At 72.0% G+C, this 49,066-nt stretch carries 36 protein-coding genes; 16 read left to right on the top strand and 20 right to left on the bottom strand.

What is annotated here, in order from left to right:
- The 3 genes from G6R24_RS01920 to G6R24_RS01910 form a co-directional block, all read left to right on the top strand.
- Positions 1-1,558 (top strand): DNA polymerase III subunit gamma/tau domain-containing protein (locus G6R24_RS01920; protein ID WP_476727345.1); only part of this gene is annotated, 1,558 nt, incomplete at its 5' end.
- Positions 1,559-1,715: 157 nt separating this feature from the next.
- Entirely contained in the window at positions 1,716-1,916 is a 201-nt protein-coding gene (locus G6R24_RS01915) for a DUF7455 domain-containing protein (protein ID WP_163547434.1), read from the top strand.
- Positions 1,917-2,117: 201 nt separating this feature from the next.
- Entirely contained in the window at positions 2,118-3,290 is a 1,173-nt protein-coding gene (locus G6R24_RS01910; RefSeq protein WP_225438015.1) for a YihY/virulence factor BrkB family protein, read from the top strand.
- A gap of 3 nt (positions 3,291-3,293) precedes the next feature.
- Here G6R24_RS01910 and G6R24_RS01905 read toward each other — a convergent pair whose 3' ends face one another.
- Positions 3,294-4,454: an LCP family protein gene (locus G6R24_RS01905; RefSeq protein WP_338084401.1), complete on the bottom strand. Its 1,161-nt coding sequence runs from the start codon at positions 4,452-4,454 to the stop codon at positions 3,294-3,296.
- Positions 4,455-5,615: 1,161 nt separating this feature from the next.
- On the opposite strand from G6R24_RS01905, the gene G6R24_RS01900 reads away from it, so the two are divergent.
- A complete protein-coding gene (locus G6R24_RS01900; protein WP_175084792.1) occupies positions 5,616-7,247 on the top strand; it encodes an aminopeptidase P family protein in 1,632 nt (543 codons plus the stop codon).
- A gap of 243 nt (positions 7,248-7,490) precedes the next feature.
- Here the strand turns inward: G6R24_RS01900 and G6R24_RS01895 are convergent, their stop codons facing one another.
- Positions 7,491-7,832: a histone-like nucleoid-structuring protein Lsr2 gene (locus tag G6R24_RS01895; protein WP_163547432.1), complete on the bottom strand. Its 342-nt coding sequence runs from the start codon at positions 7,830-7,832 to the stop codon at positions 7,491-7,493.
- A 503-nt stretch (positions 7,833-8,335) separates the two neighbouring features.
- Here G6R24_RS01895 and G6R24_RS01890 point away from each other — a divergent pair.
- Positions 8,336-8,836, top strand: coding sequence for a hypothetical protein (locus tag G6R24_RS01890; RefSeq protein ID WP_225438014.1), 501 nt, complete (start codon positions 8,336-8,338; stop codon positions 8,834-8,836).
- Between the two features lie 464 nt (positions 8,837-9,300).
- Here the strand turns inward: G6R24_RS01890 and G6R24_RS01885 are convergent, their stop codons facing one another.
- The 4 genes from G6R24_RS01885 to G6R24_RS01870 all read right to left on the bottom strand — a co-directional run bounded on the left by G6R24_RS01885 (position 9,301) and on the right by G6R24_RS01870 (position 18,483).
- A complete protein-coding gene (locus G6R24_RS01885; RefSeq protein ID WP_163547430.1) occupies positions 9,301-10,128 on the bottom strand; it encodes an ABC transporter ATP-binding protein in 828 nt (275 codons plus the stop codon).
- 164 nt (positions 10,129-10,292) lie between these two features.
- Positions 10,293-14,447, bottom strand: coding sequence for a SpoIIE family protein phosphatase (locus tag G6R24_RS01880; protein WP_163547429.1), 4,155 nt, complete (start codon positions 14,445-14,447; stop codon positions 10,293-10,295).
- An 89-nt stretch (positions 14,448-14,536) separates the two neighbouring features.
- Entirely contained in the window at positions 14,537-17,263 is a 2,727-nt protein-coding gene (locus G6R24_RS01875) for a bifunctional acetate--CoA ligase family protein/GNAT family N-acetyltransferase (protein WP_163547428.1), read from the bottom strand.
- Positions 17,260-18,483, bottom strand: coding sequence for an acetoin utilization protein AcuC (locus tag G6R24_RS01870; protein WP_163547441.1), 1,224 nt, complete (start codon positions 18,481-18,483; stop codon positions 17,260-17,262). The genes G6R24_RS01875 and G6R24_RS01870 overlap by 4 nt, the downstream gene beginning before the upstream one ends.
- 161 nt (positions 18,484-18,644) lie before the next feature.
- On the opposite strand from G6R24_RS01870, the gene G6R24_RS01865 reads away from it, so the two are divergent.
- Positions 18,645-20,717 carry an acetoacetate--CoA ligase gene (locus tag G6R24_RS01865; RefSeq protein WP_391530157.1) on the top strand — a complete coding sequence of 691 codons (2,073 nt, stop codon included), beginning with the start codon at positions 18,645-18,647 and terminating at the stop codon, positions 20,715-20,717.
- Positions 20,718-20,911: 194 nt separating this feature from the next.
- On the opposite strand, the gene G6R24_RS01860 is transcribed toward G6R24_RS01865, so the two are convergent.
- Positions 20,912-22,186, bottom strand: coding sequence for an RNA polymerase sigma factor (locus G6R24_RS01860; protein WP_163547427.1), 1,275 nt, complete (start codon positions 22,184-22,186; stop codon positions 20,912-20,914).
- Between the two features lie 615 nt (positions 22,187-22,801).
- Here G6R24_RS01860 and G6R24_RS01855 point away from each other — a divergent pair.
- From G6R24_RS01855 to G6R24_RS01840, 4 genes are all read left to right on the top strand, one after another.
- Positions 22,802-24,139 (top strand): amylo-alpha-1,6-glucosidase, encoded by a 1,338-nt coding sequence (locus G6R24_RS01855; protein ID WP_163547426.1) that lies wholly within the window; start codon positions 22,802-22,804, stop codon positions 24,137-24,139.
- Positions 24,140-24,617: 478 nt separating this feature from the next.
- Positions 24,618-24,926, top strand: coding sequence for a helix-turn-helix domain-containing protein (locus G6R24_RS01850; protein ID WP_225438013.1), 309 nt, complete (start codon positions 24,618-24,620; stop codon positions 24,924-24,926).
- Positions 24,919-26,151, top strand: a complete 1,233-nt coding sequence (locus tag G6R24_RS01845) for a type II toxin-antitoxin system HipA family toxin (RefSeq protein ID WP_163547425.1) — start codon at positions 24,919-24,921, stop codon at positions 26,149-26,151. The genes G6R24_RS01850 and G6R24_RS01845 overlap by 8 nt, the downstream gene beginning before the upstream one ends.
- Positions 26,152-26,293: 142 nt before the next feature.
- Positions 26,294-26,659 (top strand): nucleoside/nucleotide kinase family protein, encoded by a 366-nt coding sequence (locus G6R24_RS01840; protein WP_338084400.1) that lies wholly within the window; start codon positions 26,294-26,296, stop codon positions 26,657-26,659.
- Between the two features lie 151 nt (positions 26,660-26,810).
- Here G6R24_RS01840 and G6R24_RS01835 read toward each other — a convergent pair whose 3' ends face one another.
- The 3 genes from G6R24_RS01835 to G6R24_RS01825 all read right to left on the bottom strand — a co-directional run bounded on the left by G6R24_RS01835 (position 26,811) and on the right by G6R24_RS01825 (position 31,476).
- Complete coding sequence (locus tag G6R24_RS01835; RefSeq protein ID WP_163547424.1) at positions 26,811-29,756, bottom strand: vitamin B12-dependent ribonucleotide reductase; 2,946 nt, start codon at positions 29,754-29,756, stop codon at positions 26,811-26,813.
- A gap of 291 nt (positions 29,757-30,047) precedes the next feature.
- Positions 30,048-30,674 (bottom strand): transcriptional regulator NrdR, encoded by a 627-nt coding sequence (gene nrdR / locus G6R24_RS01830; RefSeq protein ID WP_163547423.1) that lies wholly within the window; start codon positions 30,672-30,674, stop codon positions 30,048-30,050.
- A gap of 343 nt (positions 30,675-31,017) precedes the next feature.
- Positions 31,018-31,476, bottom strand: a complete 459-nt coding sequence (locus G6R24_RS01825; protein WP_225438010.1) for a LysM peptidoglycan-binding domain-containing protein — start codon at positions 31,474-31,476, stop codon at positions 31,018-31,020.
- 309 nt (positions 31,477-31,785) lie between these two features.
- Between G6R24_RS01825 and lexA the strand changes: the two genes are divergently transcribed.
- Positions 31,786-32,550, top strand: coding sequence for a transcriptional repressor LexA (gene lexA, locus G6R24_RS01820; protein ID WP_163547422.1), 765 nt, complete (start codon positions 31,786-31,788; stop codon positions 32,548-32,550).
- A gap of 74 nt (positions 32,551-32,624) precedes the next feature.
- Here lexA and hflX read toward each other — a convergent pair whose 3' ends face one another.
- Positions 32,625-34,085 carry a GTPase HflX gene (gene hflX / locus G6R24_RS01815; RefSeq protein WP_163547421.1) on the bottom strand — a complete coding sequence of 487 codons (1,461 nt, stop codon included), beginning with the start codon at positions 34,083-34,085 and terminating at the stop codon, positions 32,625-32,627.
- A 241-nt stretch (positions 34,086-34,326) separates the two neighbouring features.
- Between hflX and G6R24_RS01810 the strand changes: the two genes are divergently transcribed.
- Positions 34,327-35,127: a helix-turn-helix domain-containing protein gene (locus G6R24_RS01810; RefSeq protein ID WP_175084794.1), complete on the top strand. Its 801-nt coding sequence runs from the start codon at positions 34,327-34,329 to the stop codon at positions 35,125-35,127.
- A 30-nt stretch (positions 35,128-35,157) separates the two neighbouring features.
- On the opposite strand, the gene G6R24_RS01805 is transcribed toward G6R24_RS01810, so the two are convergent.
- The 7 genes from G6R24_RS01805 to miaB all read right to left on the bottom strand — a co-directional run bounded on the left by G6R24_RS01805 (position 35,158) and on the right by miaB (position 42,181).
- The gene (locus tag G6R24_RS01805) at positions 35,158-35,574 is read right to left on the bottom strand and encodes a VOC family protein (RefSeq protein ID WP_163547420.1); all 417 of its coding nucleotides are present in this window, start codon (positions 35,572-35,574) and stop codon (positions 35,158-35,160) included.
- Entirely contained in the window at positions 35,571-36,575 is a 1,005-nt protein-coding gene (dapF, locus tag G6R24_RS01800) for a diaminopimelate epimerase (protein ID WP_225438008.1), read from the bottom strand. The genes G6R24_RS01805 and dapF overlap by 4 nt, the downstream gene beginning before the upstream one ends.
- A gap of 86 nt (positions 36,576-36,661) precedes the next feature.
- Positions 36,662-37,558, bottom strand: a complete 897-nt coding sequence (locus G6R24_RS01795; protein WP_163547419.1) for an EAL domain-containing protein — start codon at positions 37,556-37,558, stop codon at positions 36,662-36,664.
- Positions 37,559-37,659: 101 nt separating this feature from the next.
- Positions 37,660-38,541, bottom strand: a complete 882-nt coding sequence (gene miaA, locus G6R24_RS01790) for a tRNA (adenosine(37)-N6)-dimethylallyltransferase MiaA (protein ID WP_175084796.1) — start codon at positions 38,539-38,541, stop codon at positions 37,660-37,662.
- A gap of 274 nt (positions 38,542-38,815) precedes the next feature.
- Positions 38,816-39,673, bottom strand: a complete 858-nt coding sequence (locus G6R24_RS01785; protein WP_225438005.1) for an alpha/beta fold hydrolase — start codon at positions 39,671-39,673, stop codon at positions 38,816-38,818.
- Positions 39,674-39,710: 37 nt separating this feature from the next.
- Positions 39,711-40,583, bottom strand: coding sequence for a class III extradiol dioxygenase subunit B-like domain-containing protein (locus G6R24_RS01780; protein ID WP_163547416.1), 873 nt, complete (start codon positions 40,581-40,583; stop codon positions 39,711-39,713).
- Entirely contained in the window at positions 40,580-42,181 is a 1,602-nt protein-coding gene (gene miaB, locus G6R24_RS01775) for a tRNA (N6-isopentenyl adenosine(37)-C2)-methylthiotransferase MiaB (protein WP_163547415.1), read from the bottom strand. The genes G6R24_RS01780 and miaB overlap by 4 nt, the downstream gene beginning before the upstream one ends.
- Positions 42,182-42,483: 302 nt before the next feature.
- Here miaB and G6R24_RS01770 point away from each other — a divergent pair, with 302 nt between their 5' ends.
- The 4 genes from G6R24_RS01770 (at position 42,484) to G6R24_RS01755 (ending at position 45,900) form a co-directional block, all read left to right on the top strand.
- On the top strand, positions 42,484-43,218 hold the full coding sequence (locus G6R24_RS01770) for an amino acid ABC transporter ATP-binding protein (protein ID WP_163547414.1): 735 nt from the start codon (positions 42,484-42,486) through the stop codon (positions 43,216-43,218).
- A 111-nt stretch (positions 43,219-43,329) separates the two neighbouring features.
- Positions 43,330-44,256 carry a glutamate ABC transporter substrate-binding protein gene (locus G6R24_RS01765; protein ID WP_163547413.1) on the top strand — a complete coding sequence of 309 codons (927 nt, stop codon included), beginning with the start codon at positions 43,330-43,332 and terminating at the stop codon, positions 44,254-44,256.
- Positions 44,257-44,413: 157 nt separating this feature from the next.
- Positions 44,414-45,034 (top strand): amino acid ABC transporter permease, encoded by a 621-nt coding sequence (locus tag G6R24_RS01760; RefSeq protein WP_225438016.1) that lies wholly within the window; start codon positions 44,414-44,416, stop codon positions 45,032-45,034.
- Positions 45,031-45,900 carry an amino acid ABC transporter permease gene (locus tag G6R24_RS01755; RefSeq protein WP_163547412.1) on the top strand — a complete coding sequence of 290 codons (870 nt, stop codon included), beginning with the start codon at positions 45,031-45,033 and terminating at the stop codon, positions 45,898-45,900. The genes G6R24_RS01760 and G6R24_RS01755 overlap by 4 nt, the downstream gene beginning before the upstream one ends.
- On the opposite strand, the gene rny is transcribed toward G6R24_RS01755, so the two are convergent.
- Together rny and recX are read right to left on the bottom strand one after the other, a co-directional pair.
- Positions 45,901-47,994 (bottom strand): ribonuclease Y, encoded by a 2,094-nt coding sequence (gene rny / locus G6R24_RS01750; RefSeq protein ID WP_225438003.1) that lies wholly within the window; start codon positions 47,992-47,994, stop codon positions 45,901-45,903.
- A 383-nt stretch (positions 47,995-48,377) separates the two neighbouring features.
- On the bottom strand, positions 48,378-49,058 hold the full coding sequence (gene recX / locus G6R24_RS01745) for a recombination regulator RecX (RefSeq protein ID WP_163547411.1): 681 nt from the start codon (positions 49,056-49,058) through the stop codon (positions 48,378-48,380).
- Positions 49,059-49,066: the final 8 nt, after the last annotated feature.

Genomic DNA, 49,066 nt, shown 5'->3' with positions numbered 1-49,066 from the left:
GGCCGCGTACGAGCCGCCCGCTTCGCCGCGCACCAACGGTTACCTCCCCACCGCGTCGGGTATGCGCCCCGCGGCCGGCCCCGCTGGCCCGTCGGTGGAACCGCCCGGGTCCGCGCCGACCGAGCGGCCCGCGGTGGCCGCTCCCCGGCCAACCAGCCGACCGGCGGCGCCGGCGGCCTTCGGCGGCACCGGCGTGCGCCCCGCGGCCTCCGGCCCGGCGCCTGTCCGTTCGTATCCACCCGCGGCCGACGCGGGATACCCCGCCGCCGGTGCCGACGGCCGCGCCCAGGCAGCCGCCGGGCACAGCTACGGGCAGGCGCCGACGGCCGCGCCGGACCTCACCCACGGTTATCCGCCGGCCGACAACCACTACCCTGACCGCCCCCCGGCGGGCGCGGCCTACCCGGACGCACGCCACTACGAGCCGACCCGCGGCGACGAGCCGGCCCAGCGATACGAGCCAGCCCAGACCTACCAGCCGGCACAGCCACAGCGGCCAGTCCAGGCCCGCGAGTCGGCCCAGACCTACGAGCCGGCCGCGCAGGTTCCGGTGGCTCGGCCGGTCGAGGGGGCCACGGCCGTAGCCGGCCACGAGGCGGCGCGGTCGCCGGAATCCGAGTCCTCGTGGGCACCGGCGGGTGCCCACGACGCACCGGACGTGGCCGAGCCGTCAGCGTTCGAGGCCGCACCCCACATGGGGCCCGCGCAGGGCGCCACAGCGCAGCCAGAGGCCGTGGCTGCCGAGGCCCTGGCTGAGGAGCCGGAGTCGGCGGATTCGACCGCGGGTGGCCAGATCAGCCGCCCCGAGCCGCAGGCGCCGCGGCGGACGGCGGCCAGTCGGGTCAGCTCACTGCCGCGCAACACCGGGCGCCGGGTGCCCACCGCCCCGGTGACCGCCCGACCGGCCGTCCCGCATCCGGCCGCGCCGGTACCCGCCACCCCGGTACCCGCCGCTCCGGCCGCCAGCGCCGCACCGGCCGTGGTGGGCAAAGCGGCCGTCGCCGCCGCGACCCGCCCCAGCCAGCCAGCGGAGAACCCTCGGGCCGCCGTGGCCCAGGCCGGCCGGTCGACTGTGACTTCCACCACACCGACGTCGTCGGGGTCGGTCAGCCCGGGCGCAGACCACGCCGCCGAGGCTACGACTCCGACCGCCACGCCGGCCGCCGCCCACGCCGAGGAGCGGCTCGCGAGCGCCGCAACGGCCACCATGGCGGCGGGTTCGGCTGCGGCCGAACCGGCGGCCGACGCGGCGGAGGACTCCCCCGCCGCGTCGGCCAGCGGCGATCCCGCGCCGTCGGAGGCCCCGGCCCCGGCCGGCGGGCGCCGACAGGCCGGAAACCCCGCGGCCACCAGCCGGAAGCCTTCCGTTACCCAAAAAGACGATCCGAGCACGGAAAGCGGGGACGACGCGAACACTGAGAAGCCAAACGGACCCGGTACGTCACGAGGCCGCCAGAACAACGGCACCCGTGGGGGGGATCGCCCCGCAGGCGGTCGACGTGGACGCAAGTCAGTGCCAGCATGGGATGACATCGTGTTCGGTGCTCGACGGACCTGAACTTCCGGCGACGCCGAAGCGAGAACAGCCCGCGGGGGCAGAACCCGCCGCGGGCACCACGCCGCTCTGGATGCAAAGACGCCACGAGAGCCGGCTGTGAGTAAACCGTCACATGGTCAGCCGGAACGTCTGACCGCCTAACACAGTTGGAGTAGATGTGACAGGGACTACCACGAAGCCGACGCTGACCAACCTCGATCGTTGCGACCGGTGCGGTGCCCAGGCATACGTGCGGGTGGTGCTGCCGGGCGGCGGAGATCTTCTGTTCTGCCGCCACCATGCCAAGTCTCATGACTCCAAGCTGCGCGAGATGGCGGTCGAGTACCACGACGAGACCGACAAACTCACTGTTTCCTGACACCTCCGTCAGATTTCCGAAAGGGCATGTCACGGCGCCGTGACGTGCCCTTTTTACTGCCCGGAGCACGGGTCGGCGAAGCGGCCGGGCCGCGACTGACCGGGTTCCGGGACGGCGCCATCTCGCTGGCAGGCAGACTTCTGGGCCATCGTCCGGGTGCCGCTGGCCGGGCGGCACCCTACCAGGCCATACGGTGGCACTGTGGCCGTCAGCGGTAGTGGCCCGCCCACCTCGGTGGCGGAGGACCGAGCACGCCGTGCCTCGGTTCTGCTGCGGCGGGCGGCGAGCGCCGGTGCCACACCCGGGCTGGTGGCGCAGGCGCGCCGCGGCCGGGTGGCCGCGGCGGGCAAGGTGCGCCGCAGCTCCATGTACCGACGCCTGGACGGGCAGCGGCAGCGGGTACCCCGCCGTCCGTTCCGGCTCGCCCGGCGCACCATGTCCAACGCCTGGCGGCACCGGGTACTGGGCCTGGCGGCCGAGGCCGGCTTCTGGCAGCTGCTCTCGCTGCCACCCCTGCTGCTGTCGTTGCTCGGCGCCCTTGGCTATGTGGCCGAGGCGATCGGCCACAACTCCCTCGCCAGCATCCGCACCAGCATCCTCAGCGGTGCCGGCGACCTGCTCACCGAGTCCGTCGTCGACGAGGCGGTGCGCCCCACCGTCGACGAGGTGCTCTCCCGCGGCCGCCCGGATGTGATCTCCATCGGCTTCGTGCTGTCGTTGTGGACCGGTTCGACCGCCATGGCGACCTTCGTCAACACCATCACCATCGCCTACGGTCAGCGGGACCTGCGATCGGCGGTCCGCAGCCGGCTGGTGGCGCTGGGCCTGTTCATCGCACAGGTGACCAGCGGCGTGATAATCCTTCCGGCGCTGGTACTCGGCCCGGAGATCATCTCCCACATCCTCGACGCCGAGCGACACCCGGTCGTCGACCGCCTGCTGACCCTGCTGTTCTGGCCGGTGGTGGGCCTGGTCGCCCTGACCATGCTCACCTCGCTCTACCAACTGTCCCTGCCGGTGCGTCGCCGCTGGTGGCGAGCCCTGCCCGGAGCGTCCCTGGCACTGGTGTGCTGGCTGGTCGGCAGCTACCTGCTTCGGCTGTACCTGGAGTTCGTGTTCAGCCACGAGCTGGTGTACAGCTCGCTCGGTTCGCCGGTGGCGGCGCTGCTGTTCTTCTACATCACCGCCCTAGCCGTCCTGCTCGGCGCCGAGCTCAACGCCGCGCTGGACGAACGCCGCCGGCTCGAGGCCATCCCCGACCCCGAGCCCGACGCCGGCCCGGACGCCGGCCCGGATGCCGGCCCGGATGCCGGCCCGGGCACCGGGTCCGGGCCGGCCGAACCGCCGATGGCGATCGGCCCGACCCTTCCGTAACGATCAGTAGGTGCAGCCGGCTGGTGCGGCACCGGCCGCCGGGGCGTCCGCGGCCACCACGGAGGCCGCGAGCGGACGCGTCCAGCCGACGGGCACGGCCGTGCGCGACCCTGTTCCCACGGCAGCCCCACCGGAACCACCGGGGACGACCGATAGTGCTCCCGTTGTGCCCTGTTCGGATGTCGAGCCACCGAAGGGCTTCAGGAACGTGGCGAGCGTGGCCGGATCGGGCAGCAGCACGCTCTGCCCCGCCCGGCTGGACGCCACCGCCGGCACCGTCGCGAAGACCACACCACCGGAGCCGATGGACTGCATCCGCAGCGCCAGCAGGCGCAGATCCGCCAGCGACGTCCCGTCATCGAGGGTGAGCGCCGCGGTCGCCGCGTCCACCACATTGATCATCTGGGACGGGTTGAGCAGCGTGTCACTGGACGCGATCCGCTTGAAGATCACGCCGAGGAACTGCTGCTGGCGACGAATCCGGTCGAGGTCGCTTTCCGGCAGGCCGTAGCGCTGCCGGACGAAGGCGAGCGCCTGGGCACCGTCCAGCCGGTTCTCGCCGACCTGGCCGGAGAAACCGGAGAAGCGGTCGTGCAGGTTGTCGAAGCCGCGGGCCTTCAACCCGGCCGGGAGCTCCCTGATACAGACGGTGACGCCACCCAGGGCGTCGGTCATGCCCTGAAAGCCCACGAAGTCGATCTGGACGTAGTGGTTGACCCGAATCCCGGTCAGCGTCTCGATCGTCGACACCAGCAGGGACGGCCCGCCGTAGGAGAAGGCCGCGTTCAGCTTGGAGCGCTGCGCCGCGTGGTCGGTGCCGCGGGCGTCGGTGTACGCGGGGATGGTCACCCACAGATCACGCGGGAAGGAGATGAGCGTCGTGGAACCGTTCGCGTCCAGATGCGCGAGGATCGTCGTGTCCGAACGCTGACCGTCGGTCTGGCCGAAGGCTCCGTTCGTGCCGGCCCGTGAGTCGGACCCCACCAACAGGATGTTCTGCGTTCCGCCACCTGCCGGTGACGGACGGTCAACGCCGGAACCAAAGCGCAGCGCCACGTGGCTCACCCGGCCGTCGTAGTGGCGCAGTACCGACCACCCTGCGGTCGCCAACACCAGCACCACCATGGCCATCGCCGCGGCGACAACGGTGACGACACGGCGCACGCCGTCCAACCGCTGGGCGGGTTCGGCGGCGGGTTCGGGTTCACGCGTTCCGGGCCGGTCGACGACGGGCCGGTCGATCCTGGTCGGCGGGATCGCGCCGACCTGCCGGCGGTCGGGATACCGGTCGGCGTCACCGACACGGCCATCCCAGCCGCGCTGGCCACCGCGGCCGTCCCGGTCGCCGCGCGCATCCGGGTACCGCCGCGTGGGCGGGCCGGCGGCCGGCGGGCGGCGTTGTGGCTGCCGCCCCGCGGGCCAGTTCTCGGCGGGCGGAACCCGGCGGGGGTCGCGTCCCGGCGGGGTGCGGGGAGCACGGTCACGCGCCCCGGGATCCCGGGGCGCCCCACCCCTGGGATCGGGCGCACCTCGGCCCGGGCGATCCCCTCGGTCGGGCTCGGGCGGGCCATCCCGATCCGGCCGATGCGGAGGCCAGGTCATGGCTGCGTTTCCTCCCTCGCCCACCGGGCCTGCTCAGCTGAGCCGGTGGCCATCCGTACCGGTGCGGGCGGCGCCGGCACGGGCACCGACCCTCGGTGCTGCGCTCGTTCGGCGGTGCCGGACCACGTACCAAGCGGCAGCGGACGAACGGAACACTCCAGGACACCTTCTCACCGATCCCGCGGCCAGGACACCATGTCCGCTGGGCCCGCCTGTCGCCAGACCGACGCAGGTGTGTCCGCCAGGCCAGATCGGCAACCTCCGGACCATCGCCCACGATCGGGCGGCGCTCTCCCACCACCAGCCCACGGCAACAGGAACCGCGTATGCGCGGCGATGGGACGATTCGTACCGAAAATGCAGCACCCTGCCATCCGGGTCACGTCGACAGTTCCGACAACTAATATCGAGGACCAGATTTTCGCGGCACACCGAACATCGTCCGCGCCGGAAGCCCACCCGCTCCTCCCCCAGCGCACCCACACCACACCCCGCGGACACCAGTCAACAATTGGCGACAGATAGTAACGAGATGAGAGATTGCTCTGATCTCCGACAACCCGCCGCAGGCCTGTGTCCACCAACCCGTGGTCGCCGACCGAATTGTGTGCCCTCGCGAGCCAGGAAGTGCGGCCACCACGATCGCCGCGCACGTGAGCAGCCCCACTACCCAGGTAAGAGGAGCACTACCCCGGGAAGCCGCACCGCCCTACCGTTATCCGTATGAGTGGCCAGCCTGACGAAAGCACACCGGCGCAGCGCGGCACGGGGGTACCCGAGGCCGCCCCGACCGGACGTGACGAGAACACCAGCACCGCCAACGGAGCGGATTCGACATCATCTCCCGGCACCAGCCAGCCGGCCGTGGATCGCGATTGGGTGCCCGGCACCGGGCGGGAACCCGGTCAGGTCAGCCACGATGAGGAACCGCATGCGGCGTTCCGGCGATTTATGGCGACCAACTGGGCCCCCCAGGACAACGCTCTGCCATCCCGCGATGACTGCGCTCCCTACGCGGCGAAACGCCGTGCCTTGTTGGGCACCCGGTTCCCGACGGATGCGCTGGTGGTACCGACCGGCGGCCTGCGTGCCCGGGCAAACGACACGGATTATCCTTTCCGTCCGGGAAGCGACTTCTTCTGGCTGACAGGTTGTCATGAACCGGACGCGGTACTGGTTCTGCTACCGAACGCGGCCGGCGACCACCAGACGACGCTGTATGTCCCCGGCCGGTCGGACCGCTCCAGCTCCGCGTTCTACGCCGATCGCCGTTACGGCGAACTGTGGGTCGGGGCCCGGCCAGGGGTGCGCGAGACCCAGGCGGCGTTGGAGATCGAATGCCGGCCCCTGTCCGAACTCGGCGACGTCCTTGCCCGGCTGGCACCACGAAACACCAGGGTGTTGCGGGGAATCGACCCGCTCGTCGATCGCTCGGTACTGCGCTGGTCGGCGGACGGCTCGTCGGTCGATCGCGATGCCCAGCTCGCCCAGGTGCTTTCCGAGCTTCGTCTGGTCAAGGACGACTTCGAGCTCCTGGCCCTCGACGACGCCGTCGCGGCCACGGTGCGCGGCTTCACCGAGTGCGTGGGAGAAATCGGCCATGCGATGACGCTGCCAAACGGGGAACGCTGGCTGGAGGGCACCTTCTGGCGCCGGGCCCGCGTGGATGGCAACGACGTCGGATACGGCTCGATCGTCGCGTGCGGACATCATGCGACAACGCTGCACTGGGTCCGCGACGACGGGCCGGTGCGGGCCGGTGAACTGGCCCTGCTGGACATGGGGGTGGAGGGGCGTTCCCTCTACACCGCCGACGTCACCCGTACGCTGCCGATCACCGGCCGGTTCACGCCCGTGCAGCGCAAGGTCTATGACGTCGTACTACGCGCGCAGCAGGCCGGGATCGAGGCGGTCCGGCCCGGGGCCTCGTTCCTGGATCCGCACCGGGCGGCGATGCGGGTCATCGCCGCGGCACTCGAGGACTGGGGGCTGCTGCCGGGTGGGGCGCAGGCGTCGCTGTCCGACGATCCGCAGGCGCCTGGGGCCGGTCTGCACCGGCGATACACCCTGCATTCCACCTCGCACATGCTGGGGCTGGACGTCCATGACTGCGCCCAGGCACGTGATGAGGCCTACCGGGAGGGGACGCTGGCCGCCGGGATGGTGCTCACCGTGGAACCCGGCCTGTACTTCCAGCCGGACGATCTGACGGTCCCACCCGAGCTGCGTGGCATCGGGGTGCGGATAGAAGACGACATCCTGGTCACCGGCCATGGAAGCCGGAACATGTCGACCGCGCTTCCGCGAACGGCGGAAGAGGTCGAAAACTGGATGGGTCAGCACCTGCCGAACTGACGGAACGAACAGAGCCGGCGACAGCCCGCGTCAACCACGCGGGCGGCGGCACATTTTCCTGCCACACCGGCCGTTCCTGCCACACCGGTCGAGCCGGTGTGGCAGGAACACACCCTGGAAAACCTGACTGGCAGGTCCAGGGCCAGCGAGGCGCGCGACCCGCGGTCGAATACCGCGGGCGCGACGGGTACTACGAGGTCCACTGCTTCGAGCCTCGACCCGGAAAAGTGGGCAAGGCCGGGATCAGTGAGCCTTGTCGTACGCCTCGACGATGTTGGAGGCGATACGGCCACGGTCACTCACCGTGTATCCGTTGCTGCGCGCCCACTCACGAATGTCAGCGGTGCGGTCGGTTCCACCGGTACGCCGCGAAGCGGTACGCACGCCACGGCGGGTGCCCGCCGCGCGACCGCCGGAACGGCGTGCCGCGGTGACGAACGGAGCCAGGGACTCGCGCAACTTCGTCGCGTTCTTCTCCGACAGGTCGATCTCATACTGCGCACCGTCGAGTCCGAAGCGGACAGTCTCGTCGGCCTCTTCTCCACTGAGATCGTCAATCAACGAGACGATGGTCTTCTGAGCCATGCCACTCTCCTTCAGGTCAGCGAACCGCAGAACTCACGCGTCTAGTATTACCACGAGAACACCAGGAACTGTCACGCGTGGATGGACGGAGTCGCGAACTCGGGCCACCGAACACCAAGACACGGTCTTGCGCTCGGCGGTGTGGCGCTCGGAGTGCGCAACCCAAAGCCGGGCGCCAACGCCGGCCCGATAGGAAGTGATCATGTTCTGCGAATCACACCTTCCGCGCCGAAACGCGGACCGCAAGCGGACAGTTGGGCGACCGTCGACCGCCCGGCGAGCATGCCCGCCGACCTTGGGACACCGATCGTGTTCGTCTACCGACTCCCCGGACGATTGCCAGGCAATCGACGGCCATGAGCCGGTCGGTGCTTTGGGGCGCCGGCGCCGGGAGGGGAACCGACCGGTACGAATGCCTTTGGAGATCGGCGTGGTGGATGAGTACGCCTGATTCCGGCGCGGACCCTATGCCTGCGCGCACGGAGGAGTACCCACGGACGTGGGTGTTGGACGCCGCGAACGTGATTGGCGCGGGCGCCGATGGCTGGTGGCGCGACCGGCCAGGTGCCGCCCGGCGGCTGCTGGCCGCCATTTCGGCGTGGATCGACAGCCCACCCGACGGGAGCGGATCGCCGCGGCTGCTTCCCACCCGGATCGTCGTTGTTCTGGAGGGCGCGGCCCGCGCCGGCCACCCGGCCGGTCCGGTCACCCGATCCACCGGCCCGGACGACGCCAGCACCGGAAGTGACGTGACAGGTAGTGCGGACGTGACAGGTGGTGCGGTGGGGGCCGGCGGGAAATCCCCGACGGTTCCCGTGGCACGGCCGATCCTCGAGGTCGTCCACGCGTCCGGTCACGGGGATGACGCCATCGTGGCCGCCGCCCGCGAGGCCGGCCCGGAGGTCCTGGTGACCACGTCCGACCGTGCCCTCGCCGAGCGGGTGCGGGCGTTCGGCGCCCGGACCCACGGTGCGCGGTGGCTACGCGACACGATCGGCCTGTGAAAAGATCAATCAGGACATATCAGGATTCTGACGGCGGCCCGGCGGACAGCGCCCGCGAGTTCACCGGGTATTCGCGACGGCCGGCCGCGGAGCCCTGTACGACGTTCAACGCCGCGGGGAGCACACAAACCCTGACATCGGTCAGCTGGTGGCCATACGGCCTTGTTGGAGGCCTTTACCGCCATGGGAGCCGACGGCTTCGGCAGGGGTGCGACCGGGCGGCTTCTGATCACCCGTGGTCAACCGGGTGTCCCGTCATGGTGATACCCGAGACCTCGGGGCGGTCCCGCCGCCAGCCGCGCCGGCACCGAGCGGCGGCCACGGCGATTCCCAGCCGGTGACGGCGCGGTTCCCGGACGGCGACGGCACCACCGCGAGATGGTGCCGGCCCGGCTTCGGGGTCGCCGCAGGGCGGCTTCGGGGTGGGGACGGAACGGCCTTCTCGGGTGAGGACCGAGCGGCTCTCAGACGACGGCGGAGACGGCTCGCCGACGCGACGGTGGGCCAGCCGTCAACCGGGCGGAATAACGCCCGGCGGCCACGGAGACGTCCAGGGGAATGCCGAAGCAGTCCGACAGTCGTGCCGCGGTGAGCACCTCGGCCACCGGCCCGACGGCCCGGACCTGGCCGCCGCGGACCAGCAGGGCATGCGTGACCCCCACCGGAATCTCCTCGACGTGGTGGCTGACGAGCACCGAGACCGGGGCGGCGGGATCGGCGGCGAAACGGGTCAGCCGGCGCAGCAGCGCCTCCCGGGCGCCGAGGTCGAGCCCGGAGGCCGGCTCATCCAGCAGAAGCAGTTCGGGATCGGTCATCAGGGACCGGGCGATCAGCACCCGCTTGCGTTCGCCCTCGGACAGCGTGCCGAACCGCCGATCGCGTAGTTCCCGGCAACCGAACTGGGTGAGCAGCGTCGCGGCCCGGTCGAGATCGACCTGGTCGTACTCCTCATCGGCGCGGCCGAGCACCGACCAGCCCGCCGTGACCACCGCGTCGAGCACCCGCTCCTCGCGCGGAGGCGTCTCGACCAGCGCCGGACTCACCACACCGACCCGATAACGCAGGTCGAGCAGGTTCACGGTGCCCAGGCGATGGCCGAACAGCTCCACCGAACCGGCGGTGGGAAACAGCCGTCCGGAGGCGATCTGCAGCAGCGTCGTCTTGCCCGCCCCGTTGGGCCCGAGCACAACCCAACGTTGCCCGGCCGACACCTCCCAGCTCACGTCCCGCAGCAGGAAAGTCCCGTCGCGCACGACGTTGACGTGGTCAAGGCGCAGCACCGCGTCCGACATGACCCTCACGTTACGCGACCCGCTCCACCCCGCGGCGGCAGGTCAGCCCCGACCCCGCCACACCGGCCCGCGACCCCCGATCGGACCACCCGCCCGCGCCCGACCGGGCCGCCCAGCCGGGCTGTCAGCCGGGCCGGGCTGTCAGGCCGGGCCCGGCGGGCTGCTCAGCCGGCTGCCGGGTCGACGAGATCGATCTCCGCCCACACCACCTTGCCGTCGGCGATCGGTCGCACACCATGGCGCACGGCGAGCCGGGAGACCAGGTCAAGCCCACGTCCGGCCTCGTCGTCGACGGCGGCGAGGCGCCGCCGGGGCAGCCGCCCACCGCCGTCCGCGACCTCGACGACGGCGCGCGACCCGAGCATCCGCAGCCGCACGCTCAGCGGCGGTCGACCGTGGCGAACGGCGTTGCTGGCCAGCTCCGAGAGCACCAGCACGACGACATCCACGAGCTCCCGGTCGAGCCGGGACTCCTCCAGTGTCAGCCGGGCCTGGGCGCGAACGGCACGTAGCCCGTCCGGACCATCCACGTTGACGTCGAGCAGGGTGGGTCCGGCCACCGGGTCGGCGGCCAGCCGGGCGAACAGCAGCGCCACACCCGGATCGTCCGGTGCCGGCTGGCCACCGCGCCCCAGGCCAGCGCAGGCCGACTCGACCAGTGCGGCCAGCGCTATGTCGGCGCCGTCACCCATGCGGGCCAGTACCGCGGCCAGATCCGACACCCCGGCGTCGGCGTCGCGTCCGCCCGCGCGGACCAGTCCGTCGGTGAACAGCGCGAGCAGATAGCCCTGGCCCAGTCGCACGGTGTACTCGATGGGGTCGGCCGACACCCCGTTCTCGGCGCGAGCCGCGCCCAGCGGCCCACCGACGGCCATGTACAGCCGCGAGACCAGGCCGTCGGGTGCCACGACCAGGGGCGGCGGATGCCCCGCGCTGGCCAGCGTCAACACGCCCGTGTCCACCTCGGCGATCGCGTACAGGCAGGTGGCGGACTGCGCGTCCGGCGCGTCGGCGACCACCGCGTGCAGCAGGGCCAGCACCTCGCCTGGAGGAAGATCCAGCCGGGCGCCGGCCCGGGCGGCGGCTCGCAGCTGGCCCATCGTGGCGGTGGCCGCCACGCCCTGGCCGCGGGCCTCCCCGATGACCAGCGCGACCCGGCCGGCACCCAGATCGATCACGTCGGACCACTCGCCGCCGGCGTCGCCGTCCCCGCCACCGGCCAGGTAGCGAGCCGCGACCTGCAACCCGGCGGGGGCGTTCGGGTGACCACCGCGCAGGGTGTCGCGCAGGCGGGCAGCGCCGCCGATCGCGGCCCGGTCACGCTCGAGGCGTTCCAGGGCCACGCCGGCGCGGGCCGCGAGCTCACCGAGGAAGACCGGGTCATCGTCGGTGTAGGGGGGTTGGGCCGCGGTGCGGGTGAGGGTGATGACCGCCGCGGTCCCCGCCTGCCCCGGCACCGCCAGCGCGACGGTGGTGTGCGCGTCGATCTGGCGCAGCCAGCGGGCCGTGTCGGCCGGCGGCTCCCAGTCGTCGGTGGCGTGGGTGACGATCCGTCCGGTGGCGGTCGCGGCGACCTCCCCCAGCGGGTGGGACGCCACGGCGAGCGCGGCCGTCCAGGCCGCCCGGGCCGCCCGGGCCGCCCGGGCCGCGTCGGCACCGGCGCCGGTCTCCACCAGCAACGGCACCAGCCTGGGCGGCACGCCCCCCGGGGCGGTCGCCGCGCTCTCGGCGGAGGCCGCGCCCCCGGCCGGGGCGGCACCGGTTCCACGCGTGTCCGGGCTGGCATCCGCGATGACCAGGTGGATCGCGCAGACCTCGGCGACCTCGGTGGCGAGCAGCCGTGCGAACGCGCGCAGGACCGTGCGGGCGTCGCCGGCGGCGGACACGGTCGCGGTGGCCCGGGTCAGCAGGTCCAGCCGGTCGTCGGCGGACTGGCGGGCCTCGCGTTCGGCCTGGGCGGCATCGAGCGCGCCACGTCCGGCCTCGGCGGCCACGGCGAGCCGGTCGTACGCGCCGGCCCGTTCGACCGCCCGGGCGGCCGCGGCCGCGATCGCGTTCAGGTAGGCCCGCTCGGCCGGGGTGAACGTCCGCGATGTCGGGAACCCGAAGGTGACCACGCCGATCGGCGCCCCCTCGGCGGGGACCAGCGGCAGCAGCGCCCAGGCCTGCTCACCGGTGGCCGCGACCGAGTCGGCCAGCCCGGACACGGGCCAGCGCTCGAGCAGTTCCTGCTGGTCGGACAGGAACAGCGCCCGGCCGCCGCGGACCACCTCGGCGATGGGATGCACCGCGCCCAGCGCGACGTCCGGCCACGACCAGGCCCGGCTGCCACCGCCGGGTGGGCGCAGAAAGCGCAGTTCGTCGTGGTCCGCGTCGATCAGGGCGACGCCACGCGCCTGCGCCTGCACGGCCTGGCCGCCGGCGTCGAGGATGGCGGTGACGACCTCGTCGACGGTGTCGGCACCGGCCAGCGCGACCGCGAACCGGCTGCCGGCCTCGAGGCGATCATCGGTGGCCGCCACCTGCCGCGCGGCCTCGTCGGCCAGCCGCTGCGTCGCCGCCGCCTGATCTTCGGCGGTCTGCGCCCGTTGGCTGGCCGCGGCCGCCTGGTCGGCGGCCTGCTCGGCCTGGCGTTCGGCGGCCGCCGCCCGGGATTCGGCGGTCTGCGCCCGCTCGTCGGACTGTTCGGCCCGCCGATCGGCGGCCTCCGCGCGACCGACCGCCGCCTCGGCGCGCTCGTCGGCGGCCTGCGCCCGTGCCTGCGCCTCCTGCACCCGCTGGTCGGCCGAACTCGCCTGTTCGACGGCGGACCCGGCCTGCTCCTGGGCCGCGGCGAGCTGTGCCACCGCCTCCTGGGCCTGGCGCCGCACGGTCTCCAGCTGCCGTTGCGCCTCGTCCACCTGTTCCTGGCTGGACGTCGCCTGCTCCTCGGCGACGCTCGCCCGCTGCTCGGCCGTGTCGACCCGCAGTTCGGCGGCCTCGGCCCGGCTCTCAGCCGCGTCCGCCCGGCTTTCGGCCGTCTGTGCCCGCCCGAGTGCCGCCTCGGCCCGCTGGCTGGCCTCGGCGCGACTGGCCTCGGCGGCCCGCGTCGCGCTGAGATCACGCACCAGCCCCAGCCATTCGACCGGACGGCTCTCACCCAGGGCCACCGGCAGCACCCGTGCCAGCATCGTGGGCGCCAGGGCCGACGTGGGCGCCGGAGCCGACGGTGTCGGCCCGCCCGTGGACGCGGCGCCATCAGCGCCATCAGTGCCACCCATGCCACCCGCGGCGCCTGTGCCGCCCGCGGCGGAGTCGTCCGGCCGTACCGGGGCGGGTGCCAGCCGGAACTCGGCCTCGAACGGGGCGCTCTGCTCGAGTGCGCGCTGCCAGCGGCGGGCGACCTCGTCACGGTCGTCGGGATGCACACCCGCGAGCCATCCGGTGCCGGCGAGTTCGCCCGGATGCTGGCCGGTCACCGACCGCCAGGCGGGCAGATCCACGTCGAGGCCGCTCTGGGCGGTCGCGTGGAACACATCGCCCCCGCCGGATTCGGCCACCGCCCGGTAGCGGGCCTCGGCCTGCCCACGGTCGTGCTCGGCCGCCCGCACACCGGTCACGTCCACCGCGACGAAGGCGAGCCCGACCGGGCCGAGCTGCGGATCGCTCACCGGGAACCAGCTGGCCGACCAGGTCCGCGTCGGCGCGCCCGCCCCACCGGCGACGCCCACCTCCAGGTCGATCACCGCCTCGCCGCTGCGCAGTGCCCCGGCGACCAGCGCGTCGAGTTCCTGGCCGGTGTCACCGAGCACCTCGCTGACGGTGCGTCCCAGATGCTCCCGGGCCGGACGGCGATCGAGGCGGGCCAGGGTGTCGTTGACCCGGACGAACCGGCCGGCCCGGTCCAGCAGCGCGAGCCCGACCGAGGCCCGGGCGAACAGGACGTCGAGCAGCGCGTACGCGGCGATGGCCGGGTCCACCGCGCCGGCGCCGCTGGCCGCCGCCGTCCCCCGCCCCGGACCGCTCCCACCGGCACCACCCACACCACCCACACCAGCGACAGCGCCCACTGCCTGCCCACCAGCACCGAGGTCACCGCCGCCGAGGAGGTCAGCGCCGTCTCGCGACACCATCGGCCATCCCGGCGGCAGGACGGGCACCTCCCGACCACCGGCGCGGCCGGGCCCGGTGGGCGGCGAGGCGGACGACGAGGAGGCGGCGGCCGCCGCTGACGCCGCGGCGGAGATCGAGGGCGCCGCCGCCGGACCCGGCTCGGGGTTACCCGCGGGCACCCGTCCGGTCGACCCCGGACCGGGTCCCCCGGACCCGATCACATCCATGGCCCGAACCGGCCATCCGGGCTCGCGGTGGGGACCCCCGAATGCTCCGGAAGCCGGCCAGACGGGGGGCTGCTCGGAGTGCGGCGACGTCATGGGAGACGATTGTGGCCGGTGTGACCATGTTGTGCAGAACCGCCCCAGGTCGGCGCCGGTCCGGCGGCGGGCGGCAGCGCCTCGGGCGCGGGACGCCGCGGGTTGCCGGTGGGCGCCGCGCCATCCTCGACCGGCAGGGCCGGCGTCCAGAAACGACGTGGCCCGACGTCTGCCCGGGGTACCGACGGCCCGATGACGATCTCGCTGGACAGCACGGTCAGCCCCACCGTCGACACGACGACCGGATCGAGCGTGAGACTGACCACGTCGGGCAGATCGTCGGCCAGCCGCCCCACCCGCAGGAGCAGATCCTCGAGCGCCGCGACGTCCAACGGCTGCGCGCCGCGGTAGCCGAGCAGTAGCGGTGCGGCCCGCACCGTGCGGACCAGTTCGGCGGCGTCCACGTCGGTCAGCGGCAGGATGTGATGCGCACGGTCACCGAGCAGATTGGTGGCGGGACCGGACAGACCGAAGGACACCAGCGGTCCGTAACGGGGATGTTCCTCCGAGCCGACGACGACCGGCACCCCCGCCGGTGCCATCGGCTGCACGGCCAGCGGCGACCCCGGGCCGAGCTGGGCCCGCAGCGACTCCCAGGCGCCGCGCACGGCGGCCGCGTCGGCCAGGTCCAGGCGCTGGCCGCGCAGGTCGGGCCGGTGGCGGTAGGGCTGGGCCAGCGACTTGAGCACCACCGGGTACCCGAGCGCGTCGGCGGCCGCCACCGCCTCCGTCGCCGAGGTGACCACCGGCGCCGCGAGCACCGTGATGCCGTAGAGGGCGAGCAGCGCCGCGGCCCGCTCGTCGGAGAGCCGCCGGGACGCGCCGGGCTCACCGACCGGCGCGGCGACCTCGGGCGCGGTGAGCACGGCCCGGACGTCCTCGGCGCGTGTCGGCAGGCCGGGCAGGGTCGGCACGACACCCCCGGGCCGGGACCGCCACTCGGCGTAGCCGACGACGCGGCGTAGCGCCGCCACCGCCGCCTCCGGGGACGGGTAGGCGGGGACACCGGTCAGGCTCTCCGGGAGCGCGACCCCGCGCATCGCGGCCAGCACCGGCACCTCGATCCGTCCGACCGCCCGGGCCAGCCCGTCCAGGGCCGAGGTGGGTGAGGCGACGGGAAGCTGCACCACCGCCACGATCAGCGCGTCGGCCCGACCCGCGGCGTCGACCAGGGCGGCGGCGAACATCGCCGGGTCGCCGTCGGCGGGCAGCAGCACCTCCTCGGCGTGCAGGCCCGCGGCGCCCGCGGCCCGTGCGGTCAGGCGCACCAGGGCCCGTGAGTCCCCGACGACACACACCCGCCGACCGGCCGGCAGCGGCTGGGAGGTCACCAGCAGGGCGACGTCGAAGGCCTGGGAGAGCCGGTCGACGCCGAGCACGCCGGCCTGGCGCAACAGGGCGTCGTCGAGCACGGAACGTCCCGAGTAGACCGTCACCACCGGCTTGCGCCGGCCCACCCGGCGGGCGAGGCGGACGAACTTGCGCGGGTTGCCGAACGTCTCCAGGTGCATGATCACCGCGTTGGTGGCGTCGTCCTCCTCCCAGTACTGGAGCAGGTCGTTGCCGCTGACGTCACCGCGGTCACCGGCGGAGACGAAGCCGGAGAGCCCCACCCCGCGTGCCGCCGCGGTCTCGATGATCGCCCCGCCGAACGGACCGGACTGCGCGTAGCAGCCGATCCGACCGGCCGGCGGCATCCACGGGACCATGCTCGCGTTCAGGCCGGCGCGCGGATTCTGCACACCCATGCTCGCCGGCCCCACCACCCGCATGCCATCGGCGCGCGCCTCGGCGACGAGCATCTCGTCGGCGGCGTCGTCGCGCTGGTCGGTGATCACCACGATGCCCCAGACGCCGGCCAGCCCGCAGGCCGCGACGACCCCGGGCACCGCACCCGGCGGCACGCACACCACGGCCAGGTCCACCGGCTTGGGCACGTCGGCGATGCTCGCGAAGGCCCGGATGGAGGCGACCGAGGTGCCGGCGGCCGCGGCGGCGGGGTTGACCGGGTACACCGGGCCGTCGAAGCCACCGGCGAGCAGATGGCGCAGCACCGCGTTGCCGACCGATCCGGTGGAACGGCCCGCGCCGAGCACGGCGATCGCCCGTGGATGCAGCAGCCGGCGGATGGAGGCCGCCTCCGCCCGGTGCTCGCGGGCCCGCATCACGTCGACGGACCGTTCGGTCGGCGCGATCTCGAACGACAGCCGCACCGCGCCGTAGTCGAACGTCCGCGCCACCGTGTAGCCGGCTTCGATGAACACCCGGATCATCTGCCGGTTCTCGCTGAGCACGTCCGCGTCGAACCGGCGCACCCCGCGGTCACGCGCGGCGGCCGCCAGGTGCTCGAGCAGGATCGACCCGAACCCGCGGCCCTGCTGGTCGTCCTGGACCAGGAACGCGATCTCGGCCTCACCCGGCCCGGACGCCGCCCCCTCCCAGTGCGCGAGCGCGACCAGATCGTCGCCGATCATCGCGACGAGGGCGCCGCGGCGACGCTGGTCGACCACGGTCATCCGGTGGATGTCCTCGTCGGTCAGGGATCGGCGGGCGGCGAAGTAGCGGTAGTAGATCGTCTGCGGGGAGAGTCTGGTCCAGAACGCCCGTAGCAGCGGCCCGTCCGAGGGCAGGATCGGCCGGATGTGCGCCGTCCCGCCGTCGGTCAGGATGACGTCGGCTTCCCATTCGGCCGGGTAGACTACCGGCGGTACGGGGTCGCTCACCGGTCGCGCGACGGGTCGAGGCCGTGCAGCGGCAGCACCTCGAGGCGGGTCCGGGCGACCGCCCGGTCCAGCGGGCTGTCCGGGTCGCCGTCACCGGCGTCCCAGGGCCGGTAGCGCACGCTCGCGCCGTCCCCGAGGGTGCGCGGCATGCCGTTGACGGAGCCGACCGACTCGAGGCCAGTGGCCGCCCGGACCCGTTCCGGCGCGGCGGCGCGCCACTGTACCGGGAGCACCTCGCCGGGTTCGAGCGGATGGTGCGCGGCGATCGCGAGCAGCTGCGTCCAGGCCCGGGGCACCACCGCGTCCAGCGCGTACCCGCCGCCGCCGCAGGCCAGCCAGCGGCCCTCGCACAGATCATGGGCCAGCGTGTGCAGCGCCTCGTAGGAGGCACGCTGCCCGTCCACCGACAGCTCCAGATCGGCCAACGGATCGAGGCTGTGGGTGTCACAGCCATGCTGGGTGACGAGCACCTGCGGCCGGAACGCGCGCAGCAGCACCGGGACGACCCCGGAGAACGCCCGCAGCCAGCCGGCGTCGCGGGTGCCCGCCGGCAGCGCGACGTTCACGGCGCTGCCCGCCGCCTGCGGCCCACCGGACTCCTCGGGGAATCCGGTGCCGGGGAACAGGGTGTGCCCCGACTGGTGCAGCGAGATCGTGAGCACCCGCGGGTCGTCGTAGAACGCGGCCTGCACACCATCGCCGTGGTGGACGTCGATGTCGACGTAGGCGACCCGGTCGACGCCGGCCGACAGCAGCCAGGCGATCGCGACCGCCGGATCGTTGTAGACACAGAAGCCGCTGGCCGCCCCGGGCATCGCGTGGTGCAGCCCGCCGGCGATGGCGACCGCGTGCCGCGGCGGGCCACCCCACACCGCCCGGGCGGCGTCGAGCGTCCCACCGGTGATCAGCGCCGCGGCCTCGTGCATCCGGGCTAACACCGGATTGTCACTGCCGCCCAGCCCGAAACGGGCGGCGAGGCGGGCGTGCACCGGTTCGGGGGCGACCCGCACCGCGGCGACATAAGCCGGATCATGGACGAGTTCGAGCAGGTCGTCGGGTGCGAGGCTGGGGGCGGCGATCTGCACCCCGGCGGCGTCGAGCACACCCAGCTGCCCGGCCAGGTCCATGGTCAGGCCCAGTCGCACCGGGTGCAGCGGATGCTGCGGCCCGAAGTCGTAGCGGGCCATCGCGGGATCCCAGGCCAGCAGCGTCGGCACCATCACGCCTCGACGGTAGCCCCAACGGGCGTTGTCGGGCAGCCGCACGCGGACGGTGCGGGCCGTCGGTGCGGCCGGCGAGGGCGGCGGGCGAGGTGGGTCGGGGGCGCGCACGCCGGCCGCCTCGCCGTGTGCCCAACGGAAATACCCTAGGGTCATTGCCCGTGGCAGCTGACGGATCAGTACCGCTCACGGCGACGGCCGACGGGGAGGCCCACCAGCCCGACGCCCCGTCGCGGACACCACTGGGCGCACCGCTGTGGCGTCCCTCCCCCGAACGGGCCAGGCAGGCGGTAGTGACGCACTACCGGGACTGGCTCGCGCAGGAACGCGGGGTCGTCCTCGACGACGCCGCCGCCCTGTGGCGATGGTCCGTCGACGAACTCGGCGCCTTCTGGGAGTCGATCTGGGAGTTCTGCGCCGCCGTCGGTGACCGCGGCCCGGGTCCGGCACTGGCCGACCCCGCGATGCCCGGCGCCAGCTGGTTCCCGGGCGCGCGGGTGAACTACGCCGAGAACGCGCTGACCCGCCGTGGCCCGGCCGCCGCCCTCATCGGCGTGCGCGAGGACGGCGCCACCGCCGTCGTGTCCTGGGACGAACTGCGCCGCCAGGTCGCCCGCGCCGCCGCGGGGCTCCGCGCCCTGGGTGTCACCGAGGGCGACCGGGTCGGCGCGGTGCTGCCGAACACCGTCTACGCGGCGGTCGCGATGCTGGCCACGGCGAGCATCGGAGCGGTGTGGTCGTCCTGCTCCCCCGAGCTCGGCCCGACGGCGCTGGCCGCCCGCCTGGCCCAGATCTCGCCCACGGTGCTGGTGGGCGTCGACGGTTACAGCCACCGCGGCCGCGCCTACGACACGGTGGGGGCGTTGGCCGCCGTCGCCGCGGACCTGCCGGACCTCGCCGCGACGGTGATCGTGCCCTACCTGGCACCCGACGCCTACACCCGCGCCCGGGAGGCCGGTGTGGCGAACCTGCTCACCTGGGACGAACTGCTCGCCACCGACCCCGGCGAGCTCACCTTCACCCGCGTCGCCTTCGACGCCCCGCTGTGGATCCTGTTCTCCTCGGGTACCACCGGCCCGCCCAAGGCCCTCGTCCACGGGCATGGCGGCATCCTGCTCGAACATCTCAAGGTCCTCGCCCTGCATCTGGACGTCGGCCCGGACGACCGCTACTGCTGGTTCACCACGACCGGCTGGATGATGTGGAACTTCCTCATCTCCGGCCTGCTGGTCGGCGCCACCGTGGTGCTCTACGACGGCGCGACGGGCTATCCGACGCTCGGCACCCAGTTCGGGCTCGCCGAGGCGCTGGAGCTCACCGTGCTCGGCACCTCCGCCGCCTATCTGCACGCCTGCCGGGACGCCGGGCTGGTACCCGGCCAGAACGCGGACCTCTCCCTGCTGCGCACGATCGGGTCGACCGGCTCGCCGCTGTCGCCGTCGGGCTACGCGTGGGTGTACGACGCGGTGCGCGCGGACGTGCTGCTGTCCTCGATCAGCGGCGGCACCGACGTGTGCACGGCGCTGCTGGCCGGTCTGCCCACCCAGCCGGTGCTCGCCGGGGAGATCAGCGGCCGGGCGCTGGGCTGCGCCGCCGCGGCCTTCGACGCCGCGGGCACACCGCTGGTCGACGAGGTCGGCGAGCTCGTGGTGACCGCGCCGATGCCGTCGATGCCGCTGGCCCTGTGGGATGATCCGGATGGCGACCGGCTGCGGGAGACCTACTACGCCACCTATCCCGGGGTCTGGCGGCACGGCGACTGGGTCCGCTTCACCGCCGCAGGTGGGGCCGTCGTCGAGGGGCGGTCGGACGCGACACTGAACCGGCACGGGATCCGGATCGGCGCCGCGGAGCTCTACGAGGTCGTCGAAGCCCTCCCCGAAGTGATCGACAGTGTCGCCGTGGACGTCTCGGACGCCGCGGATGACGCCAGGCTCCTGCTGTTCGTGGTGCTCGCCGAACCCGGGCTGACCGAGCGGACCGCCGAGCGGATTCGCATGGCGCTACGCACCGAACTGAGCCCCCGACACGTGCCCGACGAGATCATCGAGATCGGTGCCGTGCCACGCACCCACACCGCCAAGAAACTCGAGGTTCCGCTCAAACGGCTGCTCACCGGCGTGCCGCTGGCCGATGTGGTCAGCCTGGACGCGGTGGCCAACCCACAGGCGCTGGTGGCGTTCGCGTCGGCCGCCGCCCGCCGACGGGGCGTCCGGCCGGCTCCCCCGCGGTAGCCGGCCGGGCGGCAGACAAAAAGCCGGATCTTCGCTGCTGATCAGCGAAGATCCGGCTGCCATCGGTCTCCCGGCGCCGCGGTCACCCTCCACCGCGGTTTCGGGCGGGTGCCACCCGAGACCTCGAACGCGTGCCCGCCACAGGGCGGGATCACCTCGACCGCCGGCGGGGGGGTGGCGCCGGCGGTCGGCGATCAGTCGAGGAACTCGCGCAGCCGGCCGGCGACCGCGGGCTTACGCAGCTCGCGCAGCGTGTCCCGCTCGATCTGGCGAATGCGCTCACGGGTCAGGCCCAGGCGGTTACCCACCTCGGCCAGGGTGTGCTGCTTGCCGTCGGCCAGGCCGAACCGCAGGCGCATCACCTCCCGCTCCCGCGGGTTGAGCCCACCGAGCACGTTGTCGATCTCGTCCTGCATGGCGCCGTAGGAGGCGGCGTCGGCCGGCGAGGTCGCGTCCGAGTCCTCGATGAAGTCACCGAGCACGGAGTCGCCGTCGTCACCGACGGACGTCTCCAGGCTGACCGTGTCCTGCGCGTAGCGGCGCAGTTCGACGACCTGCTCGATCGGCATGTCGAGCTCGAGCGCGAGCTCCTCGTCGGTCGGTTCGCGACCGAGTGTGGAGACGAGCTGGCGCTGCAGCCGGGTGATCTTGTTGATCTGCTCGACCACGTGGACCGGGATGCGGATCGTGCGGGCCTGGTCGGCCAGCGCGCGGCCGATGGCCTGGCGGATCCACCAGGTCGCGTAGGTCGAGAACTTGTAGCCCTTGGCGTAGTCGAACTTCTCCACGGCGCGGATGAGGCCGAGGTTGCCCTCCTGGACCAGGTCCAGCAGGGTCATCCCGCGACCGCTGTACTTCTTCGCGACGGAGACGACCAGGCGCAGGTTCGCCGAGACGAGCTGCTGCTTGGCAGCGTGCCCGTCCTTGACAAGCAGGGCCAGATCCCGGCGGAGATCCGCGGGGAGCTCGGGAACGGCCTCCAGCTTGTGCTCGGCGAACAGGCCGGCCTCGACCCGCTTGGAGAGCTCTACTTCCTGAGCGGCGTTGAGCAGCGGCACCTTGCCGATCTCGCGCAGGTACATGCGCACGAGATCCGCGGTGCCGGCGTGCTCGGCGGTGGCGCGGGTGGCGGCGGTGACTTCGTCGGCCGCTTCGCCGTCCTCCTCCTCGAGGAGTTCGACGCCGGCGGCGTTCAGCCGCGCGATGAGCGCCGGGAGCAGCTCGAGGCCGATGTCGGCGGCCTCGAGCGCGTCCCTCAGCTCGGAACGACTGATCTCGCCGGCCTCGCGACCGCGCGCGATGACATCGGCGACCGCGCTCACGTCAAGCTCGTCGATGTCATCGGATACGGCCGCCAGAGAGCGACTGGTAGAGGTACGGGCAGAGGTGGCGGACCGGCGAGTACGCCGCGGGCTACGCGGGCGGTTCTCGTCGGTACGCTCGGCAAGGTCCAGGGCAGGCAGCGTCATCAGTGGCAAATCCGATGGTCGGTGCGGGTGGGACGTCTGTTTCCGTGCACAAGGGAGGCAACGAACGATGCTGCGGAACTATTCCCTGCGCAGGGCGCACCCGGACATCAGCGATCGCCGGGCCTACCGGCAGTGTAGACCCTGGCCTTCGAGACGCTGAACCCGCTGTCGCGAAGACTACCTGTCAGATCCCCTCGTGTGGCGTGTTCAGCGAACTATCTTGACCGTCTTGCGTGCCCGGACCCCCGTCGCGACCCCACATCTTCAACGAAGAGTAGTCCCATAATTACGGATGGCGAGAAATTTACGGCGACTGCCGCGCGCGCCACATTTCCGGTTCGCTACCGCCATCGAGCCGCTCCGGCGCGTGCGCCCCACCACAAGGTGCCGACAACTCCCCCGGACGGCGACCCCCACCCGGGCGCGCCCTCGCACCGTCCGAGAACTGTCCCGCCGCTGTCCCGGTGCCGTCCCGCGACCGTCTGGTCCCAGCATGTCGTCGGCGTGTCGGCGGCGCCACCCGAACCGGCCACGGTCCGCACCCGCCCAGGTAATGCGGGCCACACCCGGGGCGGCCTACCAAGGCGCACAGGGTGTGACGGCTGCTCTCACACGATGGTTGCACCCAGCCTCCCGGCAGAGCTGGCGGCGCTACGCGAGACCGCGGTCTCGGTGCTGCGCGGCAACGACCTCGGCGACGTGACCCGGCCATCGCCGACGTTGTATCCGCACCAGTGGCTCTGGGACTCGTGTTTCATCGCGATCGGGCTGCGCCATCTCGACCCCGACCGGGCCGCGGCCGAGATCCTGTCGCTGCTGCGCGGCCAGTGGCCCAGCGGCATGATCCCCCACGTGATCTTCGCCGAGACCACGGACTTCTACCACGCCGGCCCGCAGCGCTGGCGCTGCGACCGGGTGACGACGACGGCCGGCGGCATGCAGAGCACCGGCGTCACCCAGCCACCGATGATCGCCGAGGCGGCGGTGCGGGTGGGCGAGGTGATGACCGGCTCCCAGCGGGCCGCGTTCTACCGCGCGCTCTACCCAGGGCTGCTGCGCTTTCACCAGTGGCTTTACGACGAGCGCGACCCGGACGACGACGGGCTGGTCGCGCTCGTGCACTCCTGGGAGTCGGGGATGGACAACACCCCGACCTGGATGGAGATCACCCGCCCGGCCGCACCGCTGGGAGTCCGGGTACTGCGCCGCGTCAACGGCGACGACGCGCTCGACGCGCTGCGCCGCGATTCCAAGGAGGTCCCCCCGGACGAACGACTGACCTCCGGCGACCTGTTCACGCTCTACCGGATCGTGCGCGAGCTGCGCCGATCCCACTACAACTTCCGCGAGATCCGGCGCACCATCGTCCCACTGGTGCAGAACGTGGCGTTCAACGCGATCCTGGTCCGGGCGAACGAGCATCTGGCGACGATCGCGGCGGAGATCGGCGAGGTCATCCCGCCCCGGCTGCGCCGCTCGATCCGCCGTTCCCGCGAGGCCATCAGCCAACTGGCCGTGGACGGGCTTTACTACAGCCGCGACTTTCGCACCCACACGCTGTTGCGGCACGAGACGATCGCCGGCCTGCTACCGCTGTACGCCGGGGTCGTTCCCGACGACCGGGTCGACGCGATGGTCAAGATGATCAGCTCGCCTCGGTACTGGTCGCGGTTCGGTGTGGCCAGCGTCCCGGTGGACGACCCGGCCTTCCTGCCTCGCTGCTACTGGCAGGGCCCGGTCTGGGTGAACATGAACTGGCTGATCGCCGACGGCCTGGAGCGTTACGGCCGCCTCGACGCCGCCGACGACCTGCGCCGCAACACCGTCGACGTGATCGCCGCGTCCGGCGCCATGTACGAGTACTACTCCCCCCTGGACGGCTCCGGCGCCGGCAGCAACCGCTTCTCCTGGACCGCCGCCCTGCTCATCGACCTGCTCGCCACCCAGCGCTGACCTGCCTGTCCCGCGCGGTCGCCCAGCTCCGGGCGGCCGCGCGCAACCGCCCGCCCGTGATCTCAGCCCGGCAGGGCTTCGGTCCGGTTGTCGGGAAGCGGTGGGACGGTCGGCCTCGCGATGGTCACTGTGTGACCTGACGCGCTGGTCCGCGTCTCCAGCGGGCCGTCCATGTCCGGCCCGGGTTGAGGACCCTGATCGAACAGGACGACGTACCCAGCTGACAGGCCGAGGTGGTTCAGGTAGCCATCCAGCTCCGACGGACGCGCCGAAGCCGGGATCATGTAACACCGCCCCGCGGTGTTGAACCTGCGTCCTGCCACAGTCTGGCCTCCACCACCAACCGCCATCCCGATCACCGCAGCTTTACGGAGCACACCACGTCGATAGCTACGCCAGGCGTGGCGACTTCGATATAGTAGTCAACGGCCATGACGGTCATATCGAAGTCGACAACGTGGAGATGGCGGTTGGTGCGATGGCGTACACCGGGAAGGTCACGAGTGCCGAGTCGCTGGGACGCATCCTGGCGCAGGCCCGCCTGCTGTCTGGGCTGAGCCAGCGCGAGCTCGCCCGCAGGTTGGGAACCACGCAGAAGTACATCTGGGAACTGGAGGCCGGCAAGCCATCGATCGTCATGGACCGCCTGTTCGCCGCCATGCGCGCCACCGGGATGGAACTGGCCGCCACCATCACACCCCCGGACGACGCTGCGACCGGCAACCACGCCGACCACCGTGCCAGCGACGTCCCCAGCTCCGATCAGACCGGTCCAGGCGATGGCTGACCTGGTCGTCGATCTGTACGGAACTCGAGTGGGGGTACTCGCCGGCCCTTCGCACACCTTCGACTTCCTGACCGATCCGGCCGCCGTCACCGCCTTCGGTCTCGACAGCACCGTTCTCTCCGCGGCGATCCCGTTCACGGCGGTACCCACCCGAACACGCAGGGACCGGCGGCAGAACTTCTTTCGAGAACTGCTTCCCGAGGGACGGATGCTCACCCGGCTCGCCGAGCAGGCTGACGTCGCCGAACGGGACGTCATCGGCCTGCTGCGCCGGTATGGCCGCGATGTCGCCGGCGCCCTGCAGATCTGGGACCCGGACCTCCCCGGCGAACCAAAACAACCCACGCTGGAGCCACTGTCCACCGCCGGCGTTGCCGACATGCTCACTCATGTCAGGCGTGAGCCGCTCGGCAACCATCCATCCACCGGGAAGACCTCGCTGGCCGGCGTTCAGGACAAGATCGTGCTCGCCAGGACCGGCGGTGGCTGGAACCGAGTGATCGATGGATGGCCGTCCACCCACATCCTCAAACCGCGATCGCAGGACCATCCAACAACGATCTACGACGAGGAATACGGCGCACGTATCTCCCGCGCCACCAGCCTGACCAGCCACGACACGTGGATCGAACAGTTCGACGGCGTGCCCGCCGTCGTCATCGAACGCTACGACCGTGCTTCGGACGCCCCGCAGGGTCGCCTCCACCAGGAGGACTTCAACCAGGTCCTCGGCGCGTCCGGCAACCAGAAGTACCAGAAGTACGGCGGACGGGTCAGTCTTGAACGCATCGCCCGCGTGTTCGCGGTGGCCGGTGACAGCGACTCGCTGCGGCGCCTGTTCATCCTTGTCGTCGTCTCGGTCGCCGTCGGCAACCTCGACCTGCACGCGAAGAACATCTCGCTGGTGCACCGCCCCGACAGCTCGATGACGCTCAGCCCCGCCTACGACGTCGTTCCGCAGGCGCATCTACCCACCGATGGAGAGGTCGCCCTCGCCATCAACGGCGAGTACCGCCACTCCGCGCTCACCCTCGATCACCTCACGTCAGAGGGTCATGCCTGGGGCCTCGCCGACGCGAACAGCATTGCCGACGCAGCGCTGGCCACGGTGCTCGCCCTCACGACATCGCAGGACCCGCACCCCGAGGCCCACCCCGAACTTGCTCACGACATCGCCAGGTTCACCACCAACCTGCTTTCCGGCCGCGCCGTCAGTGGCGAGTGAGACACTCCGTCACCCACCAGCCCGATCACCGCAACTCCACGGACCACACCAACCAGACCGACCGGCCAGGTCGCCACCGACCGCCAACGTGTACACGTGCGATCGCTGACCGATGAACCCGCGATGAGAAAGGTGCCGCGAGTTGACTCCTGGTCCCCGCGACTCGGTGGTGCGGGCACTCGCTGACCTGTTGGTGAGCACGTTTGCGGACCGAGTACTGCGGGTCGCGATCGATGGGCCCGATGCCGCCAGCAAGATCATCCTGGCAGACGAGACGGCCGGTGTGGTCGCCAGCCTGGGCCGGCCTGTGATCCGCGCCGGCGTCGACGGCTTCCACAACCCCCAGGTCATCCGCCGACGCCGAGGATCACATTCTCCGGACGGCTACTTCCTCGACGCCTTCGACTACACCGCCGCGCGGCATCTCCTGATCGACAACGAGCACCCGGATGTTCCCCGCGTCCTGCGCTGGGCGGCTGACGCCGCTGGACGCACCTGCCCGCCGTAGCCGGTGAGTAGCACGGTTGGCGCCATCCACGACTGGCACCGGAGCGGACCTGCGACCCAGCGGGGCGACCGCCCGGAAACGACGCTGGTCGGTCGTCAGGATCGGCTGCCCGGGGACAGGCCCCGGGCAGCCGCGCGAGGACAGGCCGCGGTCAGCTGCAGCCGCTGGTGGAGCCGCACTGCTCGCAGACGTAGCAGCTGCCGGCCGGGCGCATCGTCACACCGCAGGTGAAGCACAGCGGGGCGTCGACCACCGTCTGGGCGATCAGCGACTCACCGGGCGAAGCGAGACGCAGTTCCCGGGCCACGTACTCCGGCCCGTGCCCGTGCCCGTTCGCGTGCGCCACCCCGTTGCTGTGCGCGGTCGGGGCGGTCGGCGCTGGCGGGGTGGTGGACGGAGCCTCGGTCACGATCTCCGGTGCCACCGCGGTCGGGGCCTCGTCGGCGGGAGCGGCCGGGACGACGGGGGTGCCGTACTGGCCGGCGACGGCGCGGGTGCGCTCGGCGGCGGTGGAGATGCCGAGCTCGGCGCGATGGTCGGCGTCGAGGTAGTCCAGGGCCAGGCGACGGAACAGGTAGTCCATGATCGACTGGGCGATCCGGACGTCCGGGTCGTCGGTCATGCCGGCGGGCTCGAAGCGCATGTTGATGAACTTGCTGACGTAGGCCTCGAGCGGCACGCCGTACTGCAGGCCGATGGAGATCGCGATGGCGAACGCGTCCATCACACCGGCCAGTGTGGAGCCCTGCTTCGACATCTTGATGAAGACCTCGCCGAGGCCGTCGTCCGGGTAGGAGCCGGCGGTCAGGTAGCCCTCGGCGCCACCGACGGCGAACGACACCGTCTGGGACGGGCGGGTCTTCGGCAGTCGACGGCGCACCGGCCGGTACTCGACGTCAGCCGCGAGGGCGACGGGTGCCGCCTGCACGGCACCGGCACCGGACATGGCGGCGCTGGCGGCGGCCGCGTCCGCGTCCCGCTTGGCGCCCTTGACGTCCGTCAACGGCTGGCCGACCTTGCAGTTGTCACGGTAGATGGCCAGGGCCTTGAGGCCGAGCCGCCAGCCGGCGAGGTAGATCTCCTCGACCTCCTCGACGGTGGCCGTCGAGGGCATGTTCACCGTCTTGGAGATCGCACCGGACAGGAACGGCTGCACCGCGGCCATCATCCGGACATGCCCCATCGGGGAGATCGCCCGCTCGCCGATCGCGCAGTCGAACACCTCGTAGTGCTCCTGGCGCAGACCCGGGGCGTCGACGACATGCCCGTGCTCGGCGATGAACTCGACGATCGCCTCGATGGTCTCCTCGGTGTATCCCAGGGCGCGCAGCGCCGCCGGCACCGTCTGGTTGACGATGCGCATGCTGGCACCGCCGACCAGCTTCTTCATCTTGACCAGGGCGAGGTCCGGCTCGATACCGGTGGTGTCGCAGTCCATCGCGAGACCGATGGTGCCGGTCGGGGCGAGCAGGCTGACCTGGGCGTTGCGCCAACCGTGCTTGTCACCGACGGACTGTGCCTTCGCCCACTCCCTCGACGCGGCGGCCAGCACGCGGGTGTCCTCACCGTGCGCGGCGCGGACGGTGTCACTCGCGGCGGCGTGCTTGCGCACGACCCGGCGGTGCGCGTCGGCGTTGCGGGCGAACCCGTCGTAGGCGCCGACGATGGCGGCGAGCTCGGCGGAACGGCGGTAGGCGGTGGCGCTCATCAGCGAGGTGATCCCCGCGGCGAGCGCCCGTCCGCCGTCGGAGTCGTACGCCCGGGCGCTGGCCATGAGCAGCGCGCCCAGGTTCGCGTAGCCGATACCGAGCTGCCGGTAGGCACGGGTGACCGTGGTGATCTCGGGCGTCGGGAAGTCCGCGAAGCAGATCGAGATGTCCATCGCGGTGATGATCAGTTCGACGGCGGCGACGAACGCGTCGGCGTCGAACGTCCGGTCCGGGCGCAGGAACTTCAGCAGGTTCAGCGACGCCAGGTTGCAGCTGGAGTTGTCCAGGTGGACGTACTCGCTGCACGGGTTGGACGCGCTGATCCGGCCGGTCTCCGGGCAGGTGTGCCAGTCGTTGATGGTGCCGTCGTACTGGATGCCCGGGTCGGCGCAACCCCAGGCCGCGTCGGCGATCGTGCGGAACAGCTTCCTCGCGTCGATCGTCTCGATCGTGCGGCCGTCCAGCCGGGCGCGCAGGGCGAAGTCCTGACCGTCGACGACGGCGTTCATGAACTCGTCGGTGACCCGCACCGAGTTGTTGGCGTTCTGGTACTGCACCGAGGCGATGTCGCGCCCACCGAGGTCCATGTCGAAGCCGGCGTCGCGCAGCGCCCGGATCTTGTCCTCTTCCCGGGCCTTCGTCTCGACGAACTCGACGATGTCCGGATGGTCGACGTCCAGCACGACCATCTTGGCGGCCCGCCGGGTCGCCCCACCCGACTTGATCGTCCCGGCCGACGCGTCGGCGCCCCGCATGAAGCTCACCGGCCCGGACGCGGTGCCCCCCGAGGAAAGCAGCTCCTTCGACGAGCGGATCCGCGACAGGTTCAGCCCCGCCCCCGATCCTCCCTTGAAGATCAGGCCTTCTTCCCGATACCAGTTGAGAATCGACTCCATCGTGTCATCAACTGAAAGAATGAAACAGGCCGAGACCTGCTGTGGTGCCGAGGTGCCGACGTTGAACCAGACCGGCGAGTTGAAGCTGAAGACCTGGTGGAGCAGCATCCAGGCCAGTTCGTGCTCGAAGATCTCGGCGTCGGCGTCACTGGCGAAGTAGCCGTGTTCCCGTCCGGCGGCGGTGTAGGTGAGCACGACCCGGTCGATGAGCTGGCGCAACGAGGACTCCCGGACCGGCGTGCCGATCGCGCCGCGGAAGTACTTGCTCGTCACGATATTGGAGGCGTTGACCGACCAGAAGTCGGGAAACTCCACCCCGCGCTGCTCGAAGTTGACCGAGCCGTCCCGCCAGTTGGTCATGACGACGTCCCGGGACTCCCAGGTGACCTCATCGTACGGATGGACCCCGGCGGTCGTCCGCGAACGGCGAATCCTCAGCCCGGACGGCCTGGCCGCCGCCTTGCTCGCCTTCGTGCCGCGGCTATCGGTCATGACGCTCCTCGTGGTGTTCTTGTACTCTTCGGCGCACTGCTTTTCGGCGCGGGCCGGCTCGCCATGACGCGACGGCCGCGCTGTGTCTGAGATGCCCGCGCACCACCGACCGCGGCGGCTACTCGGCCGGCACCCAGGACGGGCGGGCCGTAGCGGCATGGCGAATCTGGGCATACGGGATAAATCCACGTCGGCGGGGTCAGGTCGTCCCAGAACTCACCGGGGCGGACCGGCGTGGCGAGGTCGTGCTTCCAGAACTCGAGGTACGAGCGATGCGGGCCGGGGCCGCGATCAGCCGTGCTCGGCCGCGACCTCGACCAGGGGGCCGGGCGCCCGCGCGCCGCCGCCCGGCGGGCCGGCGCCGTTCGGGCCGGTGCCATGGAGCGCGGAACGGGACGAGCCCACCCCGAACGGACCCTCACCCGCCGGATCGGCGGGACTGGCCGGGTGGGCGGCCTCACGGCGGGAGGTGGATGTCTCCGCCCGCAACGCCGAGATCGCGTTCTCGAAGTCGGTGAGCGACTCGAAGGCGAGATACACCGACGCGAACCGCAGGTAAGCCACCTCGTCAAGCTCCCGCAGCGGGCCGAGGATCGCCCGGCCGATCGCCTCGGCGGGAACCTCCGCGGAGCCCGCGGAGCGCACCGCGTCCTCCACGCGCTGCGCGAGCAGGGCGAGATCGTCATCGCGCACCGGTCGGCCCTGGCAGGCCTTGCGCACGCCGGCGACCACCTTCGCCCTACTGAACGGCTCAGCCACCCCGCTGCGCTTGACCACCCGCAGCGAGGCCTCCTCCATCGTCGTGAACCGACGCCCGCACGACAGGCAGGAACGCCGCCGGCGGATCGCCGAGCCTTCTTCGGCCTCCCGGCTGTCGACGACGCGACTGTCCGGATGCCGGCAGAACGGGCACCGCACGCGTTGACGCCTCCTCAGCCCGGACCGGCAGACCATCCTCGACGCTACCCTCGACGCACCAGATGTTGTGCCCAACCCTAGCGCACCACACCATGGCTGGGGCAACGACCCCCCACAGTGCCACGCTGGGACACCCGTGCGCGGATGGTCCGCAACCGTCCGCGAGCACCGCCGTGCCGGCCGGGACCGTGGGATACCGGCAGGTCACCGCGACAACCGGCCGGCCGCCAGGCCGAGGACTCAGGGTGTTCGACCCGTCGGGGGTACCCGGCCGCCACGCCCCGCCACGACCCGCCACGACCGGCACAGCCCGCTCCAGCCGGCGTTCGCGACCGCGCCGACCTCATTCCAGCAGCAGGAACTCACCGGGGACGAGGTCGGGCGAGGACAGGTGGTTGACCCGCATCAGCCGGTCGACCACGGCCCCGGTGTCGGCATCGGGATCGAGCGCGACGGCGATCTCCCGGAGGGTCTCCCCCGCCACGACCAGATGCCCGCGCCGCGGCTCATCCGCCCGCCCCAGCGACGCACGCGGCACCATCACCATGAGCGCGGCCGCGACACACAGCGTGATGACCGCGACGACGACCACCCGACCCCGCCGGGTCAGCCGCAGCGGCGGCTCGGCGCCACCCCCGACCCGGGAACCCGCCACGCCCCCGGAAGCCGCCACGGCTCCGGAAGCCCCCACCGTGCCCCGAAACCCCATGGACGGATGGCACGCCCACCCGCCGGCGCCACCGCGCCGCTGGGCCCGCACCACCGCCAGATCGACGACCCGCGTCGCGTGGTCCACACTCACGACAGCCTCCCGGAGCTAGCGGACAGGAGCCGGTTACGAACTCCCGTTCGATCGAACTACTGGTCGATTGTGACACGGGCTCGCGGGGAGAGGAAGAGACACGCTCGAACAGACGTTTGAGATTCCGCGACCATCCGGTTACCGTCAAGACGATCAGGTGTGGACCGGACGATCCCCCCGGTCGCGGACACTGCACGCCGTGGCGAGGCTGGGCACCCCAGGTGACCGGCGATCGCGTGGAATCACGGTCCGCGACCCGGGGTCGCCGGCCGGCCACTACGCGGTATGCGACGAGGAGAGCGGTAAGCGATGACCACCCAAAGCAGGGGAACGCGCCGAGGCGGTGCCCGCGGCAACGTGCGGCCCTTCCCGGACAACCCCGCGGACGCGCCCGGACTGACCCCCCGGCAGCGCAAGGTGCTCGAGGTCATCCGGGCGGCCGTGGAGCGGCGCGGATACCCGCCCAGTGTGCGGGAGATCGGCGAGGCCGTCGGGCTCACCAGTACCAGCAGCGTGGCGCACCAGCTGAAGATGCTGGAGGAGAAGGGCTACATCCGGCGCGACCCGAACCGGCCGCGGGCGATGGAGGTGCTCGGCGCCGACCGCCCGCGCCGCGCCGGTGGCGGTGGGAGCGCCGCGACGGTGGTGCCGGCGTTCCCCGGCGAGGCGCCGGCCGCCCCCGGTGCCGCCAGCGATCCGCAGGCGACATACGTGCCCGTGCTCGGGCGGATCGCCGCCGGTGGGCCGATCCTGGCCGAGCAGGCCATCGAGGATGTCTTCCCGTTGCCGCGGGAGATCGTCGGCGAGGGCACACTGTTCCTGCTGCGGGTCGTCGGCGAGTCGATGGTGGGCGCGGCGATCTGCGACGGCGACTGGGTGGTCGTACGCCAGCAGCCGGTGGCGGACAACGGCGAGATCGTCGCCGCCATGATCGATGGTGAGGCCACGGTCAAGCGCCTGCGAGTGCGCGACGGCAAGGTGTGGCTGCACCCGGAGAACCCGAGCTTCAGTGACATCCCGGGTGAAGGCGCGTCCATCCTCGGCCGGATCGTCGCGGTGCTGCGCCGGGTCTGACGGGCGATGGCCGGCCGCCTGGAGGCGGCCGGCCAGTTCGGGTGGAGGTCAGAGCCGGGGTGCCCGGCCCCCGCTCAGGCGCGGAACATGTCGAGATCCGCGGCGAGCGCCGCTGAGACCCGAGCCGTCAGGCGCGTGCCGTCACCGGTGTGTTCCTGACTCAGAACCTCGCCGATGGCGTGAATCCGCGAGACGAGGTCACCCCGCGTGTACGGGAGCAGGACCGTGAGCTCCACGTCCGGATGTGGCACCCGCAGGCTCAGGGCCTCGACGAGCGCGTTGAGGCCGTCTCCGGTGCGCGCGGAGACGAACACCGCGTCCGGGGCGAGCTGGCGCAGTTCGGCCAGCACCGTCGGTTCGGCCGCGTCGACCTTGTTGACGACGATCAGCTCGGGTACGCCGCCCGCGTCGATGTCGTTGAGGACCTCGCGCACCGCCGAGATCTGCCCGGCCGGATCCGCGGCGGAGCCGTCGACCACGTGCAGGATGAGATCGGCATCGGCGACCTCCTCCAGAGTGGAGCGAAACGCCTCGACGATCTGGTGCGGCAGGTGACGGACGAACCCGACCGTGTCGGTCAGGGTGAACGCCCGCCCGTCGGGCAGGGTCGCCCGGCGCACGGTCGGGTCAAGGGTGGCGAACAGCGCGTCCTCCACCAGCACTCCGGCACCGGTGAGCCGGTTGAGCAGCGAGGACTTGCCGGCGTTAGTGTAGCCGGCGATCGCCACCGACGGCGCCTCGCCGCGGCGCCGCGACGAACGCTTGGTCTCCCGCACGGTCGACATCTCGGCCAGGTCACGACGTAGCCGGGCCATCCGCGCCCGCAGCCGACGCCGGTCTGTCTCGATCTTGGTCTCACCGGGGCCGCGGGTACCGATCGGTGCCCGACCACCGCCGCTGGCGGCGGCCCGGGACATGGATTCACCCCAGCCACGCAGCCTCGGCAGCATGTACTGCAGCTGGGCGAGTTCGACCTGCGCCTTGCCCTCTCGGGACGTGGCGTGCTGGGCGAAGATGTCGAGGATCAGCGCCGTACGGTCGATCACCTTGACCTTGACGATCTCCTCGAGCTGGCGGAGCTGGCCCGGGGTGAGCTCACCGTCGCAGATCACCGTGTCGGCGCCGGTCGCGGCGACGACCTCGGCCAGTTCCCGCGCCTTGCCCGAGCCGACGTAGGTCGCGGCGTCCGGCCGGTCACGGCGCTGCACGAGGGCGTCGAGCACGGCCGAACCCGCCGTCGTGGCCAGGGCCGCGAGCTCCGCCATGGACGCCTCGGCCGCCCGCAGCGAGCCCGACATCCACACCCCGATGAGCACGACCTGCTCCAGTCGGAGCTGCCGGTACTCGACCTCGGTGACATCTTCGAGTTCGGTCGCCAAGCCCGGCACGCGGCGCAGAGCCACGCGATCCGCCAGGTCGAAACCGTCACCCGAATCGGCGAAGAAACCAGAAAGTCCCGCCGTATCGTCGTCGGCGAGTTCGATGAGTGATCTGTCCATGGTGGACGCATCCAGGGCGTCGGCAGGAAGTGTCATACCATCCGTTCTCAACGCGGCCCGCTGCCGCGGCATTCCGCGTCGCTTCGTTTGGCCAGGTCACGCGCGTGTGCGGCGACCATCGGAAGGGCTGCGCGACCCGCGTACCGCGGGCGGCGGTCGTCCTTCCGTCGTCTGCCAGGGTCCCACGCCGACGCGGCGATCGCGAATGGTTTCGGGCGGATCTCCGGCGGTGTTCGATCCCGGTCGATGCCCTGTGCCAGGCCGCCGGTCGGCCGAGATGGCGCGTAGCGTCGGGCTCGTGTATCGCGAGCGCCGCGCCGTCGGGCTGCCGGCCACCGTCTGGATCGCCCGATCGGACCGGCCCGATCAGGCGATCCACGCCGGCCCGGGCGGTCAGATCGGCGAGGCGCACCGGGTGCTTCCCGACGGCGGCATCGACATCATCTGGAGCTCGGATGGCCGGCTGATCGTCGCCGGTCCGGATACCGCCGCCACCGTCGTGCCCTGGGCATCCGGGGTCCACCACGTCGGCGTCCGGTTCGATCCCGGTCACGGTCCGGCCCGGCTGGGCACCCCGGCCGCGGCGCTGCGCGACGGCCGGATCGACCTGGCCGCGCTGTGGGGCGACGGCCCGGCCCGGCGCCTCGCCGACCAGGTCGCCGCCGCCGGGCCGCAGACCGCGGCCCGGGCGGTGGCCATCCAGACGGCGCTGCTCGAACGGGAGCCGGATACGCGGCTGTCCGACCCGATGACGCCGGTGATCGTGTCCGCCGTGCGGGCGCGCGTGACGGTGGGCGCGCTGGCCCGGTCGGTCGGGTTGAGCGAACGCCAGTTGCTGCGCCGCAGCCGGCGGGTCTTCGGTTACGGCCCGAAGACCCTGGGCCGCGTCCTGCGTCTGCAGGAGGCGTTGCGCACCGCCCGGTCCGGCCACGGGCTCGCCCTGACGGCCGCCCTGTCCGGCTACGCCGATCAGGCCCATCTCGCCCACGAGGTGCGGGCGCTCACCGGCCTCACCGCCACCGACCTGCTCGCGTCCGCCAGGGGCGCACCGACCGTGGACGCGTCGCCGCCGCGTTGACGGCCCACGAACCAGGTGGACGAGCCGTGGTCAGGAACTCGCCGGGACGGTGGCCGCGAGCGGTGCGTACAGGTCGACGGTGTTGCCGTCGGGGTCGACGATGCTCGCGTAACGCTGGCCCCAGAAGGCATCCCACGGCGCCAGGTGGCTCTCGTACCCGGCAGCGACCAGATCCCCGTGGACGGCGTCGACCTCGGCCGGGTCCGCGCAGGCGAAAGCGAGGCTGATCCGACCCTGACCGGCGCTGGCCGGCGCCCAGGCCGGATCGAAGGAACGGATGGTGTCCTCGGTGTCGAACAACAGCCGTTGCCCGCCGGGCAGGGCGACCTCGACGTGCGGTTCGGCGTCGGCCGCGGCCGGGATGGCAAGCCCCAGCCGACGATAGAAGGCCAGGCTGCGGGCCAGGTCGGAGACGATCAGCCCAGTGCCGTTGAAGGTGACTGTCATGACCGCAGGCTAGGCTCGCCCGCCGGCGCCGGTCTTGTCGGAATCGGACCCGTACCGCCGAGCATCCCGATCCGCACCGCCCCGTCGAAGACCAGCTCGGCCGGCCCCCGCAACAACACCGTGTCGGCCCGCCACCGAACGTTCAGCGCCCCACCAGGCACGTCCACCGCCACCTCGACCTCACCGCCACCGACACCGCCACCAGCACCAGCGGCGCCACCGGCATCGCCCGCGGGAGCAGCCGCGGCCCCGCCGGTGGGGCGGCGACCGTGGCGGTCGGCCCAGGCCACGGCCGCGGCGCAGGCACCCGTGCCGCAGGAGGCCGTCTCCCCGACCCCGCGCTCATAGACCCGCATCGCCACGCCGCCACCCGGGCGATCCACGACGATCTCGACGTTGACTCCCTCGGGGAAGTCGTCGACGCGAAACCGCGGCGCCCGGCTCAGGTCGAGACCACGCAGCGCCGCGACGTCCAGATCGTCGGCGAAACAGACGGCGTGCGGGTTGCCCATCGACACGGCGACGGCGTCGAACTCCCGCCCGGCGACGCTGACCGGCGGCGCGAACGGGCCCGCCGCGGCCCGCGTGGCGAAGGACGGCGGGCCCATCTCCACGGTGACGTCCCCGACCGGCGGCACCTCGACGCGGCGCAGGCCCGCCCGGGTCGCCAGCACGAAGCCGCCGGGGCGGACATAACCGGCCTCGACGAGGTAGCGGGCGAACACCCGGGCCCCGTTGCCGCACATCTGGGCGAGCGAACCATCGGCGTTGCGGTAGTCCATGAACCAGCGGGCCGAACCGACGAACGGCACCGCCTCCGGTGCCGCGGCCGACAGCACGACCCGCAGGACACCGTCCGCGCCGATACCGGTACGCCGGTCACACAACGCCCGGACCAGCTCCGGGGTCAGGTCCAGATCGCCGTCCGGATCGGGCAGGATCACGAAGTCGTTGCCCGTGCCCTGCCCCTTGACGAACCGCAACTGCTGGTCATCGCGCACCGGCACATCGTACGGGCGTGCCCGCGGCCGCTCAGCCCGGCTCAACGCGGTTCAGCCCGCTGCGGTTCGGTCTGGCTGGGTTCGGCTCAGCTTCGTGGTCCGGCGGCCGACACCCAGGCTCGCAGCCGCTCGTCGGTGCGTTGCGACGGACGGTGCCAGCGCTCCGGGCGACCCCGACCGAGCGCGATCATCCGGGCGTCCTCGACGGGGACGGGCGGGCAGAACACCGGGCCGATGGCACGGTCGCAGCCCAGGTCATGGACCCGGGTGGCGAGGCGGGCGGAGTCCACGCCGTCGGCGACGACGGTCAGCGCCCGGCTGTGCGCGAGGCGGACGATCGCCGCCACGACCGCCTCCCCCTCCAGGTCACGCATGGTGGCCTGGAGATACAGACCGTCCAGCTTGACGAGGTCGAGCGGCAGCAGATCGAGCACGGCCAGGGAACCGAACCAGGTTCCGAACGACTCGACCGCGAGCGCGACACCGAGGGCGTGCAGGTGGGCCAGCAGGCCCGGCACGACCGGAGCGGCCAGGCCCAGCGCCCGTTCGCTGAACTCCAGGCCGATCGCGCCGGCGGGTAGCAGCCGCCCGGACATCAGCCGGTCCACCTCGGTGACGAAGGCGGGACTGGCCAGCTGGCGTCCGTCGATGTTCACCCAGAGCCGAGGCGGACGGATCGGGGTGCCGACCGCCATCCGATGCCAGGTCCGGGCCTCGGTCACCGCCATCCGCAGCACCCACTGGTCGACCTGGTGGACGAGCCCGGCCGCCGCGGCGATCGGCATGAACTCCGCAGGACCCAACACCCCCCGCTCGGGATGCTGCCACCGCGGGTGCGCCTCCATCCCGGGCACCGAACCGGTGCGCAGATCCACCTCGGGCTGGAAGTGCAGCCGCAGCGAGCCATCGTCGAAGGCCGCGTAGAGCGCGGGGACGAGAGTCAGGTCAGGTGGCAGACCACCGGCGGTGGCGGGCACGGTCACAGCGATCTCTCCAGACGCCGCGCGGGACAGGCCGCCGCGGGCCGGATTCCATGCCGCCGCGGCCCTGCGACGACCACGTCCCCGGCGATCGGACGAACCGGTCACCCGTCAGATCGAACCACCAGCCGCAGCGCCTGTGTGACGTCCGGTTGGTTCAGCCACGATATCCGGTTATCCCGGCGAAACCAGGATCTTTGCCGCCTGGCGAAACGCCGCGTCGCGGAAATTGTGGCCAGCTTGGCCTGATCTGTGGACTCCATTGCGCCGTCCATCCAGGCGAGGAGTTGAGCGTATCCGAGCGCACGTGACGCCGTGCGACCTTCCCGAAGACCGCACTCCACCAACTGACGCACTTCTTCGGGAAAACCCGCGTTCCACATTCTGTCCACCCGTTGGGTGATGCGCTCGTCGAGATCGTCTCGGTCCACGCCTATCTGGACGACGTCATAGACCGCGCGTTGTTCCGGCAGGGTCGCCGCGTAATCCCCGGTCAGTTCGACGACCTCAAGGGCCCGCACGATCCGCCGACCGTTGCTGGGCAGGATCGCCTCGGCGGCCCGCGGCGCCCGACGGGCCAGCTCCGCGTGCAGCTCCCCCGAGCCGCGGCGGGTCAGCTCGGCCTCCCATCGGGCGCGCACCACCGGGTCGGTGCCCGAAAAACTGAGATCATCCAGGGCGGCCCGCACGTACAGTCCCGAGCCGCCGACGAGCACCGGGACCCGTCCGGCCGCCAGCAGCGCGTCGATCACCCGCCGGGCGTCCCGCTGGAAACTCGCGACATCGGCGGCGTGCGTGACGTCCCAGACGTCGAGCAGATGGTGCGGCACGCCGCGGCGCTCGTCCAGGCGGACCTTGGCGGTACCGATGTCCATCCCACGGTAGAGCTGCATCGAGTCGGCGTTGACGACCTCACCGCCGAGCGCGAGCGCGAGCGCGATGCCCAGGTCGCTCTTGCCCGCCGCCGTGGGCCCCACCACCGCCACCACCGGGCCCCGCGGCACCGGCCGCCGCGTACCTCCCGCGCCCGCCGTACTCCCCGCACTCGCCGACCCGTTCGTCACGATCAGGATCGTGCCACGGCCATCGGATGCCGGCGGGCCCAGGCCGCTCCCGGTGGATCTCCGGCCAACCCCCACCGCCGATAACGGACCCCCGGGCCCCGACAGTCACCCATCCGGCCAGAAGATCACGATATGCGATGGTCGCCCGGGCCGTGCGCGGCGGCCGGGAGCTACGCGGGTCGCCACGAGGGGCGGTTCAGGCCGCTCCGGACACCTGGGCCTGGGCATGGCCCTCGGCATGGGCCCGAGTCTCGGCCTCGGTCTGGGCTTCGGCCTGGGCTTGCCGGTCGGGTTGCCAGAAGCGGAGGAGGAGGTCGGCGAGGGCCTGCGGGCTGTCGGCGGCCGGGTCGTGGCGGGCGGCGGGAATCACCTCGTAGTGGGCGGCGAGTCGCCGAGCCATGTCGGCCTGGACGGCCGCCGGCCAGCCGTCGTCGCCGTCACCATGTGCCACCAGGACGGGCAGCCCCGTCAGGCGGGCCACCGCGGCCAGTTCGTCCACCTGGTCTGGCGCCGACAGCAACTGGTCACTCACCGCGACGAGACCCGCGCGGTGATGCGCGAAGAAACGTCGGCGCAGAAACGCGTCGGTGTGGTCGGGGCGGGGGCGCGCGACGGCCTGCAACGTCGCCCACACCGCCGGCTGCCCGTCCTGGCGCAGTACCCGCGCGACCGTGCGCAGCGCCGCGCGGCGGCGTCCGACGATACCCGCGGGCCCGGAGGACAGCAGGGTCAGCGTGCGCACCGCGGTGGGTTCGGCGAGTACCGCGGCCCGCGCGACCAGACCACCGAAGCTGTGCCCCACCAGGTGCACCGGTCCGCCACCGAGCGCCGCCGCCACCCGGTGGACGTCCCCGGCGAGCGCGGTCAGCGCATAACCCTCGACATCGTCCGGTCCGGGCGATTCGTACTGGCCGCGCTGATCCAGAGCGGTCACGTCGAACCCGGCGGCGACCAGCGCCGGCATGACCGGCAGCCAGTCCTCCTTGCTCGCGGCGAACCCGGCGAGCAGCAGCACCACCGGACCCGCCGGCACCTCGGCCCGCAGCGCGGCCAACCCCGCTACCTCGGTACGCCGAATCCCCGCTGGCAGGTCACACGCGCAATTCCTCACGACCCGCATCCCCCCGGATCCACACGGCTACTAGATAGCCGACACCGTAGGGCGCGTCGTCGTATCGGAGCTCGCCGTTCCACACCGCGCGACGCGTGTCGTCCCGACTCACGGCGGTACCAGCCGATGCGGAGGTCACGGTGGTACCGGAGGTCACGGTGGTACCGGAGGTCGCGGCGAGCAGGGCGCCGGCCAGGACCTGCCAGGATGCGCGTCCGGCCGCGAGCAGGTCGCGGGCGAGTACCGGGTCGAGGTCAAGCAGGCCGGCCGGGTCGACGCCGGCCAGGGCGGTCGCGACGGCCGCGTCGAAGGGCGCCGCCCGCTTGTCCAGATGGCCGGGGGCCTTGATGCCGCGGCGGGCGGAACCGTCCCCCATCACCAGCAGTCCGAGCCGCTCGTCCGGCGCGCTGCCCGTGACCAGACGTTCCCCCAGCTTGGCGGCCTGGCTCGGTGAGTACACCGCCGGCACGCCCAGCGCCGCGCGGGCGCCCGTGAAGCCACTGTTCGCCAGCAGCCAGGCACCAGCGGTGAGGGACAGGGGCAGCGACGGGTCGGGGCTTGCCTCCGGCGGTGCCGCCTGGCCGTGGACGAGCGGGACGACGAGGTCCACGCCGTAGCCGGCATACGTGCCGGTGGCGGTGGGACCGTACTCGATCCCGCCGGTCTCGGACGCGGCCACCGTCGCGGCCTCGGAGCCGGCGTCGCCGACGATGACGATCCGGTCCAGGCCCGCCGCGGTCAGCCGGCGCACCGCGTCGAGTGCGATCGGACGCACCGCCACCGGCTCGGCCCCACCCACTTCGGGGACGAGCAGCGGCGGATGCGGGCAGACCGCCGCCGCGACGAACGTCACCGCGGACCAGCTGCGGGAACGCCGACACAGCAGGCGTCCGCCGACGCGGTGGACGACGACGCGGCGTCCAACGGCGCGGTGGACGGCGGCTGCGGTGAAGTCGGGTCGGGTCGGCGGGCCGGCATGCCGAGCGAGACGGCCGGCCGGTTCGCCGCCGTGGGCGTCGTCGCCTGGTTGGACTGCTCCCAGGCGTCCCCGGCGCGGGTCCGCCGCCAGGCGAGCACCGGCCCGTCCGCCGTCAGATGGTGCGGTGCGCCCCTGGTCACGACGGTCTCCACCACGTCCCCGGGACGGATGTCGCGCGCCACGATGGTCCTCGGGCGCTCGTCCAGCGGGCCGGTGGCGAGCTCGGCGGCGCGGAAGTGGACGAGCCGGCCGTCGCGGGCACGCCCGGACAGTCGCCCGGTGGCGTCGTCCTTGCGACCCTCGCCCTCGGCGACCACCAGCTCGACCCGGCGCTCGACCAGCGCGCGGTTGTGCGCCCAGGAGATCTCATCCTGGAGGGCGACCAGCCGGGCGTAGCGTTCGGTGACCGTGGCCCGGTCGACCTGCTCGTCCATGGTGGCCGCGGGGGTGCCGGGGCGCGGCGAGTACTGGAAGGTGAACGCGCCGGAGAAGCGCGCCTCGCGCACGACGTCCAGGGTGTCGCTGAAGTCGGCCTCGGTCTCGCCCGGGAAGCCCACGATGATGTCGGTGGTGATCGCGGCGTCGGGCATCGCGGCGCGGACCCGGCTGATGATGCCGAGGTAGCGGTCCCGCCGGTAGGAGCGGCGCATCCGGCGCAGCACCGCGTCCGAACCGGACTGCAATGGCATGTGCAGCTGGTGGCAGACGTTCGGGGTGGTGGCCATCGCCTCGATGACGTCGTCGGTGAAGTCCCGCGGATGCGGCGAGGTGAACCGCACCCGCTCGAGGCCCTCGACGGCGCCGCAGGCCCGCAGCAGTTTCGCGAACGCGCCCGGATCACCGAGGGAGCGGCCATAGGAGTTGACGTTCTGGCCGAGCAGGGTGATCTCCAGGACGCCCTCGGCGACCAGCGCCTCGACCTCGGCGAGCACGTCGCCGGGCCGACGGTCCCGCTCGACGCCGCGCAGGCTCGGCACGATGCAGAAGGTGCAGGTGTTGTCGCAGCCCACGCTGATGCTGACCCACGCCGCGTGATGGCTGGCCCGCCGCGTCGGCAGGGTGCTGGGGAAGACCTCCAGGGCCTCGGCGATCTCCAGCTGGGCGGTGGCGTTGTGCCGGGCGCGTTCGAGCAGCACCGGCAGCCGGTGCAGGTTGTGCGTGCCGAAGACAACGTCGACCCACGGGGCGCGGCGCAGGATCGTCGCCCGGTCCTTCTGCGCCAGGCAGCCGCCGACGGCGATCTGCATGCCGGGATGACCCTTCTTCACCGGCACGAGCTGGCCGAGGTTGCCGTACAGCCGGTTGTCGGCGTTCTCCCGGACGGCACAGGTGTTGAACACGACGACGTCCGGCTCGGCACCGCTGGCCGCCGGGACGTAGCCGGCGGATTCGAGCAGCCCGGCGAGCCGTTCGGAGTCATGAACGTTCATCTGGCATCCGAACGTGCGTACCTCGTAACTGCGGCCGGTCACACCTACCAGCCTACGGGGACCCGAGCGGACACATCATGACAGCGCCCACCGACGACGGCGCGTCATCGCGATGTTTGCGGGAACGATCGACATACTGCCGACATCACGTGCGCTTGCTCGTGTTTGCGACAGGTCGGCTACGGCACGCGCATCCACCCGGTGGTCGGGACACCGCCGGGCCGTGCCGTCGCCCCCGACTGTCGGGATCGCGACTCCTGCGCGCGTCCGGCGGCATGGTTCGCCGTGGATCGGGATTATCGACCCATCACCCACCGTTTCCGTTCCCGCGTCAGGAGGATCGAGTGCCCCTGGTGAGCCTGGAAGGGGTCGGCAAGTCGTTCGGCGCCAACCGTGTGCTGTCCGACATCAACCTGTCGGTGGAATCCGGTGAGGTGGTCGTCGTCATCGGGCCGTCCGGTTCCGGCAAGTCGACGATGTGCCGGTGCATCAACCGGCTTGAGACGATCGACGAGGGCCGCATCCTGTTCGAGGGCCGGCCGCTACCGGCCGAGGGGCGCGAGCTGGCCCGGATGCGTGCCCGGGTCGGGATGGTGTTCCAGTCGTTCAACCTGTTCGCGCATCGGACGATCCTCGACAACCTGACGCTCGGGCCGGTCACGGTGCTCGGCCGCAAGCGATCCCAGGCCGAGGAACGGGCCCGGGAGCTGTTGGAGCGGGTGGGTATCGCGGACAAGGCCGACCAGCTACCCCGGCAGCTCTCCGGTGGCCAGCAGCAGCGGGCCGCGATCGCCCGGGCCCTCGCGATGGACCCGGTCCTGATGCTGTTCGACGAACCGACCTCCGCCCTTGATCCGGAAATGATCTCCGAGGTGCTCGACGTCATGCGGGCGCTGGCCAGCAGCGGCATGACCATGATCGTCGTCACGCACGAGATGGGCTTCGCCCGTTCCGCCGCCGACCGGGTCGCGTTCATGGCCGACGGCCGGATCGTGGAGACGGCCCCGCCAGCGACCTTCTTCGACGCACCGACCTCGGAGCGGGCCCGGGATTTCCTCGGCCGCGTGCTGCGGCACTGAGCGGCGCCGCCCGCATCCCCCGCTTCCCGTCTCCAGTCTCCCGCTTCTTTCCCGCTTCGGCAGCCCGACGGCTCGCGCACCACGCCCCGCCCCCCACGGAAGGAATGGTTCATGCGCACAGTGTTCAGGCAAGGTCGACCGGCTGGTCGAGGTCATCGGTCGTACCGGCGAGGTGGCGCGCTCGCCCTCGGCGTGGCGCTGCTGGCCACGCTGGGGCTGTCCGCCTGCGGCAGCGACGGCGACGACACCGCGGCCGCGCCGAGTGCCACCGCCAGTTTCGCGCCCGGCACGACCATGGCCCGCCTGCACGACGCCGGCAAGATCACCATCGGCACCAAGTTCGACCAGCCGCTGTTCGGCCTGAAGAACCTCAGCGGCAACCCCGAGGGCTTCGACGTCGAGATCGCCAAGATCATCACTGGCGCCCTGGGTGTTCCCACGGACAAAATCAACTTCGTGGAGACCGTGTCCGCGAACCGGGAGCCCTTCATCGAGCAGGGCCGGGTCGACCTGGTGGTCGCCACCTACACCATCAACGACAAGCGCAAGAAGGTCATCGACTTCGCCGGTCCGTACTACGTCGCCGGACAGTCGATCATGGTGAAGAAGGACAACACCGATATCACCGGCAAGGAATCACTGGCCGGCAAGAAGGTCTGCTCGGTCAGCGGCTCGACGCCAGCCGAGAACATCCGCACCCAGGTACCGACCGCCAAGCTCGTCCTGTTCGACGTCTACAGCAAGTGCGCGGACGCCCTGAAGAACGGCCAGGTCGACGCGGTCACCACCGACAACGTGATCCTGCTCGGCCTCATCGACAAGGACCCGGACGCGTTCAAGCTCGTCGGCGAGCCGTTCACCAAGGAGCCGTACGGCATCGGGATCCGCAAGGGCGACACCGCGTTCCGAACCTTCATCAACGACACCCTCGAGGCGTCCTACCGCGACGGCCGCTGGGCGAAGGCGTTCAGCAGCACCGTCGGCAAGGTCGAGAAGTCCACGCCGACCCCGCCGCCGGTGGACCGCTACACCTCCTGACCCTCCGCAACTCCTGATTCACCGCAACACCTGACTCGCCGCGCCACGCGGCAGCTCGCTGCGGGCGGAGACGGTTGCCCGAACCGTCTCCGCCCCAACCGTCTCCGCCCGCAGCGACAAGGAGTTCGCGATCGACACCGTCCTCGACAACCTCGACATCTTCGCCGAAGGCTTCCGCCGCACGGTGGGGCTGAGCCTGTTCGCCGCGGTGGCGGCGCTGATCGGCGGCACCCTGCTCGCGACGATGCGGGTCGGGCCGGTCCCGCCACTGCGCTGGGCCGGTACGGCCTATGTGCAGCTCGTCCGCAACACCCCGCTGACGGTGGTGTTCTTCTTCGTGGTGTTCGTCCTGCCGCGGCTGGACATCGTGTTCTCGTACTTCACCTTCGCCGTCCTCGCGCTGTCGATCTACCATGCGGCGCTGGTCTGCGAGGCGGTGCGCGCCGGCATCAACGGCGTGGACGTCGGTCAGGCGGAGGCGGCACGGGCGCTGGGCCTGACCTTCCGGCAGAACCTGCGCCTGGTCGTGCTGCCCCAGGCGCTGCGGGCCGTCCTGCAGCCACTCGGCAGTGTGATCAGCGCGCTGATCCGCAACACCTCGATCGCCGCGGCCTTCGGCGTCCAGGAACTGACCGGGGTGGTGCAGCGGCTGACCACGGCGAATCCGGACGCCGTGGTCGCCGTTCTGCTCGGCGGCGTCGTCGGCTACCTGATCCTCACCCTGGCGCTCGCCAGCGGACTGGCGATCACCGAACGACGGCTGGAGCGGACGCGATGAGTGCAACACCGCTGGTCCTCGCCGACCCGCCCGGACCGCGGGGACGACGACGGATTCTGTACGGCAGCCTGGTCGCGCTGGCGGTGTTCGCGGGACTGCTCGCGCTCGCCCTGACCCGCCTGGCCGACAAGGGCCAGCTCGACGGTGAGCTGTGGCGGGTGTTCCTCGACCAGCCGGAACTGCGCACCCTGCTGTGGAAGGGGCTGCTCGCGACGTTGCGCGCCGCCGCCACCGGCATGGTGCTCGCCGTCGCACTCGGCCTGCTGCTGGCCCTGGGCCGGATGTCGAAGCGCCGTGTGCTGCGCTGGGCCGCCACCACCGCGGTGGAACTGCTGCGCAGCCTGCCGGTGCTGATGCTGATCCTGTTCGCCTACCTGGGGCTGCCGGCGCTCGGCTGGCAGGTCTCGACGTTCTGGGCCCTGGTCATCGGCCTGACGGCCTACAACGGCGCGGTGCTCAGCGAGATCTTCCGAGCCGGGGTCCGTTCGATCGACCGTGGTCAGACCGAAGCCGCCGCCGCCCTCGGCCTACGTCCGCTGCAGGTGTTCCGGCTCGTCCAGCTGCCGCAGGCGGTGCGACGGATGAGCCCGACCCTGATCAGCCAGCTGGTCACCCTGCTCAAGGACACCTCGCTCGGGTTCGTCATCGCCTACAGCGAGCTGCTGCGCTCGGGCCGCGGCGCGGTGGAGTTCCTCGGGAGCAGGTACGCCCTGCCCATTTACACGGTGATGGCGCTGATGTACATCGTGACCAACGGCCTGCTGTCGTTGCTGGCCCGGTGGCTGGACCAGCGACAGAGCCGCCGCCTTGGCACCGGGCGGTCCACCGTGGCGCTGGACGCCGCGGCCGGCAGCGCCGCGGGCTGATCAGCGGGCGGTACCCACCGCCCGGGTCTCCCGCACGACGGTCACCCGGATCTGGCCGGGATAGGTCAGCTCCTCCTCGATCTGGCGGGCGACGTCCCGGGCGAGCAGATGGGCGGCCGCGTCGTCGACCTCCTCGGGTACGACCATGACCCGGACCTCCCGTCCGGCCTGCATGGCGAACACCCGGTCGACGCCCGGCCGGTCGCCCGCGATCCGCTCGATGCGTTCGAGGCGCCGCACATAGGACTCGAGGCTGGCCCGACGGGCACCGGGCCGACCACCGGAGATCTGGTCGCCGGCCTGGGTGAGCACGGCGCACAGCGACCGCGGCGCCACCTCGTTGTGATGGGCCTCGATGGCGTGCACGACCTCCTCGGACTCGCCGTACCGGCGCGCCACATCCGCGCCGACGAGCGCGTGGGAACCCTCCGCCTCGTGGGTCAGCGCCTTGCCGAGGTCGTGCAGCAGCGCGGCCCGCTTGGCCAGGGGCAGCTCCAGCTGCAGCTCGGCGGCCATCAGGCCGGCCAGATGCGCGCTTTCGATCAGATGCGCGAGCACGTTCTGGCCGTAGCTGGTCCGGTAGCGCAGGCGCCCGAGCAGCACGATCAGCTCCGGGTGCAGCTCGGAGACTCCCGTCTCGACCAGGGCGTCCTCCCCCGCTCGCACACAGCGGGCCTCGACCTCCACCTGGGCGCGGGCGTGCTCCTCCTCGATCCGGTGCGGATGAATCCGCCCGTCGGCGACCAGCGCCGCGAGCGTGATCCGTCCGATCTCGCGGCGGACCGGATCGAAGCAGCTCAGCAACACCGCCTCCGGGGTGTCGTCGATGAGGACGTTCACCCCGGTCACGGACTCGAACGTGCGGATGTTGCGGCCCTCCCGGCCGATGATCCGCCCCTTCATCTCATCGCCCGGCAGCTGCAGGACGGTCACCACGGACTCGGTGGTCTGCTCGGAGGCCACCCGCTGGATCGCCGTGGTGACGATGCGCCGAGCCCGCTGTTCGCCCTCCTCCTCGGCTCGGGTCTCGATCTCTCGGACCCGTAGCGCCGCCTGGCGGCGGGTGTCCTGCTCGATGCTGGTGATCAGCTCCGCCCGGGCCTGCGCGGTGGTGAGCCCGGCGACGCGTTCCAGTGCCTGCCGCAGCCGCTCGTCACGTTCGTCCGCCTCGGCGGTGCGGCGGGCGCACTCCGCTTCCCGCTCGCGGAGCTCCTGGTCTCGGTGTGTCACCCGTTCGGACCGCTGGTCGATGTCCGCGACCCGCTCGTCGAGTTCGGCCACCCGCTGGTCAAGGCGCTGCTCCCGGGCCTCCAGCGCCTCCGCCCGAAGCCGCTGCTCGGCCCGGATCGCCGCCGCCTCCACCCGGACGGACTCCGCCTCGGCACGGGCCGTGTCGCGGGCGGCGGCCTCCAACCGCCGCGCCTCCGCGGTGGCCTGCGCCCGAGCCCGGTCACGCAGCGCCGCGGCCTCCTCGGCTCCCCGGCTCCGGATCTGCGCTGCCTCCCGCTCCGCCCGGACCAGCCGCTCCTGCGCCTCCCGCTCCGCCCGAGCCAGCACCGGCGCGGACTCGCCCGCCCCAGCCTCGATCGCCTCGACCTCGGTGCTCGCGGCCTCGGCGGTTGCGGCCTCGGCGGTTGCGGCCTCGGCGGTTGCGGCCTCGGCGGTTGCGGCCTCGGCGGTTGCGGCCTCGGCGGTTGCGGCCTCGGCGGTTGCGGCCTCGGCGGTTGCGGCCTCGATCGGCGTCCCAGACGGACCCGCGGAGGATGCCAGCGCCGGCTGTGACTTGTCGTCGGCCGACTGTCGCCGCGCGGGGCCTGCCGCGGCGGACGCGGGGAGCACTCGAACGGTCGGCTCTTCGTCCGCCCCGTCGGGCATGTCCGCCGTGGGGGGCAGGACACCACCCGATTCCAGGGGCAGGGACCTGGAACCGATGCCGAAGCCACGCACAACGTCACCGATCGCGGGCAACCTCGATCGCGCGCGCACCGGGCGCGGCCGCCGACCGTCGGGACGGGCGAGCCGGGCGACCATCACGACCAGCCCGGCGAGCACGAGTACAACGACGGACAGGACGATGATCAGGACGCCTTCCACCGCTGCTCCCTCCGCTGTCGTCCGGCTCGCGGGGGCGAGCTGAACCGAAGCGGCGAAGGATCCACGACCTGGCGCGGACACGGCCGTGGTGGGCGGCAGGCGAACGCCCCCACCGACCGGCGGGTTCGCTTCGACGCGCTCACACCAGACCATCAATGATGGACGAACGGTGAAGCGCACCGGCCTGGACATCCGCCGAAGACGGATGCCCACGTATGAAGGTGGATCGGCTATCTACATCGCGCTATCTGCACCGCGTCGCCGCGGGACCCTGTCACCTTTTCGACCCGAAGGGTAGATCATGACGGATTACCGCGTCAAGAAACTGTGGATATAGCTGGTCACGGGCCATCCGTCGCAATCGCGCCGTCGGACACGCCGGGTTACCAGTTCGCCTCCTCGTCCTCCAGGTCCAGCCCCGGCCCGCCCGGGCCAGGGCCATCGGGGCCAGGACCATCGAGATCGGGGCCATCGGTATCCGTGCCGCCGCGGCCCGCGCCACCGGTGTCATGATCATCTGCCGCGAGCTCCTCACGCACGACCCGCGAAGCCAACTGCGCCGAGTAGCCACGTCGAGCCAGCAGAGCCAGCAGCCGCCGGGCCCGCACCGGCGCGGGCAGCCCGCGCATCGCCGCGGACCGACGCCGCACCAGATCTCGGGCGACGTCCTCCTCCTCCGCGTCGCCCATGGCCTCGGTCGCGACCTGCACGACGTCGGCATCCACTCCACGGCGCCGAAGCTCCGCCGCCAGCGCCTGACGCCCCAGACCACGATGAGTGCACGCGGAGGAGACGTAGGCCGCGGCGAAAGCGCTGTCGTCCACCAGGCCGACCGCGGTCAGCCGGTCGAGCACTGTCTCCGCGACGTCGTCCGCCACACCGCGGCGGCGCAGGGTCGTGGCGAGCTCGGCCCGACTTCGTGCGCGGGTGGCAAGCTGACGCAGGCAGATCTCCCGCGCCACCGCCACCGGGTCGACGGCTCGGCCACCGTTGTCAGCCGGATCACGCCCGACAACACCAGCGGAGGTCGGGCCACGTTCGGCGTCCTGCCGACCCGTATGCATCCGCTAGA

Origin of the sequence: Candidatus Frankia nodulisporulans, assembly GCF_902806475.1 — a bacterium.
Lineage (GTDB): Bacteria > Actinomycetota > Actinomycetes > Frankiales > Frankiaceae > Frankia > Frankia umida.
Note: the sequence above shows the minus strand (reverse complement) of the source record. Positions and strands in the feature narration are given on the sequence as shown.

Coding starts and splice junctions, on each gene's coding strand:
- G6R24_RS01855 (WP_163547426.1), top strand. CDS start 22,802: ATGGTTGCACCCAGCCTCCCGGCAGAGCTGGCGGCGCTACGCGAGACC.
- G6R24_RS01805 (WP_163547420.1), bottom strand. CDS start 35,574: ATGACAGTCACCTTCAACGGCACTGGGCTGATCGTCTCCGACCTGGCC.
- G6R24_RS01860 (WP_163547427.1), bottom strand. CDS start 22,186: ATGACGCTGCCTGCCCTGGACCTTGCCGAGCGTACCGACGAGAACCGC.
- G6R24_RS01880 (WP_163547429.1), bottom strand. CDS start 14,447: ATGGATGTGATCGGGTCCGGGGGACCCGGTCCGGGGTCGACCGGACGG.
- G6R24_RS01900 (WP_175084792.1), top strand. CDS start 5,616: ATGAGTGGCCAGCCTGACGAAAGCACACCGGCGCAGCGCGGCACGGGG.
- G6R24_RS01895 (WP_163547432.1), bottom strand. CDS start 7,832: ATGGCTCAGAAGACCATCGTCTCGTTGATTGACGATCTCAGTGGAGAA.
- G6R24_RS01835 (WP_163547424.1), bottom strand. CDS start 29,756: ATGACCGATAGCCGCGGCACGAAGGCGAGCAAGGCGGCGGCCAGGCCG.
- G6R24_RS01850 (WP_225438013.1), top strand. CDS start 24,618: ATGGCGTACACCGGGAAGGTCACGAGTGCCGAGTCGCTGGGACGCATC.
- recX (WP_163547411.1), bottom strand. CDS start 49,058: ATGCATACGGGTCGGCAGGACGCCGAACGTGGCCCGACCTCCGCTGGT.
- G6R24_RS01765 (WP_163547413.1), top strand. CDS start 43,330: ATGCGCACAGTGTTCAGGCAAGGTCGACCGGCTGGTCGAGGTCATCGG.
- G6R24_RS01845 (WP_163547425.1), top strand. CDS start 24,919: ATGGCTGACCTGGTCGTCGATCTGTACGGAACTCGAGTGGGGGTACTC.
- G6R24_RS01810 (WP_175084794.1), top strand. CDS start 34,327: ATGGCGCGTAGCGTCGGGCTCGTGTATCGCGAGCGCCGCGCCGTCGGG.
- G6R24_RS01885 (WP_163547430.1), bottom strand. CDS start 10,128: ATGTCGGACGCGGTGCTGCGCCTTGACCACGTCAACGTCGTGCGCGAC.
- hflX (WP_163547421.1), bottom strand. CDS start 34,085: ATGACACTTCCTGCCGACGCCCTGGATGCGTCCACCATGGACAGATCA.
- G6R24_RS01870 (WP_163547441.1), bottom strand. CDS start 18,483: ATGGTGCCGACGCTGCTGGCCTGGGATCCCGCGATGGCCCGCTACGAC.
- G6R24_RS01755 (WP_163547412.1), top strand. CDS start 45,031: ATGAGTGCAACACCGCTGGTCCTCGCCGACCCGCCCGGACCGCGGGGA.
- lexA (WP_163547422.1), top strand. CDS start 31,786: ATGACCACCCAAAGCAGGGGAACGCGCCGAGGCGGTGCCCGCGGCAAC.